This is a genomic window from Bartonella sp. LB28NMGDW (genome assembly GCF_042194435.1).
Lineage (GTDB): Bacteria > Pseudomonadota > Alphaproteobacteria > Rhizobiales > Rhizobiaceae > Bartonella > Bartonella grahamii.
In genome coordinates, this window is the sequence record NZ_JBHIMX010000007.1 from 57,672 (window position 1) to 99,544 (window position 41,873).

Consider the following 41,873-nt stretch of genomic DNA (forward strand, 5'->3'; position numbering starts at 1 on the left):
GCTTACAGATTATAAAAATGCATGATGGTTTCATATTTGCCAGCTTATCTAATAGGAGAACATAATGAAATTATTAGCAGGAGCTCTTATAATAAGCGCAACACTGTTTACCCTATCGGCCAATTCTCAAACGCTGAAAATTGCAAGCGATGCCTCTTATCCGCCATTTAGTTATATTGACTCAAATAACGAACTTCAAGGGTTTGATATTGATATATCTTATGCGCTTTGTAAAAAAATGAATGTTGAATGTACTATTGTCACACAAGACTTCGAGGGGATGATTCCTGGTCTTCTTGCAAAAAAATACGATGCTATCGTTTCTTCCCTTTCTCCTACAAAAGAGCGCTTACAAAAAATTGATTTTACAGATCCTTACTACAGTACTGTACTCGCTGTTATCGTTACCAAAAATTCGGGGATTAAAGAAATCTCAACACAAAACTTTAGAGGTAAAAATCTTGGAGTACAATCGAATACAACACAAGCTGCATATGCGGAAGATTATTATGCCTCTGAAGGAGTGAATATCAAACTTTATCCTACAGCAATAGAAGCTAATCGTGATCTTTTAAGCCATCGGCTTGATATCATTATCTTTGATAAATTAAAAGCATTAAATTGGCTTGAAAATGAAGGAAAAGATTGCTGTATCCTCCTAGGAACTCTAGAAGAAACAAATTTTCCTGTTGCAATTGCACTCCGTCAAAATAATAACGATCTTAAAAACAGTTTTAATAAAGCAATAGAAGAAATCCGTGCTGATGGAACCTATGAAAAAATTATGAAAAAATATTTTACTTTCAATATTGATTAGATATCACTATGAGTTAAAATTCAGTCTTTATATTTAAGGAATATTTTAAACTCTTTATTGGGCATGCAAATGTAATTGGGAATTCGGCATTTTTATAAGAAAATTTACATTTATCAAAATAATTTTAATTGTTGCTCGATATCTAAACGTTTTATAGAATATAATGACAACAATAAGATTGTGTTTTTATGGTATCAAAATCTAATTTTTTCTTTATGTTCAAATTGAATAGCTTTATTTTCAAGAAAAATCCTCAGTTTTTACTCATGAAATGATTCAAATCAATCATTTCATGAAAATTAAGCTATCATACAAGCAATAAGATATTTATTCTTTTTTTATCAATAAAAAAGATAATTTTTTTGATAATAATGTCCAACATAATGATCTAAAATAAACATCAATAAATTTTTGAATTGCTCCAAAAAAGCTTACAGATTATAAAAACATAGTGATTTCATATTTTCCCGCTTATCCAATAGGAGAACATCATGAAACTATTAGCAAGAGCTCTTATAATAAGCGCCGCACTATTCACCCAATTGGCTAATGCGAAAACATTAAAAATTGCGAGTGAAGGCACATACCCTCCCTTTAGTTATATTGACTCAAATAATAAATTGCAGGGACTTGATATTGATATATCTTATGCACTTTGTAAAAAAATGAATGTTGAGTGTACTGTTGTCACACAAGACTTCGAGGGAATGATCCCTGGACTTATTGCAAAAAAATATGATGCTATCATTGCCTCCCTCTCTCTCACACAAGAGCGCTTACAAAAAATTGACTTCACAGATCCTTACTACGATACAGCACTGGCTGTTATTGTTACCAAAGCTTCGGGAATTAAAGAAATCTCAACACAAGACTTTAGAGGTAAAAATCTTGGTGTACAATCAAATACAACACAAGCTTTCTATGCAGAAGATCATTATGCTTCTGAAGAGGTGAAAATTAAACTCTACCCTTCCACAATAGAAGTGAATCGTGACCTTTTAAATCATCGACTTGATGTGATTATTGTTGATAAATTACAAGCATTAAATTGGCTTAAAAATGAAGGAAAAGATTGCTGTCTCCTCCTTGGAACTCTAGAAGAAACAAAATTTCCTGTTGCAATTGCACTGCGTCAAAATAATAATGATCTTAAAAATAAGTTCAATAAGGCGCTAAAAGAAATCCGTTTAGATGGAACTTATGAGAAAATTATGAGAAAATATTTTACAAGTGATATCTATTAAATATCAATATGATGTTTAAATGAAACCCGCTAGTTATTTCTAAAAAATATTATCTAACTCTTTCATGAGGAACACAAGAATGATTGAAAATTTAGCATTGCTATCATTTAGCAATGGTGGATGGGGAGCGGTTATACTTTCTAGTGCAGGAATGACATTGTCATTGGCATTATGTTGTGGACTTCTAGGACTTCCTCTAGGTCTTCTAAATGCAGTGATGATTCGATCCAATATTAAGATGGCCAAAGCGATGGCACGCCTCTTTTCAACGGTATTTCGTGGACTACCAGAGCTTTTAACTTTGTTTTTAGTTTACTACGGGTTACAAAGCCTTATTCAAAATGTCTTTGACTATTTTAATTTTGAAATCATGTTCAGTATCAATGCTTTTGTTGCTGGTGTTCTTGCGCTTAGTATGGTTCTTGCAGCTTTTTCTTGTGAGGTTTGGCTTGGAGCATTTAATATTTTTGATAAAGGCCAATATGAAGCGGCTAAAGCTTTAGGCCTTTCACGGTCAACCACATTTTTTCGTATTGTCTTTCCTCAGCTCATCCGAAATGCCTTGCCAGGACTTTCTAATAATTGGCTTACTTTACTGAAAGATACATCCCTTGTTTCAACCATCGCACTTGTTGACCTCATGCGACAAACGAACTTAGCTGTCGCTGCTACCAATAAACCCATGCTATTTTATCTTGTAGCATGCTTACTCTATTTGTTATTTTCAGCGGTTTTTACTGCAATCTTACGCCATTTGGAAACATACACTCAAATAGGCGATAAAAAGGTGCTACGTCAATGATTCCTGAGTGGCTGTATTTCCTTTTCAATCCTGATCTTTTAAGTCATTATGGACCAAAATTTATTAATGGCTTTATTGTTACTGTTGAGCTTGTTTCTATTTCTTGTTCTCTTGGTTTTTTTCTTGGTATGCTTATCGCTTTTGCACGTTTATCAAAAAATACATTTTTACAGTATTGTGCAAATGCTTATGTCTATTTTTTCCGTGGCTCTCCTTTATTAGCTCAACTCTTCCTTTTTTATTATGGACTTGGTTCAATGAATGACTTCTGGCAACAGGTTGGTTTGTGGTGGTTTTTTCAAAACGCGTGGTATTGTTGTCTTTTTATTTTTACTCTCAATTCTGCTGCCTATCAATCTGAGATCTTTAAAGGAAGTTTTCTATCCGTAACAACTGGGCAACGTGAAGCATCAAAAGCTTTAGGTCTAAGTAACTCTGTCACATTTTTTAGAGTTATTCTTCCACAAGCAATGATTGTAGCATTACGCCCCCTAGGAAATGAGTTGATTTTAATGATTAAATCCAGTGCTCTTGCCTCACTTATTACTGTTTATGATTTGATGGGGGTTGCTAAACTCACTTATTCACGGACTTTCGATTTTCAAGTTTACGTTTGGGCTGCTCTTATCTATCTCTTTATCGTTGAACTCATTCATCGTTTTATTGTTTTTATCGAACAACGCCTCACTCGATATTTACGGTAAATAAAAATGATCATAAAAAACTTCACAAACAAAAATGTTGAATTAATCAAGTTATTCATCAATGAAAGAATAAAATAAGATGAATTTGAAAAATAATAAATCGATCTCTCCCTGTAAAAATACTGTGATCTCTATTCGAAATCTAAATAAATGGTATGGAAACTTTCAGGTCCTACATGATATCAACTTTAATGTTCAGGCTGGTGAACATATCGTTATTTGTGGACCATCTGGATCAGGAAAATCAACGTTAATCCGTTGTATTAATCAATTAGAACAAGCACAAAAAGGTTCAATCTGTATCCATAATGTTGATATCCATACCGCTCCTATACAACAGCAAAAGAGTGTTCTTCGTAAGATAGGAATGGTCTTTCAGAACTTTAATTTATTTCCCCACATGAGCGTTATACAAAATTGTATTTTAGCACCTATGACAGTTCAAGGACTTTCTAAACAACAAGCACAAGAACGGGCAATTCGTTACTTAACGCATGTTGGTATTGAAAAACACTGTGAAAAATATCCCTTACAACTTTCTGGTGGGCAACAGCAACGTGTTGCGATTGCCCGTGCACTTTGTATGGAACCTGAAGTCATGCTTTTTGATGAACCAACCTCTGCTCTTGATCCAGAAAGTGTGGGAGAAGTTTTAGACGTGATGGCTCGATTGGCCGATACAGGGATCACAATGCTTTGTGTTACCCATGAAATGGGCTTCGCACGTAAAGTCTCAGAAAGAATACTCTTTCTAGAAAATGGAAAAATTATTGAAGATACAGCCTCTGAAGAATTTTTTACTAATCCTAAAAGCCAACGTGCTTGTAATTTTCTGGCTAAAATTAAATATTAATTATTAACATATTGCTTTATTTATACAATTTTATTCCTGCTTTTTAAAAGAGTGATAATTGTTTGTGCGCCAACAACCCCCGATGGTACTTCAGTTTTCATTTTCTGTTCTACCATCTCAAAGGCATCGAGTTGTGCCTGTCGTATTAAAGGATTAAACAAAAGTTCTTCTACTTGTCTTGCTAACATGCCTGGGCGTAGAAATTCATCAAAATATTCCGGTACAATAGGCTTATCAGAAATAATATTGGGAAGAGCTGCACTCCATAAAATTATTTTAGGGAAAATAAAGAATTTAGAAAAACGATCAAGTTTATAGCAAAGGACCGTTGGAATTTTAGCTAATGCTAATTCAAGCGAAACCGTTCCAGATGCTGCAAGTGCAACATCTGCTTGTGCAAAAGCACGCCATTTTGCATCTTCACCAACTACAATTTCTACTTTGCTTTTCCAGCCTTGTACAAAATCACGAATTTTATCCGCTAAACGTGGTAAGGTTGGTAAAATAATACGTAAATGAGGAATACGTTGTACAAGAATCTCTACTGTTTCTCGAAAAATAGGCATTAAGGAATGAATTTCTAAATTGCGTGATCCTGGTAAAATAACTAATGTAGGCGATGATGTTTGTGTATCGATCAAATTTCTTTGTTCTAATTGGCATTTTTTTTCTGACTGAACTATCAAAAGGGGAGGATATGTCAAAAGACGATGTCCAACGTAGGTCGTGGGAGGACCACCCAAATCTTGCATAATCTTTTCTTCAAAAGGAAAAACCGCTAAAACATGGTCAACAAATTTGCGCATAGCTTTAGCGCGCTCTGGACGCCAGGCCCAAACGGTTGGTGCGACATATTTTATGATCGGAATAGAAGGCGCTAAAACGCGCACCTTTTTTGCAACACGATGCGTGAAATCAGGACTATCAATAATAATGAGGCAATCAGGTTGTTCTTGTGCAATAAATTTGGATAAATTGCGAATATGTAGCAACAATAATGGTAGTTTTTTAAACACCTCCTTTATACCTATTAAAGCAATATCATGGGAATCAAAAAAGCTTTTTAAACCTAATGCCTTTAAATGCCTCCCCCCAACACCAATCAAATGAATATCGCATCCTATCTGTTGTGATAAACAAGAAATCAAATCAGACGCAAGTAAATCACCAGATTCCTCCCCTGAAACCACAGCAATCTTTAAGAAACAATTATTCATGACCAAACTTTTCAAATGTCTCTATAAATAGAGAATATTTGTTGGCTTTTTCTATTGTTGTTTTCACCGATAATATTAGACTTCTATTTGCCTCCACTGCAACACCAGATAAACCACTCTTTGCAATATTCATTATTGTCGCGGGCCCAATTGATGGTAAATCAACGCGATTATCCTGTTGTGGTTTTGCACATTTTACAAGAACGCCACCTTTAAGGGGAATTTGCCCTCTTTCTCGCATTTCACAAACACGCCACAACATATTATCAGTTCCCTCAGCGCCCTCCAGTGCAACCACCCTTCCTTGGACAACAACAACGGCTTGCCCGATATCTAATTGACCTAAAAGCTTTGCTGCTTCTGCTGCTAAAAAAATATCTTTTTTCTCTTTTCGCGTAGCACGCCGCACTGTTAAATCAAACTCTATGGGAGCTAAAAGATCTGCGACTATCTCGTGAGCACCAACAACACGAAAACCATACGTTTCAATAATCCGTATAAAAGCTTTTAATAACGCATCATCCCCTCTCTTCAAAGCTCCGATTAACTTAGGGAGAGCTAAAAATGTTGTCCAGTCCAGTCGCAATTGTTTAAGAAGTGGGCGCTTTTTCACACCACCTGCCAAAACAACATTATAAACTCCAGCCTCTTTTAAGATTTTAACGAGTCGCGCTAACTCCACAATTGATAGCTCGCAATGCTCATAGCGATAAAGAACAGAATCCGCCTCACCACGCAAAAGCACAAGAAAAGGATTCTCTCCATTCTTCTCAAGAGCCTGCGCAACAGTAATCGGTAGAACACCATTTCCTGCTATAATAGCAGTACGGCCGGAAAGAAAACTTCTGGCTCCCCAAATAGGCATTTTTAATCCTTATGTTCTTTTATTCTATCACCTTCAAATTTTGGTGTACAATAAAAACGTTTTCCTTCTTCCTTAATAAAATTAACTATATCAAGAACAGACTGAGAAGAAGAATAGAAAGAAGCAACATCACTGACACGCTCTTTAAATGGTTTGCTATGATCAAAAAGCATAGCAACCGCATGACGGAGTGCATGAATATCTTGACGCTCAAGTCCCGCACGCTTCATGCCAATAATATTGAGTCCAGCAAGTTTTGCCTGTACCCCAACAGCTGTTCCATAGGGAATGAGATCACCAACCAATGCTGATACACCACCAATAAATGCATGATGCCCAACACGAACAAATTGATGCACAGCAGCACCCCCACCAATAATTACATAATCACCAATAATAACATGGCCAGCTATCATCACATTATTTGCGAATGTTACATGATTCCCTACATGGCAATCATGAGCGATATGCGCATAACAAAAAAATTGGCAATTATCACCAACCACTGTCATTCCTACACTCGAATCGGAACCCCTATGCATTGTTACGCCTTCACGAATCGTGCAGTTTTTACCAATCGAAAGAGTCGTAGCCCCTCCCTTATGTTTATTATTTTGCGGATCTGCTCCCAAAACTGCATGAGAAAATACTTTACTCTTGGCTCCTAACGTTGTCTTCCCCATTATCACAACATGACTCATCAAACTGCATCCATCACCAATAACAGCATCTGAACTAATATGACAAAACGGTCCAACTTGTACATTCTCACCAAGCTGCGCTCCTTTCTCCACAAGAGCAGTTGGATGGATTTTCGTACCGGACATTTTTAAATTCCCATCAAATATCTTTTATTCTTCTTCGACAATCATCGCAGCAATTTCTGCTTCAGCGACGCGGACATCTTCTACTTTTGCAACGCACGAAAAACGTCTCATACCAGACCTTTTTTTCAAAAGCTGAACATGAATCTTGAGTTGATCACCAGGCATAACCGGCTTACGAAATTTCGCATTATCAACTGTCATAAGGTAAACTAAATTTGTTTGCTTATTGCCTAAATTTAAAAGTGCTATTGCTCCTGCCGTTTGTGCCATAGCTTCTAAAATCAAAACTCCAGGCATAACAGGCTTCGCGGGAAAATGTCCCGTAAAATGCGGCTCATTAATCGTTATATTTTTAATACCAATAGCTCCTTGTTCACCATCAATATCAACTATACGATCGATTAATAAAAATGGATAACGGTGCGGCAATATTGATAATAGTTTTTCAATATCGACAGCCTCTAAGTTTTTAGTCTTTTCACTGCTGATCATATCAGCGTTTCTCCTTTTTAACTTTTCCCATACTGCGCAACGTCGCTACTTCACGAAACCATTGTTTAAATGGTCGTGCTGGACTACCTCCCCATTTTTCGCCATCCGGAATGTCATTCATAACACCACTACGAGCAGCAATCTGAACACATTTACCTATTATGATGTGATCGGCTACTCCGACACCTCCGCCAAGCTGAGACATATCCCCTATCGATGTACTTCCTGCAATGCCACATTGAGCGGCAATAAGACAATAGCGGCCAATTTTTACATTGTGGGCAATTTGGACAAGATTATCAATCTTGCTTCCTTCACCAATAACAGTATCTTGAAATGTCCCACGATCAATTGTCGTGTTCGCACCAACTTCTACACCATCCTCAATAATAACGCGACCAAGCTGTGGAATTTTCTCGATTCCAGAAACGCCCCCAATATAACCAAAACCATCTTGCCCAATACAAACACCAGGATAAAGCTGAACCTTATCACCTATTATAGAACACTGAACTGTTACCTTAGGAGCAATATAGCAATCACATCCAATACGGCAATTTTCACCGATAATAGCTGTGGATGAAATAAGAGTTCCTGCACCAATCTCAACATTTTTACCAATAACAGCTCCCGCTTCAATACACACATCATGTGCCAACTTTGCCGTTGGATGAATATGCGCATGCGATGAAATCCCCTTTGGTCCTAACCAAGGCATTGGCTTGACAGAATCTGGAAATAAAATACGACCAATCTGAGCAAAATCACGCTGCGGTGTGGATGTTACCAAAATTGCCATAGTTTCGGGAACTTTAAAAACAATCTCATTCGTACAAAAAACAGCAACAGCGGAACTGTCCAGTAAAGCATCAGAAAACTTCCGATGCTCTACAAAAACAAGAGAACCTTCCACAGCACTCTCAAGTGAAGAAAGAGTATTGATAACTTTATGAGAAAACTCTGGATTAAGAAGCTTTGCACCCGTCAACTCAGCAACATTTGCAACTGTCAATTGCCGGGACGGCGTAAAAAAAAATGTATCCGCCATCAAAATACTTTCTCTCCCAGCTTAAGCCATTCTCTTCAAGTTTTTCCTTCTTAAAATTGCTCAAATTAGAACTTCGTAGAAATACCAAAATTCAATTGTTGCAAACGATCACCTTCCTGCTTCGTTATTGGCCAAGCATAATCAAAACGCAAAGGACCAAACGGAGAATCCCACATCAAACTCACACCTGCGGATGAACGCCAAGCACTTTTGGTATTGGTAACAGGCGGTTCACCCTTAAAAACGGCTTTATAATTATTGCCATAAAGCGTGGCAATATCCGCAAATAAAGCACCGCGCAACCCGAACCCTTCAGGCACAACAGGGATAGGAAACTGTACTTCAGCAGTCGCATTCATATATGTTGTTCCCCCCAAGAAATAAACCTCACCCTTACTGGAAACCTGACGCGGACCTATTCCATTATATTTGAACCCTCGAATCATATCAGTATTTGCTTTAAACATATCGAAAATACGAACACCATCTCGACCCATTCCGTGGATATAACCACCCCCAAAGGAAAGCAAACCAACAATATCCTTCTGGTCAGAAAGAGTCTTGTACATCATCGCCTTACCCGTGGTCTTCAAGAACTTTGCACTTCCACCAAGCCCTGCATATTCCTGAAGAAGATGCACGTACCACCCATCATGGGGGGATCTCATATCATCAATCGTATTATAGGTGAAACCATAACTAATTGATGAACGTTTCCAAGGGCTTTGTTTTGCAGCTTGAACAATCGCACCAGAATATTTCCCATATAATGCTATTACGTCACTCTCTTTGTCAAAATCATACTCTCCGCCAAAATCATATTCTTCCTGTACATAAGAATAAGCTAAATTAGCAGATAATTGATTATTAATAGGTAACGAAAACCGCAGCGATCCACCTGTCTGTCGTACATCATAAGCTTTATCAGCACGATAAGTACTACGAAAAACATCAACACCAGCAGATAAACGATACCCTAAGAAATAAGGATCAACAAATGATAAATTATAATTACGAGATTTTTCTTGCCCTGCACCCAACCCTAAACGAACATATTGACCACGTCCCCCAAGATTACGTTCAGTAACAGAAACTTCAAGTGACATACCAGGACTTGTTCCCCCTGTTGTATATCCTCCAGAAAGAGAGAGATCTCCTGTTGAAGCTTCAACGACATCTATTACCAAAATAACTTGGTCAGATTGATCTGTGGGAACCATTGAAATATTAACAGCTTTGAAGAAACCTAAACTTTCTAGACGACGTTTTGCCCGCTGTAATAAAGTTTGATTGTAAGCATCCCCTTCGTTTAAATCAATCTCACGGCGAATGACGTAATCACGCGTTTTCTCATTGCCACGTATATCAATACGCTGAATATAAGCACGTGTACCCTGTTCAATATTATATAAAATTGAAATTGTATGATTTGCTAAATTACGATTTCCTCGCGGTTCAACTTTAGCAAAAGCATATCCCGAATCAGCAACCTTGTTATTAATAATTGCAACAGACTGTTCAATATCTTCTGCACTATAGACATCACCTGGCTGGGTTTTAAGCACCCTTTTCACAGATTGAACGTCAATTCCATCAACATCACTTTCAACCTGAATATCACTAATTTTATAGCGCACACCCTCATCAAGAACGAAAGAAATTTTATACCTATTGCTTGCTGCATCAAAAATCGCTTTAGAAGAGACTACACGAAAATCTGCATAACCACGATTATAATAAAAGCGACGTAAAGCTTCTTCATCAGCAGCGAGACGCTCTTCACTGTAAACATCACCTCCCAACAACTTCGAAAAAATTCCTGAAGTTTTTGTTGAAATCACATCACGCAAACGGCGACTTCCAAAGACACTATTTCCCTTAAAAGTGATATCACCAATCTTTGTTTTTTGCCCTTCAACAACATTAAATACCACATTAACCCGCCCTTTTCCAAGGTTAATCGTTTGAACGTTGACAGTGATATTATTACGACCAAGAGTTTTATAAGCTTCACGAATTGTATTTATATCAGCAGAAAGCTTAGCAGAATTAAAAGGCTCATTCGGTTTTAAAGAAATAAACCGCTTAAGATCTGGGTCTTTAAAAGATTTATTTCCCTGAAACAATATCTGATTGACAACCTCATATTCTTTTACGAATACAACCAATTTATCACCTACCGGATTTATTTTAACATCATAAAATAAACCCAATTCGAAAAGATTCTTCACAGCATTATCAACATCAGCACTGGAAACCCCTTGTCCAGCCTTAATCCCGATATTGTCTCGAATTGCCTGAGAACTTACAAACTTATTCCCACGAACCTCAATAGAACGGACTACAGACGCTTGTATTTCTCCAACCGCAGCAATTGACATAAAAACCGTTGCTGGGGCAATCATCCCCATTTTTAACACCAATACAGATGCTGCATTTAAAAACTTTGAATTTGTAGTCATTGGCTTTTTTACCTTACTCTTGTTCCTTGGACATGATGCCTTAAAAAGCTAACTGCCATAACAACCTCTTTACAGCGAGACTTTTCATTCCTTAATTACTCATTATAATGTACGACGCCACAACATTTTGCAGACATGGTAAACAACCTTCAATTTGTTTTCGCTATTATTACTCAATTTATAAAGCGTTTTCCATAATTTAATTAGCTAAACCAACAAAAATAATCATTAAAAAAGACAAAGATCATAAAAAGGAGAAGAATGGAAAAACCTAAACGAAAAATAATTCCCTGGATTTTAGCAGATATTTCCCTCCCAGTAATGACCTCAATGACATGCAATAAAAGATGCCCACCATCAAGCGGTAGAATCGGAAAAAGGTTAATAAGCCCAACACTTATTGAAAGAAAAGCCGCTAAATTCAACAAAGAGACAAAACCTGTCTCGCTCACTTTCCAAGCAATTTTAACGGTTTTAGAAGGTCCACTTAGCCGACAACGGTCCTCTTTTCCTCCTATTAAACGACTCATAAAAAGAACGGTTTGAGTGACGATAAACACAGTACGGTCTGACGCTTCTCTTACGGCTGTTACAAAACCATAGCGAATATGTTTTATATAAGTTGGATCTAAATGTGCAGGATTATTTAAATCAATAGGAACACCTACACCTATCATAGCACTTCGTGTTCGATTACCAAATCCATCATCTCGCTCAACGATTTTCGGAGTAATCACCGTTGTAAAGAATCGCCCCATGCGTTCTATTTTAAACTCTATGGGTTCTCTTCCGTGAAAAGCTACATAATTCATCAAATCTTCAAAACTTTCAACCCGTCGTCCATCCATTTCAACAAAACGATCACCTAATTCCAAACCGGACTGAAGAGCAGGGCTATCTTTTACCAAAGAACCAATAACGGGCTCAATGGCTACACGACCATAGATAAAGAAAAAAAATGTTAGAATAACAACAGTAAAAAGGGCATTGAAAAAAGGACCGGCAAAAACAGTTGCTGCTTTTTTCCAAGCATGCGCACTAGCAAATGAACCGTCAACAATCAGAGATGATTGGGATGATACCGTATCATTTTTTTCCTCATCCCCAACAAACTTTACATACCCTCCTACGGGGATAAGCGCTAAACGCCACTTCGTGCCATGCTTATCTGTATAACTCGCTATTTCTGGCCCAAATCCAAGCGAAAAAACTAACGCCTTAATACCACACCACCGACCAATGAGATAATGCCCAAATTCGTGCACAAAAATGATAATCATAATGATGAAAAGAATACTCAAACTTCTTAAAAGAAAATCACCCATAGTGACGATATAATTTAAAAGTCCCAAACTACCTTCTCCCAATTAGATCATACTAAAAAGATTAAAAGGTGCATCCATATCAGACATAAATGAACCAATTAAATAAAGAAGAAAAGCTGCCCCTACCAATCCATCTATACGATCCATAAAACCACCATGTCCAGGCAATAAAGAACTAGAATCTTTAACAGAAAACCGTCTTTTGAGCCATGATTGCCCTAAATCACTCAATTGTGAAACAATTGACAAAACAAGTGTAAGGAGAGGCACAAAAAAACTTGCTAAATTTATATCAAAAAATCCAAAAGCAACCCATATACCACCGAAAACTCCGACAAATGTACCACCAAGTGCTCCTGACCATGTTTTATTAGGAGAAAATTGTGGTGCTAATTTAGGTCCCCCTAATGCACGTCCGATAAAATACCCGCCAATATCTGTTCCCCACACTATCGTAAATAAGAAAATAACAACTTGGAACCCCAACATTTCATGATCCCGTAGAAAGCATAAAGCAACAACAGGAAAAGATGCATATAAAAAACCACAAAAAACCCAACCACTCTTTTTTATAGATATAATAGCCAACACCGCAGCCAAAACGATTAAAACACAAAAAATCAATGAAGCAGATACACTCAACACTAAAAAAAAGCCAAAGATCAAATAAAAGCTACTTGCTAATATTTTTTGTAAAATACACCATTTCTCTTTAGTAATACTCATCCACTCATAAAGAACAAAACCGCCAATACACCATACAAATAAAAAAAAGGAGATCCCTCCCAACCATGTTAGATACAATGCAATAAAACCAAACACAAAAGCTGTCAGAACACGATAAACCAAATTAGACAAAACAACATCCAAACAATAAAAATAGAAAATACAAGCTCTAAAATTGACGTAAGAAAAACCTCCCTACGCAATATTTTTATTTCATACTTGTATAAATTTCCCTTATAATTTATCATAAACAATTCAGTTTACCAAGATAGCGCTTATAAGACAAATAATCAATGAAAACAGCTTCGAAAATCTCCGTCAAGATTGATCCTAAAGTATTTTTTTAATATTTTCTCAAATATAAAATGAAAAAGCAGCTACCTATCCCCATATAAATTAACTAATATAGGTTTCATATAAAAACACTTCTCTATCAAATATTCGTCGTAAAAAAACGAATTACACCATATAGCATCTGCTTCATCGATTATACTCAGATGTTTTATAATGGAAAATAAGGAAAGGTTAGGCTTGTTTTTTTTGTGTTATATTCTTTCCCCAACCCTCATCTTAGAATATTTAAATAATTTCTAAGAATGCTTTCATTATGCTGTTTAACAAAGACATGCTAAACTGAAAGCCCTCACCATGCTGCTCAATAGCGTCTTCCAGCAAAGGACATGATTTACCACGCAGATTAAAAAATTAAAACATCTGCCCTTTCGAATCAATCTCTCCCATATCAAAATGATAAAATACCTTCCTGCATCACACCTCGCTATCACAGAGCACACCACTTCCCTTATCTATAGAAACAATTTACAGGCTGGGAGTAAACATCCTTTTCTAACAACAAAATCGTCTTAAACGTGCATAATTTCAGATTCTTTTACGGCTAAAATTTTATCAATATCAGCAATCGTTTCATCTGTGAGTTTTTGAACTTTTTCAGACAAACTATGGGCTTCATCTTGTCCAATTTCACCATCTTTTTCTAACTTTTTCAAATTGTCCATACCATCCCGACGAACATGACGTGTAGCAACACGCGCTTGCTCTGCATAGTGATGTGCAATTTTTACAAGTTCTTTACGGCGCTCTTCATTCAACTCAGGCAAAGGAATACGTAAATTCGTACCATCAGTTATGGGATTTAAACCAAGACCAGAATCGCGAATAGCGCGCTCTACAGCTCCTACCATCGTTTTATCCCATACAGAAACAGAAAGCATCCGAGGTTCGGGAACAGAAATATTAGCAACCTGATTTATGTGCACAACAGAACCATAAGATTCAACGGTCAACGGCTCTAATAAACTGGCCGATGCACGTCCAGTCCGCAAACCACCTAATTCATGTTTAAAAGCCGTAATAGCACCATCCATGCGACGTTTCAGATCATCCATAATTGATGTAACATTCATATTTCTGTCTCCTTCAATTGTCCTTTGAAGCTTACCCTTATTCCGATACTATTGTAAAGCGTCCTGTTCCATTCAAGACCTTAGCCAAACCGCCCTTTTCATGAATGGAATACACAATAATCGGTACATTGTTCTCACGTGCTAAAGTAACCGCCGTTGAATCCATAACAGATAATCCCCATTGTAACACTTCAACATGTGTTAATTGGTCAAAACGTTTAGCCGTAGGGTCTATCTTTGGATCTGCTGAATAAATACCATCAACTTGTGTTCCTTTAAGAAGGACATCCGCACCAATCTCAGCTGCACGCAAAGTAGCAGCAGAATCAGTGGTAAAAAATGGATTTCCTGTACCGCCCGCAAAAATAACAACTTTTCCCTGATTCATATAAGCTATTGCTTTACGTTGCGAAAAACTTTCACAAATTTGTGGCATAGCAATCGCAGAGAGTACAACAGTTTCAACCCCTAATTTTGTCAAAGATGTTCGCAATGCTAAAGAGTTGATAGCAGTTGCAAGCATTCCCATATGATCCCCTGTCACTCGGTCTCCACCATGTGAAGCAACAGCAACGCCACGAAAAATATTTCCCCCACCGATAACAACTGCAACTTCTATCCCCATTGTGCGCACTTCTGCAATATCAGCGGCAATACGATCTACAACAGAAACATCAATGCCAAAACTTTGCCCCCCCATAAGAGCTTCACCAGAAGCTTTTAAAAGAATACGTTTATACGGAAGTGCTAATGCCATTAATAATCTCCCCAAAAGCACATTTACTTTTTGCTTTTGACATCACGAAGGGCACCACTTTTTTTCACGTGACGCCCTCTCAACAATTACATTGCCCACACCAGAGATTCTACAACCAACGATATGATTTTAAATCTCTAATCAAGAGTTTGCAATAACTAGCCTTTTACAGCAGCAGCAACCTCTGCAGCAAAATCAGACTCCTCTTTTTCCACACCTTCACCCAATGCAAAACGAATAAAGCCTGTAATTTTTGCTGGTGCACCAATTGATTTCTCAGCATCCTTTAAAGCTGCCTCAACAGTCATATCAGGATTCATAACGAAAGCTTGAGAAAGCAAAACAACCTCTTCAAAAAACTTACGCATACGTCCTTCTACCATTTTTTCAATGATATTTTCAGGCTTTCCAGACTGACGTGCTTGATCTGAAAAAATTGCTTTTTCACGCTCAACAGCAGCAGCATCAACATCTTGTGCTGTAAGTGCTAAGGGATTGGTTGCCGCAATATGCATTGCAACTTGCCGACCAAAAGCAAGAGCAGCCTCTTTATTTCCTGTTGTTTCAATCGCAACCAAAACACCAAGCTTACCAAGACCATCAGCTACACTATTGTGTATATAAGTCGCAACAACACCATTCTCAACAGACAATTTAGCGGAACGACGAAATGTCATATTTTCGCCAATTGTACCAATTGCATCTTTAATCGTAAGCTCTACAGTTTTCTCAGAACCGGGATAAAGAGAAACAGAAACAGATTCAACATCACCTGGCGTATCCAAAGCAGCAATTGCTATATTGCGCACGATGTCTTGGAATCCGGCATTGCGTGCAACAAAATCTGTTTCAGAATTAACCTCAACCAAAACCGCATTTAAATCTTTTGATACGACTCCGATTAATCCTTCAGCCGCTGTACGACCAGCCTTTTTATCTGCTTTAGCTATTCCTTTTTTACGAAGCCAATCAACAGCAGCTTCCATATCACCACTGGTTTCAGCTAGAGCGGCTTTACAGTCCATCATACCAGCGCCAGATAGTTCTCGAAGTTCTTTTACTTGTGCAGCAGTAATGCTCATATTTGCCTCTTTATTTTGTAATAGTGAAAGCGTGCACCCCCCCTCTGCACGCCTATAACTTCTTCTTTAGACAATAAAAGTACCTTAATTAGGCGTTTTATATTATTCAGAAACTTCTGAAACCGCATTTTCTTTCAAAATAGGCTCCACAGGCGCATCAACTTGAGCTCCCAAATCAATACCCATTGCTCCTTGCTGGCGTGCAATACCATCAAGGGCAGCACGAGCAAAAAGATCGCAATAAAGAGAAATTGCACGCGAAGCATCATCATTACCTGGTATCGGATGCGTTACGTCATCAGGATCGCAATTGGTATCAATAATAGCAATCACTGGAATACCTAAACGTTTTGCTTCTTGAAGGGCAATATTTTCTTTATTCGTATCGATGACAAATATAAGATCTGGAACAGATCCCATATCTTTAATACCACCAAGCGCACGATTAAGCTTTTCACGATCACGTTCAAGATTTAAACGTTCTTTTTTGGTAAAACCTTGCGCCTCAGCAGCAAGAATTTTGTCAAGCTTTCGCAAACGATGTATCGAATTGGAAATCGTTTTCCAGTTTGTGAGCATGCCACCAAGCCAACGTGCATTAACGTAATACTGGGCAGAACGATTCGCCGCATCAGCGATAATGTCAGATGCTTGCCTTTTCGTACCAACAAAGAGAATACGACCACCACGCGCAACAGTATCTGAAACAAGTTTAAGCGCTTGGTGTAAAAGCGGAACGGTCTGAGCAAGGTCAATAATATGGATATTATTACGCTGACCATAGATATAGGGAGTCATTTTGGGATTCCAACGATGAGTCTGGTGACCAAAATGCACACCTGCTTCTAAAAGCTGGTGCATAGTAAAATCGGGTAGTGCCATAAATCTTATCCTTTCCGGTTCAACCTCCGCGGAAAAAGCAGGAAAACCTACTACCGGCGGATGCTTGCTAGAATTTTCTCACAAATTATTTGCAAACACCCAAACTCCGCGTGTGGAATAGTGCAAACATACTAATATTTGATTCTTTTTCAAGTCATTTTCTTTAATCATTTAATATTTGCATTTTCACATTGATTAAGATCTTTTCCAAGTTCCAAGAATTCGAGACTGTTCAATTTTGCACGCACTGAAAAAGTTCCATAATCTATATGAAGATCACGCATGATACCATTCTCATGTAAGAGAAAACTGCTACGATAAACCGGCAAACCATCTTTATTTTCTCCATCATCAAAATAAGAAATTGTAACAGGCCAATATTCGTCTTCATCCAATTTTCTCACTTTTTCCGTTTCGCTATCAGATAAAAGCGCCTTCTTTTCCCCTATGACGATACTTTCTTTTATAACTTTATCTGCTTTATTTGTCCCATCAAATACAGTAACATTGTAAAAATGATGCCCTGCTTTTGCATGGCGGATAATATTTTTTAGTTGCATCATTGGAAATTCAGCCATTGCAAGCTTATACTCTTTTTCCTTTGGCTTTTTTAAGGTAACTGTAATACCATCTTGAGTACGCTCCGCGACCCCCTCAGCACGATGCGCAACCTCTTCTCCCTCTTGATCTGTAATATTAAAACGAAATGTACGGCTGTCTCCTGTTTCATAACTCGTCGTCTGTTGATCCGTTAAACGTACCGGCATATCTTCAATGTGAACACGACTAATAAAACGAAAACGTGTGCTATAGCCTTGGCATGCCGAACCAGTAAGCTCGTAAACCATTCGCCCTGACATCGCAGAAATTGTCATGTCATGAGAAACGCTATCGAGATGAAAATCATAAATTGCTCGATGAGGCACAATAAAAATAGGCTCTTCAGCTCTCGCTGTACATAAAAAAACAATATATAAAATTATTATAAATAATGATCTAATCATTCCCAAATTCCAAACTTTATCCCCGTTGCATAACATCATACAATAAGGCAAAAAAGGCTAATTTCTCAATTAACCACACATTTCCTTAAATCAAAAAATAGATTATACAATGAATGTATTATAGAGCAGCTATGGAGTTTAAATTATGACCAATATGATTGAAAAAAACTTAGAGGAATTCGGAATCACTCTTCCTGAAGTAATCTCCCCCCTTGCCAATTACATCACCACTTCACAAAGTGGCAATCAACTCTTTATTTCTGGACAACTCCCTCTTATTAATGGAAAACCAATAGCCATCGGTAAAGTTGGTGCAACTGTGAATACCGAACAAGCCCAAAAAGCATCCGAAGCTTGCGCTCTCAATATTCTCGCTCAACTCAAGGCAACTCTAGGTGACTTAAATAAAATAAAACGTGTGGTAAAAATTACTGTTTTTGTGGCTGTAGATTCTCATTTTACCGATATTCCTTTTGTTGCCAATGGAGCTTCTAATTTATTTGTCAATATTCTTGGTGACATTGGAAAACACGCCCGTTCTGCTATTGGTGTTGCCTCTCTTCCTATGGATGTTCCTGTAGAAGTTGAAGCCATCATAGAAATCTAAGCCTTCATTAAGACAGAGCCCCATCCTAAATATAACTAAAGTCAAAATACTTCTTTGTCTTACACTCTGATAAACTTTGCATTTTTTCGTTTTTAATTAAAATCTTAAACTTATAATAAAAGGAAATATTTGTATGAAACAAGCTTATGACAATAACAATATTTTTGCTAAATTGATTCGCAATGAAATCCCTTCTGTTCGTGTCTACGAAGATGATGATGTTATTGGATTTATGGATATCATGCCACAGGCACCAGGTCATACGCTGGTCATTCCTAAAAAAGGCTCTAGAAACTTACTTGATGCGGATACTGAAACATTATTTCCCGTTATTAAAGCTGTTCAAAAAATTGCAAATGCCGTCAAAAAAGCCTTTCAAGCAGATGGCATAACTGTCATGCAATTTAATGAATCAGCTAGTCAACAAACCGTTTATCACCTCCATTTTCATATTATACCACGTATGGAGGGAATAGAACTTACCCCTCATAATAATATGATAACGCCTACAGAAATACTTGAAGAGAATGCAAAAAAAATCCGTGCAGCCTTATAACACACTCTTAAGTTGTTGTGCTTTTTTTTCCTACACGTTTTTTTGTAAAATTTTCCATTTTACTTTTCTTTGAACTTGCAGATATATCGGAAGATGAAATTTCCAACTGTAAGCTTTCTTTTTTGCAATTTGATTTTTGTGTCAATACGCGAACAATGCCACCGTTGCGTAACTTTCCAAATAAAATTTCATCAGCTAATGGCTTTTTAATATATTCTTGTATAACACGCCCTAATGGGCGTGCTCCCATCTGAGAATCATATCCTTGATTGGAAAGCCATAAAGTTGCAGAAGGGCTTAATTCAAAACAAATTCCCCGATCAGCTAATTGTGCTTCAAGCTGAAAAATAAATTTTTGCACTATCTGATTGATGATTAAATGAGATAAAGGGGCAAACGGAATAATTGCATCTAACCGATTACGAAACTCTGGTGTAAATAACCGATTGATTGCTTCTATATCCTCACCATCACGATGTACCTTCCCAAATCCAATAGCTGATTTTGCCATATCTGAAGCACCAGCATTGGTTGTCATAATCAAAATAACATTGCGGAAATCAATTTTCTTACCATTATGATCTGTTAATCTACCATAATCCATTACCTGCAATAAAATATTAAATAACTCTGGATGTGCTTTCTCAATCTCATCTAGCAATAGGACTGCGTGAGGCTTCTGATCAACAGCATCTGTAAGAAGACCTCCTTGATCAAACCCTATATAACCTGGAGGAGCTCCGATTAAACGTGCTACCGTATGCCGTTCCATATATTCTGACATATCAAAACGCAATAATTCAATGCCTAAAGATGATGCAAGCTGTTTTGCAACTTCAGTTTTTCCTACACCTGTTGGTCCTGAAAATAAATAACTTCCTATTGGTTTATCCGGTTCGCGTAAACCTGCTCGCGCCAATTTTATGGATGAAACTAAGACGGAAATTGCCTGATCTTGCCCATAAACAACATGTTTGAGTTCTCTTTCAAGCTTACTCAATATCTTCTGATCATTCCGAGAAACTGTTTTTGGTGGAATTCTTGCAATTGTAGCAACAGTAGCCTCAATTTCTTTAACACCTATACTCTTCTTGCGTTGTTTTTGTGGCAAAAGCTTTTGCGCTGCGCCACTTTCATCAATAATATCAATTGCTTTGTCAGGTAACCTACGGTCAATTATATAACGTGAAGATAATTCTACAGATGCCTTCATCGCCTGATCTGTATATTTAATCTGATGAAAATCTTCAAAGTAAGGCTTCATCCCCTGCAAAATCTTAATCGCATCTGTAACAGAAGGTTCATTAATATCAATCTTCTGAAAACGACGCTCTAAAGCACGATCTTGTTCAAAGAATTTGCGATATTCTCTGTAAGTCGTCGAACCAATACATCGCATAGTTCCAGAAGATAATACAGGTTTTAAAAGATTTGCTGCATCCATATTTCCCCCTAATGTCGCTCCTGCTCCAATTAAGGTATGAATTTCATCAATAAATAAAATAGCATCTGGATACAGCTCAAACTCTTTAATAACTTGCTTTAAGCGTTCTTCAAAATCACCGCGATAACGTGTACCAGCAACAAGCCCCCCCATATCAAGAGAAAATATTGTTGCATTTGATAAAACTTCAGGCACTTGCGCATCAACAATGCGCTTTGCCAATCCCTCAATTATAGCGGTTTTCCCCACTCCAGGATCACCAACCAAAAGCGGATTGTTTTTTGACCTTCGACATAAAATCTGAATCATGCGTGAAATTTCTATTTCACGGCCAATTAATAAATCAATTTTTCCATTAAGTGCTTTACAATTGAGATCAACACAATAATTCGTTAAAGCACTTGTTCCTCTTTCATCATTATCCGAAATCTGCTGATCTAATTGCTCTTCAAGTCCTTCAAGTAACATGGATAACCCATCATCACGCGTGATACCATGCGAAATAAAACGTACAGCATCATAGCGTGTCATGCCCATTTCTTGAAGAAAATATGCTGCATGGCTTTCACGTTCAGAAAAAATTGCAACAAGAACATTTGCCCCCGATACTTCATCTTTTCCAGCTGATTGTGCATGAATCACCGCACGTTGGATAACACGCTGGAAAAAAGCTGTAGGCTTAGTATCCTCATCAGCTCTAATATGTTCATCTAACTCTGAGCGAAGATAATTGGTTAAGCGCTCTCGTAATTCCTCCACATCTACTTGGCAAGCCTGAATAACGGAATTTGCATCAGCATCATCTAACAGCGCAAGTAGAAGATGCTCTAATGTTGCGTATTCATGCTGTGCCTGAGTAGCAATTGTTAATGCACGATGCAAAACCTCTTCAAGACTAGGTGTAAAAGATGGCATAATTCCTCACTTCCATTCCATTACACATTGTAACGGATGTTCATTTTGACGCGCACATTCCCTCACTTGTAATATTTTCATTTCAGCGACTTCATAAGTATAAGTTCCACATTCTCCTATCCCACTGTGATGAACATTTAACATTATTCGCGTTGCCTCTTCGAAACTTTTTTTAAAAAAGCTCTTCAAAACGAAAACAACAAAATCCATAGGTGTGTAATCATCATTAAGCAAAAAAACTCGACATAATTTAGGTTTTTCGAGTTTTGCTCTAGCCTTAAGCGTTATAACCGCACCATGCCTAATTTCATCCCAATTCTTGCCCTTTTCATTATGCATAATATGAGCTGTAGAGTTTATTATAAGCATCTGTCCCATTATCGTTTTCCATGCAGCACATTTTTATCAATTTTAAATTCTTTCATAATTATTGCAATACCTGTATGTGTTAGAAAAAGATTCCCTCTATGGTTAGACTTCAATCACTCACTTATAAAATAACTTCTGTAAACAAATTAGTAATACCATTCGTCTAAACTGCATCAACAAATTACAGAAAAGGAAGCTTTATAGAAGTTTTTTAGGATAAATGGAGAAATAGGATACTGCAAGTGTATATTAATTATCAAAAAATTATGCGCTACTGTAAAACAATAGCAATTTCTTTTGTTGTGTTAGCTTTTTCTTACTGTTGGGCATCAGCCACACCTCAAGGAGCCTATCCTGATAAGTATGCGGCTATTGTTATAGATGCTACTACGGGAAAAACTCTATTTCAAGCCAATGCAACACTGAAACGTTATCCTGCTTCTTTAACAAAGATGATGACATTGTACTTACTCTTTGAAGCTATGCAGATGCGTCGTGTGACACCAAATACACCAATTCCTGTTTCACATTATGCAGCAATGCGTCCACCGACAAAAATTGGCTTTAAAGCAGGCCAAACAATTTCTGCAGAATCAGCAGCTAAAGCACTCATTACAAGATCCGCAAATGATGTTGCTGCTGCCATTGCAGAATATCTTGGAGGTAGTGAAAAAAAATTCGCTCAAATGATGACAGTAAAAGCTCGTAAACTTGGCATGAAACATACACATTTCGCGAATGCTTCAGGGCTTCCGGATGTGCACAATTATTCTACAGCACGAGATATAGCGACTTTGTCATTAGCTTTACGTAAACATTTTCCAAAACAATATAAATTGTTCAAAACAAAAAGTTTTAATTTCCGTGGACATAAAATTAACAGCCACAATAAACTCGTTAAAATAATGAAAGGTGTCGATGGAATTAAAACAGGATACACACAAATGTCAGGTTCTAATTTAGCAACTTCAATGCGTCTCGATGGGCGCTCTGTTGTCGCTGTTGTTCTGGGAGGTAAATCGTCTACTGCACGTGACGAGCATATGGCTAGCCTATTGAACCAATATTTGCCCAAAGCAAGCCAAATGAAAAGTGGTGAACGTTTAATGGCTTCTGTACGCTATCACTTACCGACTGGTGCCAATACTCCTATACCGACCATTAAAGCTGATTCAAGTAATTTTGACGATGAAATTTCGACTATGTTGACAGCATTTGCAGAACAACCTAAAAACTCCAATATCGCAATAACGGCTGTAAATAAAGTAATTATACCAATACCAAACCCTCAAAAAACTATACCGGTTGAGACTCATAAAATTGTAACAGCCTCTTTGTCCACAAATGCCGGATGGGCTATCCAAATTGGTTCTCTTCCTAGTGAAGAACAAGCAAAAACTTTACTTTTAAAAGCAAAAAATATAGCTTTTTCTACTTTAAAGCACGCATCTTCGCACATGCAACTGTTTGAAAAAAGTGGGCAGCGTTATTATCGAGCGCGCTTTACAGGGTTTCAATCAAAAAAAGCTGCATTTGATGCTTGCTCTACATTAAAGAAAGCAAATTTTAACTGCTATACTGTAGCCTACTAAAAATTTTTGAATTCTGCGTTAAGGATAGTATTATGACAGATAATGCTTTTGCTTCATTCCATAAAAAAGAAATTTTATTGAAGCAATCATCCCTCCTTTCATTGCGTTCTCTTCACGATGCTGCCGCAAAACTTACTGGTTTAAAATATAATTCGACTGCATTAGATACACAATCTCTTGTTAACCTTCTCATTTGCCAAACAATACGCAACCGTCGTCTCATAATGCCTCCTGTACGCATTCATTTACGCGTTGCTAGCCAAACTGGTAATGTGCCTATTAAAATCCGTCTAGGAGCAACAAATATTTAATTTTACAGACCATCTCTAAAAAATTATTTTATTATTAACCATTATCTACAGCCTTAGCCCCCCTTTGATAAAGATACTTTTTTCTTAAATTATGGAATTGTGCTGAAAGCTTTTCCAACTATCCAGTACCTCCAAGCTTTCAATAAAACCATTATTAAGGACATAAAAAACACCCAATATTTTTCCACTTTTGGATTTAATATAAAAATTATCCTTGATATCTTTTTGGAAAAAATAAATAGCTTTATTGGATGAAAGCTTATCATTTTAGGAGTTGTTGTAAAAGTTCAATAAAGGAAGTCCCTCTTAATAACGCTCCCCCCTACAACATAAACGCTGTAAAAAATAATCTAACTCCTCTTACTTTTATTTCTTTCGACAGACAAAGCAAACTGGAAAATACAAATACTATCGATGAAAAAACGTAAAAGAAATTATCAGATTAAATATCATTTTAACGATTTCCATAAGATTTTAATTTATAATTTATTTTTTGCATATTGAATAAGAGGTTTTCGTAAAATTCTCTTATTTTTCTTCTTATATTGAATCAGTCAAAATCGTTCGCTTGCTCATCACGAGCAAGATTGGCATTAAACTATTAAAAAAAAGGATGATAGTGCTGCTTTTCTCCCTCTATAAATAAAGATGCTAATACTCTATAGATTTTATACCATTCATGGGAAACTTACATTATACTATTCATATCCAAGATACTGATTTATAAAGATAGTTCATTATTTTTCATGTTAGATGAGAATCTCGAATATCGTAAGATTCTCTCATTTGAAATTTGTTTATGTTGAATCAATCAAAACTGTTCTCTTGCATGTTATGAGCGAGATTAGTGTGTGGTGTGAAACCGTACAAAAAAACTCAAAATGCCTATAATGAACCGTTTCAAATACCAAGGGCTTTGGTCCCCATACAGGGGGGGGCTGGTAAAGTGTGTAATCGTGCCAGCGCACTCTTTTTATTAAGCATAAAGATCGTGGTGCTCAATGAATCTACCACTATACCATTCACGAACATCACCGTGAAATGGGATTAGGTGCCTTAAGAAATATTTCTTAAAAAAAGCACGTGAATTGGCAACACAATGACGTTCTGTTTTACATGAGGGACGTGCCCCCATTAAAGAACGAGAGAAACAGAAGCGTGAAATAATGCGTAATCTTCATCATTTAACAGATAGTGCTTTAGATTCTTTTGAAAAAAATAAAGCTAAATTAAAGGATGCTGGTACAGAGAAAAGCTGATTTCTAGCCCTTTATTCTTTCCCAATAAGATCGCCTCCCCATTTAAAATATTACGCCAACAAAGGTATACGCAATATATTCACTCAAATCTGGATGCTCTCTCCAATCTGACATACAAAAACTAAAAACAGCAGAAGAAAATATTAAACCACTTTAATTTTTGTCTCAAACATATAGATTTAAACAACTAACCGCTTCGTATCACCACACTTCAAAGGACAGTACTCCATAAGGCTTATAGGCAGTATTCATCACATACTCTCAAAAGACTAATGCATAAAACCTTAATTACCATAGCCCCAAGTAAGCTGTTTTTAAGGCATCACGGGCTGGTCTAAATATTCTCTTGATCGGGGGGCTAAACTAAAAAGTGAAGCTCCCTATTAACTCAGTCTGCAAACAATACTCTGTAAATCCCCCCCTTCTCTTAGTCCTCCCCCAGCTAGCTTCCCACAGCATGCGGTTCACATCACTACACCTTAAAAGACACTGTTTTAAAAACAGTGTTTTACAGTACAACAGGATAATAATTTAAATACCCAAATGCGCTTAAAACAAGTCCACTGACTAAACGCACTATTTATCCAAATAAACATGATCTACCTAATCATTGTCATCACTTAGAACAGCCAATATTCATCAGATTTGAATCATTCCTCTGTTTCTTTTACGCGTCCAGATAGTTGCATAGCTCTAGAAAGATCATTAACTGCATTTAAATGCGTCTGAAGCAATTCACTATTACGCTGTAATTTTTCTTGTAAATCAGACAACAAACTTTCAACTTCATGCTCAATATCTTGATTCATGTAGCGCTTCACATCGCTCATGGATTTATTAAGATCACGCAAACCACGTATTTTACATAAATTTATTTCTTCGTAATCTGGAACACCACTGCTCTCTAGCATATTGCTTTCATAATCAACAACTTGAGCTAATCCTTTAACAGCAGCAACAAATTTTGTCATCGCCCAATCACGATCAATAAGATTATTATCAAGAACTTTTGCTTTTGATGCAAAACTATCATCACCATATTGCACTACAGACATTTTTACTTCCCCTTCAACACTCTTGTTCAATCTTTCAAATGAGGGAGATTAAACAGGTTCTCTTCAATGCTGATACACTCAATAAAGCTCGTGGTGCGAACATCGCTCAAACAACAGCACGACAATCCTTCAAAGCGTATACCACTTCAACTTTCAACGCATTCTCTCAAGTATTTTTCTTGCTTTGCTCCAAAACCATCATTGCGGCTATACTAATTCACCAAAACGCTATAAACTTAAACCTTACGCAGTAATATTGAAAATCCTACATTTGCTCTGTCTATTTTGGTCTATTTCGCCTTGCCAATTTCCTTTGCCTATTTCGTCACCAGCACGCCTTCAACAGAAAACAACAACGCTCTCACGAGAACTTTGTCCATAAAAAGACCACCTGCCGACAAAAACCCACAGCATATCTTGCAGCATATCAAAGACTTAAGCTCATTAAAAATCTCAGCATTTTAACGATAGCAGCATCTTACCCTCCATAACCTTATGGCTTTCTCTGCACCTAAACTTGCATACCTTCCGGCACCCCATAAGATGGCACCCTACAAAATTAGTTTGCACCCATTCAAAAAGACACACCCTCCCCCGTACTCTTTCTGCACACATGCAGTATTTCGCATAAAAAACAAAAAGAACGCTCTTTTGAACAGATCAGCCATACAGCAATATAAAAAAAGACATCTTAGAATAGCTAAACAGCCATCAATCTCCCTTTTTTTAATTATCATTCGCTTTTCTTTGCAATGAACGACTATATAAGATTTTTTGAACCTTTTCAAGAGTTTCTTAGCCAATCAAGTTCGATACGTCTTCAATCGCATATTCACGCGCTTGTTTTAAAGAAACATCTCTTAAGTGTACCCAAGCCTATTTCGCGCCGTGGCCCATGAATAATATAATGATAAATCCCCCATGACGTGTATAAAATCCATTGAGCACTGTCCATCTTTACGCTTAATAAAAGAAGCAAGCCAGCACCATCACATATTTTGCTAGCCCCTCATGTTGCGATATCCTTGACATTTAAGTGCGGTTCAAAAAGCATGCCTTTCTTGTACAGTTTCACTCCGCATGGACCCTCCCCACTTGTAACTGCAAAAGACATGGTTTTGGTTGATTAAACCTCGAACAGATTTGGAATGAAAAAAATTACGGTATTCAGGACTCTAATTCAAATTGAATAACGATAGATTATCATTATCTATCAAAATATTATCCAATGCATAATGCTTAACGCTCCCCACATTGATATTTTCAGAATTTCCACAGCATCTTCCTATAGATTATTTCACTCCATAACACAGTTTTCTCTTAATATCGCGGCTTTACATGTGCTACTGGTATAAAAACATAGAAACAATCATTTTATAATAAAGGTACAATTTTTGTTACGAACTTTCTCTCATTTTCAATCTTCTAAATGCAGCTCTTCTCTTTCATAATCATCCCATCTCAAATCTATTCCATGTTGAATAAATTAAAATCACTTGCTTGCACATCACAAAAAACAACCTGATGTGTTGATAAAATACACTAAAAGAAAAATGTGTCTTATGAACCTTCTCAAATGCCAAGGGCTATAGTAAACATTGAAAGCAAGCGTACGAGATGACAGTGACTTGCTCTTTCATAAGTGTAAAGATGGGAGCATTCTATAGATTTTATATTATTTCACGAGAACTTTACTGTTATACCATCTACGAGTGTCATCGTAAAATATTTGTCGTGTGCATTGAGAGATATTTTTTTACACGTACATAAATGTACAATACAAATATATTAATATACAACATAAGTATATTTTGTTTGGAACGTTCTTTTCTTTTGTGCAAAACATGCCCATTAGAGCAACATTAACCAATCTTGCTATGAAATAAACGATCAGAAAACATTTTTGTCTTCTTCCGCGCACCTTAAAGCACCAAGATCTTAACTCAATCTGCTCTGTACGCAGTCTGAATTTTTGTCAAGCGATCTTCTCTTGACTTTCCACTCATGTGATTCACTTAAACGAAAGGCTCAATAAATAAACCTACGAAATCAATTAATATTCTCTTTAAAACTTTCTTTTTTAGGATTTACAGTGCTCCAATTCCTCAAGCCTTTATAAAAAAGGAAAGATTCTAAGCTTGCCTAATATATTATATCAACATATACTACTTATATCAACATATACTACAGATTATAACATATTGTTATTCATAAAATCACCTCAAAAAGAACAGAAAGAGGTTTTTATGGCTGATCTCGTAAAAGCCGCTGTGCTTTATTTAACCTTGATTATCACCATGAATGCTTTTGTTGTTATTTTAGTTCTCGTAATAGAAATATACTAAGCATATTCTCTTGGCTTTTTATAATTTGCTCAAACGATCATCTTAATTTTACATAAGATCAAAGCAAAATTTTAATTCTACAGATAAATCACACACCCAATTTCAAACATCGCTTGCAACTATTTAAATGTTAACTCTGCTTTTTGTATGCATTTTTAACCATCAGTTTCCGTCTTTTCATGCTACTTGAATCTCAACTTCATTCCCGCCTTAAAGAACTAAATTTTCTACCAAATCCGATCTGTAAATAATTTGTCTCCTCATTGAGTAAGTTCCTCTTGCTTCTTCCCTTCAGGGCATATCACAATTCTAAAGGAATATTTCAAGAAACTTTTGATAAATCCATTGAACACCATCATCATACACTTGCGAGGGAATAAACCAGCACCATCACACACTTTTCCAGCACCAAATGTTGCAAACAAAACCTTTAGTACTTGAGATAGTTCAAAAAAGCATTTTTACTTCTTTCTTCAACAGTTTTTATCCACACGGACCCTCCATGCTTGTAACGTGCAAGTAGATGATTTTAATTGATTCAACCTAGAACAGATTTTGACGAGATCCTTATTCAACATAAAATAATTAAATTATTTTTATAAATCAAAGTATTATTCAAAAAACATTCATCACACACTCGAGAACAAAAAAACTCATACATAAAGTTTTACATAAGCTCCACCGCTCAACATGATAATATTACAACACAATTAAGATAAAAAAATAACAAGGGAAAACCTTGCAAACTCAGAAAAGAGAGGGAAAAAATGAAACGGTGGGAAGAGCGCTCAATTCCTCACACATCCAGCAAAACCGTCCTAGAAAAACTGCCTCACGTCTTAACTAATGTTATAATATTCTCAAATCAAAAGCAATTTTTTAAAAATAGTTTGAGAAAAACATTTGAATATAAAACGATAATAATTCCATTCAGAATGTTTTTCTCTTTATTAAAATAGAGAAAAGTAAATTCAAAACAGATGTTTCCTCCCAATTTTTTTCGAAATTAGCCGCAACGCTTAAAGCCGGTCTTAGTGTGATGAAACATTTATTTGTGATAAAGTCAGCAAAACACCCCAAAGGTAAATTTAATCTCATGTTTTAAATACATGCAACCAAGACATTAAACAATCAGCGCATAATTTGAAAAATTAGCAGTAACACGTAGCAACTCATTCGGATGCAATACTATCACAATTAAAAGCACTTTTTGGCTAGACAAATGACAGTATAGCATCCGTTTACATAAAGAGTACAGATCGTAAACGACTAATTCTTGAAGCCATAAAAAGACTCTCTAAAAGTTAGAGAGAATCTAAAAAACAAAATAGAATCAATAACTACCAAATTCCTTATTGATAGAGTAATTTATTGAATTTTAAGTTTTTAATTAATGCCAAACATAAGTTCCATATAGGCTTGTCTGGCATGTTGACAATTTTTAGATTTCTCTATAGACGATCGATCCATCTTTTCACATTTTTTTGCCCACTCTTCGAGTAATGTATTATCTTTCTTGAATTCCGCTACGCTGTAATTTTTTTCGCAACCAGCAACGACAAGTCCAGTACAAACCAGCAATGCTGTGATAATAATTTTATTCATGATTTAATTTCCCTCCTTTTTATCTTCAGTTTTTTTCTCGTCATCGTGTACAAAGCTCGCACCAAGCCAATCACGGGCATGAACTTCACGATACGCTTTATCTGCGTTCTTACAATTTTGAGAATCTAAACTCCCTGATATCATACATTTCATTGCCCATTGCTCGAGTAATTTAGGATCTTTCTTAAACTCTGCTACGCTATAAGTTTTTTCACAACCAGCAACGACAAATCCAATCCAAACCAGCAATGCTACAATAATCGCTTTATTCATCAATAAATTCCCCTTCTTTTAGATTGATAAAATTTGGACACAAATTAGGGTCTCAAAAAAAGTTCTATATATGCTTGTCGAAGGTTTTTACAATTTTGAGAGGTTTTGAGCGGTGAATCGTCCTTCTCGCATTTCTTTGCCCATTCCTCGTATAATTTTTCATTTGTTTTGAATTCTTTTACGCTATAAGTTTTTTCACAACCAGTAACAGCAAGTCCAGTACAAAGCAGCACTGCTGTAATAATGACTTTATTCATGATTTAATTCCCTTCCTTTTTATCTTCAGTTTTTTCTTGGTCGTCCTTTCCAGAGCCGAAAACTCCCCATTTTTTACGAGTTTCTAATTCAGCTTTTTCTGCGTTTTTACAATTTTGAGAATCAAAACTCCCTGCAATAAAACATTTCTCTAACCACTGATTGAGTAATTTAGGATCTTTCTTAAAATCTGCTACGCTATAGTTTTTCTCGCATCCAGCAACAGCAAGTCCAGCACAAAGCAGCACTGTTGTAATAATGGCTTTATTCATCAATAAATTCCCCTTTTTTCAAATTTACAAAGTTTAGGACACAATTTAGGGACCCATTAAATTTGACATGCAGTTCATTGTGCATTTTCAAAAATTTTAAAATCAACTTCTGTACGCAATTTTTTCCAACCTATGATGATAAATCGCGTACAAAGAAAAACACCGCTATCAATATATTTTTATGATTTAATTGTTGTCCTGCTTTTTTCAGTTTCATTCCCCTTTTTGCCACTTTCACGAAGTTGCTTTGCAAGATTTCTATAATGCTCTTGAAAAAGTTCCATATCGGCTTGCATGACATTTTGACAACTCTTGGTTGCAAAAGCAGATCCTCCCATTTTATCGCATTTCTTTCCCCATTCTTGCATCAATTTTTTATCTTTCTTAAATTCCTCAACACTGTAGTTTTTTTCGTGAACCAACAGTAACAAGCCCCGTGCAAAGCAACAGCGCTGTTATAATGATCTTGTTCATGATTTAACCCCTCTCTTTGTTTTATATTTTATTAACAATATCTTTGGATTCACATCCCCTCCTATATTGTGACCTTGCGTCTAACTTTCCTTTGCAAATACGCACACTTGCAACGCAAACATGTTAAATCATGAAAACTGCTTTTATTTATCAGGCTTGCATTTGTAGCATTATCTGCACGGCTGCTCTTTGTATTTGAAGTATTTAAACTTCAGCAGTAATTTTGATATCTTGGCATTTTTCAAAAACCACTTCATCATGAGAAGTCGCACAAAATCTTATCAAAAATTCGTAATGCCTATATCCATTGCAAATTCCCTGCAAACGAAAGAATACACCTTTTAACCAACTGATTGCGCTCTTATCATTTCTTAGACCACCGGAAAAGAAAGAAAACTTTAAGTCCCCCTGCACTTTTTAAATGCCAATAGAAATGCTAAAAAAGCGATCTTATACATTATCAATTGAAGCAAAAAAGCCTATTTCCTTGCGTACCATTACGACTGGCATTAACTATTTAAGACTATAAAATCATATAAATGTAAGAAATACTGTCTATAATATGCTCAATGACTTCTTGTGTTTATTAGGAATAAATTATAGCGCGCCAATATCAGTAAATTTTATGTATTTTTTTATCCCCCCTTTATAAACATGAATATAATTTAATAAAATGAATCGCTGCATAACAAAAAAAAATAATCAACGCTACTCTTAATTACATTATTTACGCATGTATTAAGTAAAATAAACAAAAAAATAATCTGACGTTTAAAATCATTATCAAGACAATCTTTTTAGAAGAGTACACTTATCTATTCATCTAACAGATAAGATCACAAGAAGTATGATGATTATCACATTTATAGGGAAAATTTTGAAACGGAGATTTTTTCGCAAACGCATCGCTCTTTCATGAGATGATACAGAACCTTATGAAAAACAACTTAAATGAAGCAGCCCTCGTGAAAAAAGAAAGGCGCTTATATTATTAACTTCGTATAAAAACAACCGATATCATCTCTAGAAAAAGCATTCAAACCAACGAAAACTTATTATCATATATCATTTTTTACACTTTTCCGTATTTTTGTGAAAGCAATTCGCGCACCTCATCGGCTATTTTAGTTCCACGACTTGCACAACTTACCTTAATCAATCGATGCAAACTTTCTGGTATATCAATCGTGAGGCGCTTCATACCTCCACTCATGCTCCCTTTGGGGCTTCCTACCCATGCATCCGCCGTTAAAGGAATTGATTTATTCGTTGGTTTCGTGCCGATTTTAATTTTTTTATTCATCGCGCTAACTCCTTGATTTCCGCTGCAACAGCTTCAATCTCTGCTGTTGCTGGTCCTTGCTTATCAACTTCATAAACCGCCTTCCCCTGTGCTGCTGCTTCTGCAAAAATCACGCGCTGCGCAACGCTAGAAGAAAGAACATGCACGGGGTATATGCCAAGAGCTTCGTTCACATCACGCCCTATCGCTGTATTGACTATTTTACGATTGATAACAAAAGCAGATTTAAGATTTTCTTTATAAACACGTGCTTCGTCAATCAGCTTTACAATTCCATCTGCTGCCCAAATATCATAGGGACTAGGCAAAACAGGTATAAGCACCAAATCCGAAGCCATAAGAGCACTACGAGCAAGATCAGTCACACGCGGAGGACCATCGATAATAATATGATCATAACCATGACCAATCTGTGTAATCTCTTTGTGAACCGTTGCACGTGGTAAACCAATAACCGAAAACAAAGGTGCATCTTCACGCGCAGCAGCCCAATCCAATGCGCTCCCCTGTGGATCAACGTCAATAAGCAATACCCGTGCACCGGTACGCGCAAAACTGGCCGCAAGATTAACACTCAACGTAGTTTTTCCTACGCCTCCCTTTTGATTCAAAAGTCCAATGATCATTTATTACGCCTTTCAGCATTATCGTTTTTACGATTATACAGAAAGTAATAAAAGAAGCAAGCATCCAATACGTGAAAAATAACCATTTCTCCTATTTTTAGGATAAAATGACAGCCCGCAATTTTGTCTTTATAATATTCTTTTAGCATGAGCAAAAACATTATGAAGATGATGCTCTTGAGAATAATAAAAATAAATTTAAACAAGAGACACGCTCTTCTTCCCCCACCCTAAAACGAAGATTCTTAAATCCATATCAATCTGTAAACAATGCTCTGTAAATGATCCAGCTTATTATCTCGCGCCTGCCTTTTGAGCTTCTCCCTTCATGCAGTCCACTTAATGCAACGCTACAAATGAACTCCACTCTGAATATACAACAAACTATAAGGAGCATTCGTTGTCTTGCACGTTGAATGAGAGAGCCGAAATCAGGAAGATTCTCTCATTCCATGCCCTCTTATATTAAATCAATCAACATCATATTTCTTGTACGTTACAAGCAGGGCTGGCGTGTGAGTAAAAACTATACAAGAAAGGATTTAAAATGCTTCTTATGAACCGTCTCAATAGCCAAGGACTTTAGTATAACATTGGGGGCTGGCAAATATAAAAATGGTGCCAGCTTACTTCTTCATAAGCGTAAAGAGGGTGGTGATCCATGAATTTTATACTCTTTACGCTCAACAGGGTAAAATGGGCTTAAGAGAAATAAAGATACCTCTATAGCAAGCGTGTGAACAAGCAACACAATGGAATGTCTATGCTGGGTAAACACAATGGATCATCCATAAAAACCAAACAGCCGTCTTGCATAAGGTTGAATAACGAACATGTTGCGAAGTGAGATATGTTGCATCTTACAACTCATTTTCCCCAAATAGATTTTCTCGACAAAAAGAATATTTTTGTTAAGATGCCATTGAAAAACTTACCTTCATTATGTTCTTTTATATACCAGACCAGAGGGTATCGTGAAGATCGTGCAATTGAGAATAAAAAATGAATTTACAACAAATTGAACCTGATATTTTTATCAGCGCCCAAATTAGCATAGAAAATATCAAAACATTGGCACAAGCTGGTTTTAAAACAATTATCTGTAACCGCCCCGATCACGAGGAACTTCATCAAACTGACTTTTCTAGCATTAAAACGGTCGCAAATGAATATGGCATAAAAGCCTATCACATTCCCATTTCTCCTCCAACTATAGAAAAGTCAGCTGTTGAAGCCATGCAAACAATTTTAAAAACAGCCCCCCTCCCTCTTCTTGCCTATTGCCATCACGGAGCACGCTCGCTGCATCTTTATCGTTTGGCACGTCTTTAAACATAGGTTTCATACACTTCCTCATCGCCTTAAAAGATGAAGAATCTTAAATACACATCGATCTGTAAAAATAATCTGTCAATAATCTTTGTCTTGCACTTTCCACTCAGGATTCCCACTTCATAAAGCTCTACAAGCAAACTTTGCTATTAAATATACAACAAGCATGCACACCTGAAGCCACAAAAATGCATGAAAATTCATATGATGATCAAGGAAATTTATTTTCACCTCACCTTTTATCACTGCTTCACCTTCTTTGTCTCTTCCTTTACCAGTACGAGCTCATTCGTACGCCACAGACACCTAAAACAACAGTAAAACCACTAAGAAAACCCCCATATTCCGTATAAAAGGCATGCAGAATATTTTATAAAAAAGCTGTAAGCTATAATCTATGGTTAATTTCAACACATTGATTTATAACAATTAATTATTTTTCACGTTGAGTGAGAAACCCTAATACCGTAAGATTATCTCATTTTAAGTCTATTTATAGTGAATCAATCAAAAGCGTATTTCTTGTATGTCACAAGCAGGAAGAGTTCGTGTGAAATAAAACGAGTTAAGAAAAAATCCCTCTCATAAACGCTTTCAAATAGCCAAGGCTGTACAACACTGAAGGCTTGTCAATTAACGGATGATACCGGATTGCTATTTTATTAGGCATAAAGATGATAGCGCTCAACGGCGCTTGCAAGATACCATTCATGAGTGCCATCGTGAAAATGGATATGGAAGCGTTGAGAGATATTTCTTTAAAACAAGCGCGTAAATTAGCAAAACAAGTATATTCCAGCATTTTATTTTACCTATGGGGCTTGATCCTATTCAAAAAACAACAATACATTATTGGCGTTGCGTTTTCATATCCTTACAAGACTGCCTTCCCGCTACATTATAGGTGTTATATTTGTGAAAGACAAAGGAGATATATGGACAATTCGTTGCTTGAGAATTTGAAACATTTACGTATTAGGACAACAAAGTTGTACCTTTATCATCAAAAGCATTAGAAATTTTGAAACAAGTACACCTGCTTTCTCGCAATGATTTCTTTTTATCTGCAATCAATCGTAGTCTCCTTAATGTGAATTTCCTGTCACAACATACGAGAGAAACAAGACTTAAAGCATTTTACATCAGCTTCATTCTCATTTACGTAATTGGTTAGCACAAAACAGCTGCTGTCCACCGCTCTACTTCACAAGACTCAACAAACGAACTTTTTTAAATATTCATCATATGATATCAAACATCACATACGTAAGGTTTTAGATAAGCCCAATATCATTATAAAAGAGTCATCGATTAAATTTTATCAAACTATAAGCTTAAAATCGCAAGAAATTTAAAAAACAGCCTTTCTCCCTCTTCACGTCTATTATTGCCAAATAGGCTGGGGCTTATTCTTTACTGCATCTTTTATGATGGGTTTTAACCGATCAGAAAGAAACAAGCAGTAAACTTTTGAATGACAAGAAAAGCCATAAAATGAATTTTGAAAAAGATAATGCCAAAATCAGATATTCAGATATTCGATTCTTCCTCTCAACAACGGAAAAAACATATATTCCACGATGTTTTGGAATATATCTTTGTGATTATAATCACTTTAAGTGCTATTTTTACGGCTCTTCTCTCTTTTTCAGATAAGTTTAGGGCATATTTTTAAAAGTAAGCAGCCTATCCAACTTTGATAATGGTTGTGCTGTCTTTAGAATTTCTTTTGCTTTTTTTTCATCACGGTGCATTTGTGCAATCAAGGGTTCAAGCCCATCAAATTTTTCTTGTCCTCGCAAAAACTGCAAAAAAGAAACGGTACAGCTTTCCCCATAAAGGTCGTCATTAAAGTCAAACAAATAGGTTTCCAAAAGTGGCGCGCCATCTTTAACAACCGTTGGACGACAACCAAAGCTTGCAACACCATCATACAAAACACCGTTCGCACGACGTAAACGCACCGCATAAACACCATGAGCCAAGCGAACTTGGGAAGGCAACATTTGATTAGCGGTAGGAAATCCCAAAAGACGTCCAAGTTTATCGCCTTGAATAATATTGGAGCATACCCGATAGTGATACCCTAACAAATGAGCCGCTTTTTCTACGTTCCCTTGTGAGAGAAGCTGTCGAATAAAACTAGAGGAAATAATCAACTGTTTTGAATCTTGAAGACGAGAAACACAAGGAACTTGCACAACCTCAAATCCATATTTTTTTCCCCTTTGGCAAAGAAGATGTGAATTTCCACTTTTCTGATGACCAAATTGAAAATTTTCCCCTGTCACCACAACTGAAACATCAAAAACCTGTTTTAAAATCGATTTGATAAATTCATCCGCTGAAAGCGTGGCAAAGTGCGCATCAAAGGGCTGTTCAATCACGCCATTAAAGCCAAGGACTTTAAAAATTTCAGCTTTTTCAGCTGCCTCTGTCAAACGATAGACAGGAGCTGAACGTTGAAAAAAACTTCTTGGATGTGGTTCAAAGGTTAAAACAACTGCTGGTTTCTTTTTTATCTGCGCGAAATCAAGCGCTTTTTGCAACACCATCTGATGTCCGCAATGAACACCATCAAAATTTCCAAGTGCCAACACGGCTCCCCGCCAAGCCGAGGGAAACATGTGAGTCCCCTGAAAACGCAAAAAATTAGCCATTACTGAAGTGCCCACATGATTGCTTGTGGTTTATAACCATGACGTTCAAGAAAAGAATGCAAAGCTTGCTTATCCACCACACCATTTTGCGCATAATCATAATGATGAATCCCCCCCATAATATAAAGGGCATCAAGACCAAAATGAGCTGCCCCCTTAATATCTGTCAAAAGACCATCACCGATAGCTAAAACTTGACTTTTTTCCACAATTCCACGAATGTTTTGAAGTTTTTCAAAGGCACACTCATAAATAGGCGCGTGAGGTTTTCCAGCAATGCGTACTTCCCCCCCTAATTGTTGATAAAGACGCGCCAATGCACCAGCGCACCAAAATTCTTTATTTCCATAATGGACAATCACATCAGGATTAGCACAAATAAAAGGTAAATTCCGCGCCCGCATGCGAAGAAACATCTCCTCATAAGCAGAGGGTTCTTCGTCAAAATCTTCAAGAAAACCGCTACAGACGACAACAGAAGCCTCCCATTCTTCAACAAATTCACACTCTAACCCTTCAAACAGCACCAAATCACGTTGTGAACCAATAAAAAAAACTTTACGCGGAGCAGTCCGAATGAGATCGCGCGTTACATCCCCTGAAGTGATAATGGCATCATAATAGTCACGATGAACATTCATGCTTTGTAATTGAGCAGCAACATCTTCCCGTAGCCGAGGAGAATTGGTTAATAAAATAACACTTTTTCCCATTTGTCGAATTTTATACAATGCTTTCAACGCTGGTTCAAATGCATGTACACCGTTATGCACAACACCCCACACATCACAAAAAACAGCATCATAATGCGTTATAATAGTCTCAATATGGGTAAGTTCATTCATGGTGCACCTATCTTTATTTATCATTTAAAGCTGTCTTTTATTTCAAAACTACTTACCGAAAGATAATACTTGTGTCATCTGCTTTCTCAAACCATATTCCAACTTTGCATCGCTTATAGCAATCATAAGAAATGATAAAATAAATAAGTTATCGTTAAGTTGTGCAAAATTCTAAAACGCTTTATATCAAAAGCTTATCATTCCACAATGCTCATTTTTCTCATAAAAACTTTAATTCTAACAATAACTGCGTTGATACAGTTTTTTATCTAAAACACGCACATTCTTAAAAACGAACAAAAAAACTCCTTAAAAAAACGCTTCCCTAAGTATAGAATTATTAATTTATAATAATAATTTATTATTCATACATAATGAGAAACCAAAATATCTTTTCTCATTTCGAATCTGTTGATATTGAATCAATCAAAACTATTCGCTTGCACATTATAAGCAGGATGAGCGTATAAATAAAAACACGTGAAGAGAGAAAAAATAGCTTTTATCCTCCTTTTCAAAGGTAAAAACTGTCGTAATATTTTAAACTGACAAAGAGTATGTGCCCTCCAAGCATCTTTTTTTTCAGTAAAGATAGAAATATAGCTTTTATCCCATTCATCGAAGCTTTTACGTTATACACTTTACGAAACGCCATTCGTGAAATGGGCGCTAACATTGAGAAATATCTTCTCAAAACAAACATGTGAATATACAACAACCAAATCTATTCTGTTTTGATTTTATTTTGCATGAGGGCTCTTTACTCATAAAAGGTTTCCCCTATCATCATGATATCTCAGACGCATCAAAACAAGCCATTTTGGTTATTGATTAAGAACAGCACCATAGGCGGTGCCTTGAGCTTAAAAACCAAGGTTTACCTTTGTAAAAAGCGGATCTGAAAACATGAGTTTAGTAAGCGAGTCTTTAAAAGTTGAAAGGCAAACAACCTCTCATTTAAAAAAATCTATCCATCTCAAGAAAAACTATTTTTATTGCCAATCTCCTAAAATTACTTTACTAATTAGAAAATGTTTTGGTCGTATACGCAACGACCAATAGGGCCTTGAAAACCCGAAACCCTAGCGTAACATAAACCCACTGTGTGGGTATCCCGGAATTCCGGGAGATTTTGCTATGTCCAGGTGCCCCAAGCACTAAAAGCAAAATGCTGACTAGGGTTCAGTGTTTTCAAGCTCCCGGAATACCAATGCGAGGGCGCTCGCAACCGGAGGGGGAAAATGCAAACTCAAAATCTTAATATTGATCTTTTTGTAGGCAAAAAAAATTCGCTTTAGGCGAAAAATGCTAAAAATGTCTCAAAAAACATTAGGGCATCATTTAGGTGTCACTTTCCAACAAATCCAGAAATATGAAAAAGGCTTAAACCGTGTGAGCGTAGGACGTTTAAAGGAAATTTCCGATATATTGAATGTCCCTATTGCCTTTTTTTACGCTGATATCATCAAAAAAGAACATACCCCGTACCATTATGATGAAATCGCCTCGAGCAAAGAGGAATATTTGCTTTTAAAAAGTTTTAGAATTCTTACATCTGTCAAACAAAAAGCAATTTTAAAATTAATTTCTGATCAAAATTAAAACCTTTAAAAACATAAGTATAGGGTGCTACACGCTCTGTTCTTGCCTTCCTTCCCACACACCAAAGGATGCAAATCCCTCCTCAAACTGGTTGATACACAATCCAACTTCTCAAAAACAGCTCCCTCTCGGCTTCACATTTCATATGGTTCCTTTCACAAAATTATACAAGAAAGCCCTCTCTTGAATATTCACTACACTCTCTTATCAAAACACCCCATGCATAAAGTTTTTATACCTTACACCACACCTCAAACGATGATATTTTTACAGCACAACAGAATAAGCATTCATGCGGATTTTAAAAAATTAGCCCCTTCTTCGCTGTGGACGCTCCATTTATTTTAGATGATCTGCATTTAATATACCTGCTATAAAAACTTGCTATCTGTTATAAATTCTTAAAGGCATATTTTTCCTCTAAAATCTCAATGCCACACCAACTCCACCATAAGACAATACATTGATTTATAAAGAGTGTTCATTGTTTTACATGTTAAATAAGAATCCAGAATAGCGTAAGATTCTTTCATTTCAGATCCGTTCCATGTTGAAGCAACAAAAACCATATCTCTTGCAAGTTACAAGCGGGCAGAGCCCTTTTGGATAAAAAACTATTAAGAAAGGATTAAAAATACCCCTAATGAACCGTCTCAAATGCCAAGGGTTGTAGCAACACCCACGAGCTAGCAAATATGCGCCTGCTTACTCCTTTATGAAGCGTAAAGATCGTGGTGCTCAATGGATTTACCGTTATACCATTCACGGATAACATGTAAGTTTTATGTAAAAATAACTTGCTGTATTTATACAGCTTTTTTACAGTGAGGGACGCGTAAATAAAAGTTAGGGAATAGGATTTTCTAACATTTCTCTATAAAGCACGCTTCGCACAATGTTTCTAATGTTTCTTTGAAATCTGCTAACGCTTCTTGATGTAAGCCATCTAAAAGTCTCATAAACGCAACAACAGTTTCACGTTGCAACGGAGTAGAAGGTTTTATTATGATGCTTTTTCGACAAGAATAGGCTTCTTTTTTTAAGAGAGAAGCCATTGCTTTATCTAAACCATAAAGCTCTATGATCTTTTCCTCCAGTTCTACAGGAACAGATTTTTTGCCAATTTCTACAGCAGATAAAAATGATACAGATATGTCTAATTTCTTAGCCATATCTAAGAGGCGTTCTGAATGATCAACCCGAAGTTTCCGTAAAATTTTACCAAAAGATGTAACCATATAAAAAGTCCTATTAGAGAAGAAATATTTTCTTCTGATTCTAACAAATCTTTTTATGATTTTCTTCAATTATTGCGAATCAAGAGTTCTTTTCGGGGTGGTTTTTTAGCAAAACCAGATGTCCAAAGGGTCTCTAATTCTAAAAAGTCAAAATCCTTAAAGATCTCTCGAACCGCATCACAATCATTGAGACTCAAGACAAATTTACCTTGTATGCTTTTGAGAACTTTTGCCATACTCACAAAATCATCTTCAACAAAATTCCCAGAGCTGTAACACTTCTTCTTCACAAGATAAGGCGGGTCTAGGTAAAATAAACTGTCGGGTGCATCAAAAAGCTCGACAACCCGATCCCATGATAAATTTAAGATCGTCGTATCAAGAAGCTTCTGTCTAACACGTCT

Annotated in this window: 38 protein-coding genes and 2 pseudogenes; 12 read left to right on the plus strand and 28 right to left on the minus strand. The window is 36.5% G+C overall.

Annotation, left to right across the window (positions count from 1 at the left end; all coding sequences use genetic code 11):
* Positions 1–64 precede the first annotated feature (64 nt).
* From ACFIKG_RS05715 to ACFIKG_RS05735, 5 genes are all read left to right on the plus strand, one after another.
* Positions 65–817, plus strand: a complete 753-nt coding sequence (locus ACFIKG_RS05715) for a transporter substrate-binding domain-containing protein (protein WP_375626242.1) — start codon at positions 65–67, stop codon at positions 815–817.
* Positions 818–1,308: 491 nt separating this feature from the next.
* Positions 1,309–2,061 (plus strand): transporter substrate-binding domain-containing protein, encoded by a 753-nt coding sequence (locus ACFIKG_RS05720; protein WP_375651899.1) that lies wholly within the window; start codon positions 1,309–1,311, stop codon positions 2,059–2,061.
* Positions 2,062–2,140: 79 nt separating this feature from the next.
* Entirely contained in the window at positions 2,141–2,863 is a 723-nt protein-coding gene (locus tag ACFIKG_RS05725) for an ABC transporter permease (protein WP_012755055.1), read from the plus strand.
* Positions 2,860–3,567, plus strand: a complete 708-nt coding sequence (locus tag ACFIKG_RS05730; RefSeq protein WP_375620077.1) for an ABC transporter permease — start codon at positions 2,860–2,862, stop codon at positions 3,565–3,567. The genes ACFIKG_RS05725 and ACFIKG_RS05730 overlap by 4 nt, the downstream gene beginning before the upstream one ends.
* Before the next feature lie 79 nt (positions 3,568–3,646).
* Complete coding sequence (locus tag ACFIKG_RS05735; protein ID WP_375651900.1) at positions 3,647–4,420, plus strand: amino acid ABC transporter ATP-binding protein; 774 nt, start codon at positions 3,647–3,649, stop codon at positions 4,418–4,420.
* Between the two features lie 20 nt (positions 4,421–4,440).
* On the opposite strand, the gene lpxB is transcribed toward ACFIKG_RS05735, so the two are convergent.
* The 13 genes from lpxB to ACFIKG_RS05800 all read right to left on the minus strand — a co-directional run bounded on the left by lpxB (position 4,441) and on the right by ACFIKG_RS05800 (position 18,531).
* The gene (gene lpxB, locus ACFIKG_RS05740) at positions 4,441–5,637 is read right to left on the minus strand and encodes a lipid-A-disaccharide synthase (protein WP_375651901.1); all 1,197 of its coding nucleotides are present in this window, start codon (positions 5,635–5,637) and stop codon (positions 4,441–4,443) included.
* Positions 5,630–6,502, minus strand: coding sequence for an LpxI family protein (locus ACFIKG_RS05745; RefSeq protein WP_375648411.1), 873 nt, complete (start codon positions 6,500–6,502; stop codon positions 5,630–5,632). The genes lpxB and ACFIKG_RS05745 overlap by 8 nt, the downstream gene beginning before the upstream one ends.
* 2 nt (positions 6,503–6,504) lie before the next feature.
* Positions 6,505–7,329, minus strand: coding sequence for an acyl-ACP--UDP-N-acetylglucosamine O-acyltransferase (lpxA, locus tag ACFIKG_RS05750; RefSeq protein WP_375626255.1), 825 nt, complete (start codon positions 7,327–7,329; stop codon positions 6,505–6,507).
* 24 nt (positions 7,330–7,353) lie between these two features.
* Entirely contained in the window at positions 7,354–7,821 is a 468-nt protein-coding gene (gene fabZ / locus ACFIKG_RS05755) for a 3-hydroxyacyl-ACP dehydratase FabZ (protein ID WP_375626256.1), read from the minus strand.
* A 1-nt stretch (position 7,822) separates the two neighbouring features.
* Positions 7,823–8,869: a UDP-3-O-(3-hydroxymyristoyl)glucosamine N-acyltransferase gene (lpxD, locus tag ACFIKG_RS05760; protein WP_375651902.1), complete on the minus strand. Its 1,047-nt coding sequence runs from the start codon at positions 8,867–8,869 to the stop codon at positions 7,823–7,825.
* A 65-nt stretch (positions 8,870–8,934) separates the two neighbouring features.
* The gene (gene bamA / locus ACFIKG_RS05765; RefSeq protein ID WP_375627181.1) at positions 8,935–11,331 is read right to left on the minus strand and encodes an outer membrane protein assembly factor BamA; all 2,397 of its coding nucleotides are present in this window, start codon (positions 11,329–11,331) and stop codon (positions 8,935–8,937) included.
* A 203-nt stretch (positions 11,332–11,534) separates the two neighbouring features.
* Positions 11,535–12,683, minus strand: coding sequence for an RIP metalloprotease (locus ACFIKG_RS05770; protein WP_375627179.1), 1,149 nt, complete (start codon positions 12,681–12,683; stop codon positions 11,535–11,537).
* A gap of 15 nt (positions 12,684–12,698) precedes the next feature.
* On the minus strand, positions 12,699–13,514 hold the full coding sequence (locus ACFIKG_RS05775; RefSeq protein WP_375626262.1) for a phosphatidate cytidylyltransferase: 816 nt from the start codon (positions 13,512–13,514) through the stop codon (positions 12,699–12,701).
* Between the two features lie 731 nt (positions 13,515–14,245).
* A complete protein-coding gene (gene frr / locus ACFIKG_RS05780) occupies positions 14,246–14,806 on the minus strand; it encodes a ribosome recycling factor (protein ID WP_012755044.1) in 561 nt (186 codons plus the stop codon).
* 37 nt (positions 14,807–14,843) lie between these two features.
* Positions 14,844–15,563, minus strand: coding sequence for a UMP kinase (gene pyrH / locus ACFIKG_RS05785; RefSeq protein ID WP_012755043.1), 720 nt, complete (start codon positions 15,561–15,563; stop codon positions 14,844–14,846).
* A 158-nt stretch (positions 15,564–15,721) separates the two neighbouring features.
* Entirely contained in the window at positions 15,722–16,645 is a 924-nt protein-coding gene (gene tsf, locus ACFIKG_RS05790; protein WP_375627177.1) for a translation elongation factor Ts, read from the minus strand.
* A gap of 102 nt (positions 16,646–16,747) precedes the next feature.
* On the minus strand, positions 16,748–17,527 hold the full coding sequence (gene rpsB / locus ACFIKG_RS05795; RefSeq protein ID WP_375626266.1) for a 30S ribosomal protein S2: 780 nt from the start codon (positions 17,525–17,527) through the stop codon (positions 16,748–16,750).
* Positions 17,528–17,694: 167 nt separating this feature from the next.
* Positions 17,695–18,531 (minus strand): cell envelope integrity EipB family protein, encoded by an 837-nt coding sequence (locus ACFIKG_RS05800; protein ID WP_273788136.1) that lies wholly within the window; start codon positions 18,529–18,531, stop codon positions 17,695–17,697.
* 145 nt (positions 18,532–18,676) lie between these two features.
* Here ACFIKG_RS05800 and ACFIKG_RS05805 point away from each other — a divergent pair, with 145 nt between their 5' ends.
* Both ACFIKG_RS05805 and ACFIKG_RS05810 read left to right on the plus strand, forming a co-directional pair.
* Positions 18,677–19,138, plus strand: coding sequence for a RidA family protein (locus ACFIKG_RS05805; protein ID WP_375626268.1), 462 nt, complete (start codon positions 18,677–18,679; stop codon positions 19,136–19,138).
* A gap of 133 nt (positions 19,139–19,271) precedes the next feature.
* The gene (locus ACFIKG_RS05810; protein ID WP_375626270.1) at positions 19,272–19,694 is read left to right on the plus strand and encodes an HIT family protein; all 423 of its coding nucleotides are present in this window, start codon (positions 19,272–19,274) and stop codon (positions 19,692–19,694) included.
* Between the two features lie 7 nt (positions 19,695–19,701).
* Here the strand turns inward: ACFIKG_RS05810 and clpA are convergent, their stop codons facing one another.
* Together clpA and clpS are read right to left on the minus strand one after the other, a co-directional pair.
* On the minus strand, positions 19,702–22,053 hold the full coding sequence (gene clpA, locus ACFIKG_RS05815) for an ATP-dependent Clp protease ATP-binding subunit ClpA (protein WP_375627174.1): 2,352 nt from the start codon (positions 22,051–22,053) through the stop codon (positions 19,702–19,704).
* Between the two features lie 6 nt (positions 22,054–22,059).
* Positions 22,060–22,431 carry an ATP-dependent Clp protease adapter ClpS gene (gene clpS, locus ACFIKG_RS05820; protein ID WP_375627172.1) on the minus strand — a complete coding sequence of 124 codons (372 nt, stop codon included), beginning with the start codon at positions 22,429–22,431 and terminating at the stop codon, positions 22,060–22,062.
* Between the two features lie 233 nt (positions 22,432–22,664).
* On the opposite strand from clpS, the gene ACFIKG_RS05825 reads away from it, so the two are divergent.
* From ACFIKG_RS05825 to ACFIKG_RS09905, 3 genes and pseudogenes are all read left to right on the plus strand, one after another.
* Positions 22,665–24,014: a D-alanyl-D-alanine carboxypeptidase gene (locus tag ACFIKG_RS05825; protein WP_375626275.1), complete on the plus strand. Its 1,350-nt coding sequence runs from the start codon at positions 22,665–22,667 to the stop codon at positions 24,012–24,014.
* Positions 24,015–24,046: 32 nt separating this feature from the next.
* Positions 24,047–24,325, plus strand: a complete 279-nt coding sequence (locus ACFIKG_RS05830) for a hypothetical protein (RefSeq protein WP_375626277.1) — start codon at positions 24,047–24,049, stop codon at positions 24,323–24,325.
* A gap of 881 nt (positions 24,326–25,206) precedes the next feature.
* Positions 25,207–25,569: pseudogene (locus tag ACFIKG_RS09905) on the plus strand (integrase); the annotation flags it as partial.
* Between the two features lie 665 nt (positions 25,570–26,234).
* Here the strand turns inward: ACFIKG_RS09905 and ACFIKG_RS05835 are convergent.
* The 8 genes from ACFIKG_RS05835 to parA all read right to left on the minus strand — a co-directional run bounded on the left by ACFIKG_RS05835 (position 26,235) and on the right by parA (position 33,792).
* Positions 26,235–26,639, minus strand: a complete 405-nt coding sequence (locus ACFIKG_RS05835; protein WP_273788300.1) for a flagellar protein FlgN — start codon at positions 26,637–26,639, stop codon at positions 26,235–26,237.
* Between the two features lie 3,731 nt (positions 26,640–30,370).
* Positions 30,371–30,589: an EexN family lipoprotein gene (locus ACFIKG_RS05840; protein WP_375627169.1), complete on the minus strand. Its 219-nt coding sequence runs from the start codon at positions 30,587–30,589 to the stop codon at positions 30,371–30,373.
* Between the two features lie 3 nt (positions 30,590–30,592).
* Positions 30,593–30,862, minus strand: coding sequence for an EexN family lipoprotein (locus ACFIKG_RS05845; protein ID WP_375651903.1), 270 nt, complete (start codon positions 30,860–30,862; stop codon positions 30,593–30,595).
* A gap of 44 nt (positions 30,863–30,906) precedes the next feature.
* On the minus strand, positions 30,907–31,119 hold the full coding sequence (locus tag ACFIKG_RS05850) for an EexN family lipoprotein (protein ID WP_375627165.1): 213 nt from the start codon (positions 31,117–31,119) through the stop codon (positions 30,907–30,909).
* A gap of 3 nt (positions 31,120–31,122) precedes the next feature.
* Positions 31,123–31,389, minus strand: a complete 267-nt coding sequence (locus ACFIKG_RS05855; RefSeq protein ID WP_375644940.1) for an EexN family lipoprotein — start codon at positions 31,387–31,389, stop codon at positions 31,123–31,125.
* A 179-nt stretch (positions 31,390–31,568) separates the two neighbouring features.
* Positions 31,569–31,811 (minus strand): EexN family lipoprotein, encoded by a 243-nt coding sequence (locus ACFIKG_RS05860; protein WP_375651904.1) that lies wholly within the window; start codon positions 31,809–31,811, stop codon positions 31,569–31,571.
* Positions 31,812–32,935: 1,124 nt separating this feature from the next.
* Positions 32,936–33,166, minus strand: a complete 231-nt coding sequence (locus tag ACFIKG_RS05865) for a plasmid partition protein ParG (protein ID WP_015856697.1) — start codon at positions 33,164–33,166, stop codon at positions 32,936–32,938.
* Positions 33,163–33,792 carry a ParA family partition ATPase gene (parA, locus tag ACFIKG_RS05870; RefSeq protein WP_015856698.1) on the minus strand — a complete coding sequence of 210 codons (630 nt, stop codon included), beginning with the start codon at positions 33,790–33,792 and terminating at the stop codon, positions 33,163–33,165. Before parA ends, ACFIKG_RS05865 begins: the two co-directional genes overlap by 4 nt.
* 1,002 nt (positions 33,793–34,794) lie before the next feature.
* Between parA and ACFIKG_RS05875 the strand changes: the two genes are divergently transcribed.
* Positions 34,795–35,124, plus strand: coding sequence for a TIGR01244 family sulfur transferase (locus tag ACFIKG_RS05875; RefSeq protein ID WP_375627158.1), 330 nt, complete (start codon positions 34,795–34,797; stop codon positions 35,122–35,124).
* 565 nt (positions 35,125–35,689) lie between these two features.
* Here ACFIKG_RS05875 and ACFIKG_RS05880 read toward each other — a convergent pair.
* From ACFIKG_RS05880 to ACFIKG_RS05890, 3 genes are all read right to left on the minus strand, one after another.
* Positions 35,690–35,926 (minus strand): hypothetical protein, encoded by a 237-nt coding sequence (locus tag ACFIKG_RS05880; RefSeq protein ID WP_375651905.1) that lies wholly within the window; start codon positions 35,924–35,926, stop codon positions 35,690–35,692.
* An 856-nt stretch (positions 35,927–36,782) separates the two neighbouring features.
* Entirely contained in the window at positions 36,783–37,784 is a 1,002-nt protein-coding gene (locus ACFIKG_RS05885) for a bifunctional riboflavin kinase/FAD synthetase (RefSeq protein ID WP_375627156.1), read from the minus strand.
* Positions 37,784–38,629: a TIGR01459 family HAD-type hydrolase gene (locus ACFIKG_RS05890; protein WP_273788305.1), complete on the minus strand. Its 846-nt coding sequence runs from the start codon at positions 38,627–38,629 to the stop codon at positions 37,784–37,786. Before ACFIKG_RS05890 ends, ACFIKG_RS05885 begins: the two co-directional genes overlap by 1 nt.
* Before the next feature lie 1,241 nt (positions 38,630–39,870).
* On the opposite strand from ACFIKG_RS05890, the pseudogene ACFIKG_RS05895 reads away from it, so the two are divergent.
* Positions 39,871–40,231: pseudogene (locus ACFIKG_RS05895) on the plus strand (helix-turn-helix domain-containing protein).
* An 863-nt stretch (positions 40,232–41,094) separates the two neighbouring features.
* Here ACFIKG_RS05895 and ACFIKG_RS05900 read toward each other — a convergent pair.
* Both ACFIKG_RS05900 and ACFIKG_RS05905 read right to left on the minus strand, forming a co-directional pair.
* A complete protein-coding gene (locus ACFIKG_RS05900) occupies positions 41,095–41,469 on the minus strand; it encodes a helix-turn-helix domain-containing protein (protein WP_375648391.1) in 375 nt (124 codons plus the stop codon).
* A gap of 65 nt (positions 41,470–41,534) precedes the next feature.
* Positions 41,535–41,873: DNA adenine methylase (locus ACFIKG_RS05905; protein WP_375651906.1), on the minus strand; the 339-nt coding region annotated here is incomplete at its 5' end.

Coding starts and splice junctions, on each gene's coding strand:
- ACFIKG_RS05715 (WP_375626242.1), top strand. CDS start 65: ATGAAATTATTAGCAGGAGCTCTTATAATAAGCGCAACACTGTTTACC.
- ACFIKG_RS05720 (WP_375651899.1), top strand. CDS start 1,309: ATGAAACTATTAGCAAGAGCTCTTATAATAAGCGCCGCACTATTCACC.
- ACFIKG_RS05725 (WP_012755055.1), top strand. CDS start 2,141: ATGATTGAAAATTTAGCATTGCTATCATTTAGCAATGGTGGATGGGGA.
- ACFIKG_RS05730 (WP_375620077.1), top strand. CDS start 2,860: ATGATTCCTGAGTGGCTGTATTTCCTTTTCAATCCTGATCTTTTAAGT.
- ACFIKG_RS05735 (WP_375651900.1), top strand. CDS start 3,647: ATGAATTTGAAAAATAATAAATCGATCTCTCCCTGTAAAAATACTGTG.
- lpxB (WP_375651901.1), bottom strand. CDS start 5,637: ATGAATAATTGTTTCTTAAAGATTGCTGTGGTTTCAGGGGAGGAATCT.
- ACFIKG_RS05745 (WP_375648411.1), bottom strand. CDS start 6,502: ATGCCTATTTGGGGAGCCAGAAGTTTTCTTTCCGGCCGTACTGCTATT.
- lpxA (WP_375626255.1), bottom strand. CDS start 7,329: ATGTCCGGTACGAAAATCCATCCAACTGCTCTTGTGGAGAAAGGAGCG.
- fabZ (WP_375626256.1), bottom strand. CDS start 7,821: ATGATCAGCAGTGAAAAGACTAAAAACTTAGAGGCTGTCGATATTGAA.
- lpxD (WP_375651902.1), bottom strand. CDS start 8,869: ATGGCGGATACATTTTTTTTTACGCCGTCCCGGCAATTGACAGTTGCA.
- bamA (WP_375627181.1), bottom strand. CDS start 11,331: ATGACTACAAATTCAAAGTTTTTAAATGCAGCATCTGTATTGGTGTTA.
- frr (WP_012755044.1), bottom strand. CDS start 14,806: ATGAATGTTACATCAATTATGGATGATCTGAAACGTCGCATGGATGGT.
- pyrH (WP_012755043.1), bottom strand. CDS start 15,563: ATGGCATTAGCACTTCCGTATAAACGTATTCTTTTAAAAGCTTCTGGT.
- tsf (WP_375627177.1), bottom strand. CDS start 16,645: ATGAGCATTACTGCTGCACAAGTAAAAGAACTTCGAGAACTATCTGGC.
- rpsB (WP_375626266.1), bottom strand. CDS start 17,527: ATGGCACTACCCGATTTTACTATGCACCAGCTTTTAGAAGCAGGTGTG.
- ACFIKG_RS05800 (WP_273788136.1), bottom strand. CDS start 18,531: ATGATTAGATCATTATTTATAATAATTTTATATATTGTTTTTTTATGT.
- ACFIKG_RS05805 (WP_375626268.1), top strand. CDS start 18,677: ATGACCAATATGATTGAAAAAAACTTAGAGGAATTCGGAATCACTCTT.
- ACFIKG_RS05810 (WP_375626270.1), top strand. CDS start 19,272: ATGAAACAAGCTTATGACAATAACAATATTTTTGCTAAATTGATTCGC.
- clpA (WP_375627174.1), bottom strand. CDS start 22,053: ATGCCATCTTTTACACCTAGTCTTGAAGAGGTTTTGCATCGTGCATTA.
- clpS (WP_375627172.1), bottom strand. CDS start 22,431: ATGGGACAGATGCTTATAATAAACTCTACAGCTCATATTATGCATAAT.
- ACFIKG_RS05830 (WP_375626277.1), top strand. CDS start 24,047: ATGACAGATAATGCTTTTGCTTCATTCCATAAAAAAGAAATTTTATTG.
- ACFIKG_RS05835 (WP_273788300.1), bottom strand. CDS start 26,639: ATGTCTGTAGTGCAATATGGTGATGATAGTTTTGCATCAAAAGCAAAA.
- ACFIKG_RS05840 (WP_375627169.1), bottom strand. CDS start 30,589: ATGAATAAAATTATTATCACAGCATTGCTGGTTTGTACTGGACTTGTC.
- ACFIKG_RS05845 (WP_375651903.1), bottom strand. CDS start 30,862: ATGAATAAAGCGATTATTGTAGCATTGCTGGTTTGGATTGGATTTGTC.
- ACFIKG_RS05850 (WP_375627165.1), bottom strand. CDS start 31,119: ATGAATAAAGTCATTATTACAGCAGTGCTGCTTTGTACTGGACTTGCT.
- ACFIKG_RS05855 (WP_375644940.1), bottom strand. CDS start 31,389: ATGAATAAAGCCATTATTACAACAGTGCTGCTTTGTGCTGGACTTGCT.
- ACFIKG_RS05865 (WP_015856697.1), bottom strand. CDS start 33,166: ATGAATAAAAAAATTAAAATCGGCACGAAACCAACGAATAAATCAATT.
- parA (WP_015856698.1), bottom strand. CDS start 33,792: ATGATCATTGGACTTTTGAATCAAAAGGGAGGCGTAGGAAAAACTACG.
- ACFIKG_RS05875 (WP_375627158.1), top strand. CDS start 34,795: ATGAATTTACAACAAATTGAACCTGATATTTTTATCAGCGCCCAAATT.
- ACFIKG_RS05880 (WP_375651905.1), bottom strand. CDS start 35,926: ATGCTGGAATATACTTGTTTTGCTAATTTACGCGCTTGTTTTAAAGAA.
- ACFIKG_RS05885 (WP_375627156.1), bottom strand. CDS start 37,784: ATGGCTAATTTTTTGCGTTTTCAGGGGACTCACATGTTTCCCTCGGCT.
- ACFIKG_RS05890 (WP_273788305.1), bottom strand. CDS start 38,629: ATGAATGAACTTACCCATATTGAGACTATTATAACGCATTATGATGCT.
- ACFIKG_RS05900 (WP_375648391.1), bottom strand. CDS start 41,469: ATGGTTACATCTTTTGGTAAAATTTTACGGAAACTTCGGGTTGATCAT.